The 57408-nt window shown below is 42.0% G+C and carries 61 protein-coding genes and 1 tRNA gene (1 of these 62 running past the window's edge); 24 read left to right on the forward strand and 38 right to left on the reverse strand.

Going from position 1 to position 57408, the window contains the following annotated elements; all coding sequences use genetic code 11:
* Window positions 1-542: 542 nt before the first annotated feature.
* On the reverse strand, window positions 543-1187 hold the full coding sequence (pyrE, locus tag AADY36_RS14090; RefSeq protein ID WP_054554229.1) for an orotate phosphoribosyltransferase: 645 nt from the start codon (window positions 1185-1187) through the stop codon (window positions 543-545).
* Between the two features lie 22 nt (window positions 1188-1209).
* Entirely contained in the window at window positions 1210-1923 is a 714-nt protein-coding gene (rph, locus tag AADY36_RS14095) for a ribonuclease PH (RefSeq protein ID WP_054554228.1), read from the reverse strand.
* A 181-nt stretch (window positions 1924-2104) separates the two neighbouring features.
* Here rph and AADY36_RS14100 point away from each other — a divergent pair, with 181 nt between their 5' ends.
* The 6 genes from AADY36_RS14100 to AADY36_RS14125 all read left to right on the forward strand — a co-directional run bounded on the left by AADY36_RS14100 (window position 2105) and on the right by AADY36_RS14125 (window position 8532).
* Window positions 2105-2965, forward strand: a complete 861-nt coding sequence (locus tag AADY36_RS14100) for a YicC/YloC family endoribonuclease (protein ID WP_054563424.1) — start codon at window positions 2105-2107, stop codon at window positions 2963-2965.
* A gap of 170 nt (window positions 2966-3135) precedes the next feature.
* Window positions 3136-3756: a guanylate kinase gene (gene gmk, locus AADY36_RS14105; protein ID WP_054563423.1), complete on the forward strand. Its 621-nt coding sequence runs from the start codon at window positions 3136-3138 to the stop codon at window positions 3754-3756.
* A gap of 102 nt (window positions 3757-3858) precedes the next feature.
* The gene (rpoZ, locus tag AADY36_RS14110) at window positions 3859-4134 is read left to right on the forward strand and encodes a DNA-directed RNA polymerase subunit omega (protein WP_054554225.1); all 276 of its coding nucleotides are present in this window, start codon (window positions 3859-3861) and stop codon (window positions 4132-4134) included.
* A 130-nt stretch (window positions 4135-4264) separates the two neighbouring features.
* Window positions 4265-6370, forward strand: a complete 2106-nt coding sequence (spoT, locus tag AADY36_RS14115; RefSeq protein WP_055021901.1) for a bifunctional GTP diphosphokinase/guanosine-3',5'-bis pyrophosphate 3'-pyrophosphohydrolase — start codon at window positions 4265-4267, stop codon at window positions 6368-6370.
* A gap of 11 nt (window positions 6371-6381) precedes the next feature.
* A complete protein-coding gene (locus AADY36_RS14120) occupies window positions 6382-6774 on the forward strand; it encodes a RidA family protein (RefSeq protein WP_054554223.1) in 393 nt (130 codons plus the stop codon).
* A gap of 153 nt (window positions 6775-6927) precedes the next feature.
* Window positions 6928-8532, forward strand: coding sequence for a DUF342 domain-containing protein (locus tag AADY36_RS14125; protein WP_054563420.1), 1605 nt, complete (start codon window positions 6928-6930; stop codon window positions 8530-8532).
* A gap of 45 nt (window positions 8533-8577) precedes the next feature.
* Here AADY36_RS14125 and asnA read toward each other — a convergent pair whose 3' ends face one another.
* Window positions 8578-9573 carry an aspartate--ammonia ligase gene (asnA, locus tag AADY36_RS14130; RefSeq protein WP_054563419.1) on the reverse strand — a complete coding sequence of 332 codons (996 nt, stop codon included), beginning with the start codon at window positions 9571-9573 and terminating at the stop codon, window positions 8578-8580.
* A gap of 197 nt (window positions 9574-9770) precedes the next feature.
* Here asnA and asnC point away from each other — a divergent pair, with 197 nt between their 5' ends.
* Genes asnC through recG form a run of 3 tightly spaced genes read left to right on the forward strand, consistent with a single transcriptional unit; the run spans window position 9771 to window position 13111 of the window.
* A complete protein-coding gene (asnC, locus tag AADY36_RS14135) occupies window positions 9771-10229 on the forward strand; it encodes a transcriptional regulator AsnC (RefSeq protein ID WP_054554220.1) in 459 nt (152 codons plus the stop codon).
* Window positions 10230-10273: 44 nt separating this feature from the next.
* Window positions 10274-10990, forward strand: coding sequence for a tRNA (guanosine(18)-2'-O)-methyltransferase TrmH (gene trmH / locus AADY36_RS14140; protein WP_054563418.1), 717 nt, complete (start codon window positions 10274-10276; stop codon window positions 10988-10990).
* 39 nt (window positions 10991-11029) lie between these two features.
* Window positions 11030-13111: an ATP-dependent DNA helicase RecG gene (gene recG, locus AADY36_RS14145; protein WP_054563417.1), complete on the forward strand. Its 2082-nt coding sequence runs from the start codon at window positions 11030-11032 to the stop codon at window positions 13109-13111.
* An 84-nt stretch (window positions 13112-13195) separates the two neighbouring features.
* On the opposite strand, the gene AADY36_RS14150 is transcribed toward recG, so the two are convergent.
* On the reverse strand, window positions 13196-14128 hold the full coding sequence (locus tag AADY36_RS14150) for a porin (protein WP_054563416.1): 933 nt from the start codon (window positions 14126-14128) through the stop codon (window positions 13196-13198).
* A gap of 196 nt (window positions 14129-14324) precedes the next feature.
* A complete protein-coding gene (locus AADY36_RS14155) occupies window positions 14325-15179 on the reverse strand; it encodes a LysR family transcriptional regulator (protein WP_054563415.1) in 855 nt (284 codons plus the stop codon).
* Between the two features lie 90 nt (window positions 15180-15269).
* Between AADY36_RS14155 and AADY36_RS14160 the strand changes: the two genes are divergently transcribed.
* Both AADY36_RS14160 and AADY36_RS14165 read left to right on the forward strand, forming a co-directional pair.
* A complete protein-coding gene (locus AADY36_RS14160) occupies window positions 15270-15644 on the forward strand; it encodes a DUF413 domain-containing protein (protein ID WP_054563414.1) in 375 nt (124 codons plus the stop codon).
* A gap of 78 nt (window positions 15645-15722) precedes the next feature.
* Entirely contained in the window at window positions 15723-16958 is a 1236-nt protein-coding gene (locus AADY36_RS14165; RefSeq protein WP_055021900.1) for a GGDEF domain-containing response regulator, read from the forward strand.
* Window positions 16959-16960: 2 nt separating this feature from the next.
* Here AADY36_RS14165 and rarD read toward each other — a convergent pair whose 3' ends face one another.
* On the reverse strand, window positions 16961-17884 hold the full coding sequence (gene rarD / locus AADY36_RS14170; protein WP_055021905.1) for an EamA family transporter RarD: 924 nt from the start codon (window positions 17882-17884) through the stop codon (window positions 16961-16963).
* A gap of 225 nt (window positions 17885-18109) precedes the next feature.
* Here rarD and recQ point away from each other — a divergent pair, with 225 nt between their 5' ends.
* The 4 genes from recQ (at window position 18110) to AADY36_RS14190 (ending at window position 22645) form a co-directional block, all read left to right on the forward strand.
* Window positions 18110-19933 (forward strand): DNA helicase RecQ, encoded by a 1824-nt coding sequence (gene recQ / locus AADY36_RS14175; protein ID WP_055021899.1) that lies wholly within the window; start codon window positions 18110-18112, stop codon window positions 19931-19933.
* Window positions 19934-19940: 7 nt separating this feature from the next.
* Window positions 19941-20237: a DUF3630 family protein gene (locus AADY36_RS14180; RefSeq protein ID WP_055021898.1), complete on the forward strand. Its 297-nt coding sequence runs from the start codon at window positions 19941-19943 to the stop codon at window positions 20235-20237.
* A gap of 67 nt (window positions 20238-20304) precedes the next feature.
* Window positions 20305-22020, forward strand: a complete 1716-nt coding sequence (locus AADY36_RS14185; RefSeq protein ID WP_082423004.1) for a BamA/TamA family outer membrane protein — start codon at window positions 20305-20307, stop codon at window positions 22018-22020.
* Window positions 22021-22084: 64 nt separating this feature from the next.
* A complete protein-coding gene (locus AADY36_RS14190) occupies window positions 22085-22645 on the forward strand; it encodes a mechanosensitive ion channel domain-containing protein (protein WP_152966982.1) in 561 nt (186 codons plus the stop codon).
* 341 nt (window positions 22646-22986) lie between these two features.
* Here the strand turns inward: AADY36_RS14190 and AADY36_RS14195 are convergent, their stop codons facing one another.
* From AADY36_RS14195 to AADY36_RS14205, 3 genes are read right to left on the reverse strand one after another with little or no spacing between them, the layout of a single operon-like run.
* Window positions 22987-24045, reverse strand: coding sequence for a succinylglutamate desuccinylase/aspartoacylase family protein (locus AADY36_RS14195; RefSeq protein WP_054563408.1), 1059 nt, complete (start codon window positions 24043-24045; stop codon window positions 22987-22989).
* 46 nt (window positions 24046-24091) lie between these two features.
* Complete coding sequence (gene rimK / locus AADY36_RS14200; protein WP_054563407.1) at window positions 24092-24997, reverse strand: 30S ribosomal protein S6--L-glutamate ligase; 906 nt, start codon at window positions 24995-24997, stop codon at window positions 24092-24094.
* 59 nt (window positions 24998-25056) lie between these two features.
* Window positions 25057-25479, reverse strand: a complete 423-nt coding sequence (locus AADY36_RS14205) for an ATP-dependent zinc protease family protein (protein ID WP_054554208.1) — start codon at window positions 25477-25479, stop codon at window positions 25057-25059.
* 160 nt (window positions 25480-25639) lie between these two features.
* Between AADY36_RS14205 and zntB the strand changes: the two genes are divergently transcribed.
* Window positions 25640-26611, forward strand: a complete 972-nt coding sequence (gene zntB / locus AADY36_RS14210; protein WP_054563406.1) for a zinc transporter ZntB — start codon at window positions 25640-25642, stop codon at window positions 26609-26611.
* On the opposite strand, the gene AADY36_RS14215 is transcribed toward zntB, so the two are convergent.
* Window positions 26606-26827 (reverse strand): Rho-binding antiterminator, encoded by a 222-nt coding sequence (locus tag AADY36_RS14215; RefSeq protein ID WP_054563405.1) that lies wholly within the window; start codon window positions 26825-26827, stop codon window positions 26606-26608. The two genes, zntB and AADY36_RS14215, sit on opposite strands and share 6 nt — an antisense overlap.
* A gap of 62 nt (window positions 26828-26889) precedes the next feature.
* A tRNA-Arg gene (locus AADY36_RS14220) sits at window positions 26890-26964 on the reverse strand.
* A 219-nt stretch (window positions 26965-27183) separates the two neighbouring features.
* Between AADY36_RS14220 and AADY36_RS14225 the strand changes: the two genes are divergently transcribed.
* The gene (locus AADY36_RS14225) at window positions 27184-27366 is read left to right on the forward strand and encodes a helix-turn-helix domain-containing protein (protein ID WP_054563404.1); all 183 of its coding nucleotides are present in this window, start codon (window positions 27184-27186) and stop codon (window positions 27364-27366) included.
* On the opposite strand, the gene AADY36_RS14230 is transcribed toward AADY36_RS14225, so the two are convergent.
* Genes AADY36_RS14230 through AADY36_RS14240 form a run of 3 tightly spaced genes read right to left on the reverse strand, consistent with a single transcriptional unit; the run spans window position 27363 to window position 29071 of the window.
* Window positions 27363-28169: a phosphotransferase family protein gene (locus AADY36_RS14230; protein ID WP_342409105.1), complete on the reverse strand. Its 807-nt coding sequence runs from the start codon at window positions 28167-28169 to the stop codon at window positions 27363-27365. The genes AADY36_RS14225 and AADY36_RS14230 overlap by 4 nt on opposite strands.
* Window positions 28170-28793 carry a nicotinamide riboside transporter PnuC gene (pnuC, locus tag AADY36_RS14235; protein ID WP_054563402.1) on the reverse strand — a complete coding sequence of 208 codons (624 nt, stop codon included), beginning with the start codon at window positions 28791-28793 and terminating at the stop codon, window positions 28170-28172. It abuts the gene before it with no gap.
* A 20-nt stretch (window positions 28794-28813) separates the two neighbouring features.
* On the reverse strand, window positions 28814-29071 hold the full coding sequence (locus AADY36_RS14240; RefSeq protein WP_054563401.1) for a YkoF family thiamine/hydroxymethylpyrimidine-binding protein: 258 nt from the start codon (window positions 29069-29071) through the stop codon (window positions 28814-28816).
* Window positions 29072-29186: 115 nt separating this feature from the next.
* On the opposite strand from AADY36_RS14240, the gene AADY36_RS14245 reads away from it, so the two are divergent.
* Window positions 29187-29426: a DUF2960 domain-containing protein gene (locus tag AADY36_RS14245; RefSeq protein WP_054554201.1), complete on the forward strand. Its 240-nt coding sequence runs from the start codon at window positions 29187-29189 to the stop codon at window positions 29424-29426.
* Window positions 29427-29431: 5 nt separating this feature from the next.
* Here AADY36_RS14245 and alr read toward each other — a convergent pair whose 3' ends face one another.
* From alr to radC, 17 genes are all read right to left on the reverse strand, one after another.
* Window positions 29432-30511: an alanine racemase gene (gene alr, locus AADY36_RS14250; protein WP_342409106.1), complete on the reverse strand. Its 1080-nt coding sequence runs from the start codon at window positions 30509-30511 to the stop codon at window positions 29432-29434.
* Window positions 30511-31890, reverse strand: coding sequence for a replicative DNA helicase (gene dnaB / locus AADY36_RS14255; protein WP_054563398.1), 1380 nt, complete (start codon window positions 31888-31890; stop codon window positions 30511-30513). Before dnaB ends, alr begins: the two co-directional genes overlap by 1 nt.
* Window positions 31891-32182: 292 nt before the next feature.
* On the reverse strand, window positions 32183-33124 hold the full coding sequence (locus tag AADY36_RS14260) for a DUF4097 family beta strand repeat-containing protein (RefSeq protein ID WP_342409107.1): 942 nt from the start codon (window positions 33122-33124) through the stop codon (window positions 32183-32185).
* A gap of 11 nt (window positions 33125-33135) precedes the next feature.
* Window positions 33136-33621, reverse strand: coding sequence for a hypothetical protein (locus AADY36_RS14265; RefSeq protein WP_239963378.1), 486 nt, complete (start codon window positions 33619-33621; stop codon window positions 33136-33138).
* Entirely contained in the window at window positions 33608-34159 is a 552-nt protein-coding gene (locus AADY36_RS14270; RefSeq protein WP_342409108.1) for an RNA polymerase sigma factor, read from the reverse strand. Before AADY36_RS14270 ends, AADY36_RS14265 begins: the two co-directional genes overlap by 14 nt.
* A gap of 142 nt (window positions 34160-34301) precedes the next feature.
* Complete coding sequence (locus tag AADY36_RS14275) at window positions 34302-36050, reverse strand: DUF7305 domain-containing protein (RefSeq protein ID WP_342409109.1); 1749 nt, start codon at window positions 36048-36050, stop codon at window positions 34302-34304.
* Window positions 36043-36567: a prepilin-type N-terminal cleavage/methylation domain-containing protein gene (locus AADY36_RS14280; RefSeq protein ID WP_235575509.1), complete on the reverse strand. Its 525-nt coding sequence runs from the start codon at window positions 36565-36567 to the stop codon at window positions 36043-36045. Before AADY36_RS14280 ends, AADY36_RS14275 begins: the two co-directional genes overlap by 8 nt.
* Window positions 36564-36965, reverse strand: a complete 402-nt coding sequence (locus AADY36_RS14285; RefSeq protein ID WP_054563395.1) for a type IV pilus modification PilV family protein — start codon at window positions 36963-36965, stop codon at window positions 36564-36566. Before AADY36_RS14285 ends, AADY36_RS14280 begins: the two co-directional genes overlap by 4 nt.
* The gene (locus AADY36_RS14290; RefSeq protein WP_058583802.1) at window positions 36962-37414 is read right to left on the reverse strand and encodes a GspH/FimT family pseudopilin; all 453 of its coding nucleotides are present in this window, start codon (window positions 37412-37414) and stop codon (window positions 36962-36964) included. The genes AADY36_RS14285 and AADY36_RS14290 overlap by 4 nt, the downstream gene beginning before the upstream one ends.
* Before the next feature lie 5 nt (window positions 37415-37419).
* On the reverse strand, window positions 37420-37851 hold the full coding sequence (locus tag AADY36_RS14295) for a type IV pilin protein (RefSeq protein WP_327077777.1): 432 nt from the start codon (window positions 37849-37851) through the stop codon (window positions 37420-37422).
* Between the two features lie 302 nt (window positions 37852-38153).
* Window positions 38154-38606 carry a 50S ribosomal protein L9 gene (rplI, locus tag AADY36_RS14300; RefSeq protein WP_054554192.1) on the reverse strand — a complete coding sequence of 151 codons (453 nt, stop codon included), beginning with the start codon at window positions 38604-38606 and terminating at the stop codon, window positions 38154-38156.
* A gap of 35 nt (window positions 38607-38641) precedes the next feature.
* Entirely contained in the window at window positions 38642-38869 is a 228-nt protein-coding gene (gene rpsR / locus AADY36_RS14305; RefSeq protein WP_002962753.1) for a 30S ribosomal protein S18, read from the reverse strand.
* Window positions 38870-38881: 12 nt separating this feature from the next.
* Entirely contained in the window at window positions 38882-39184 is a 303-nt protein-coding gene (priB, locus tag AADY36_RS14310; RefSeq protein ID WP_342409280.1) for a primosomal replication protein N, read from the reverse strand.
* Window positions 39185-39251: 67 nt separating this feature from the next.
* The gene (gene rpsF / locus AADY36_RS14315; protein WP_036973113.1) at window positions 39252-39593 is read right to left on the reverse strand and encodes a 30S ribosomal protein S6; all 342 of its coding nucleotides are present in this window, start codon (window positions 39591-39593) and stop codon (window positions 39252-39254) included.
* Between the two features lie 228 nt (window positions 39594-39821).
* A complete protein-coding gene (gene rpmG, locus AADY36_RS14320) occupies window positions 39822-39977 on the reverse strand; it encodes a 50S ribosomal protein L33 (protein ID WP_022946036.1) in 156 nt (51 codons plus the stop codon).
* An 11-nt stretch (window positions 39978-39988) separates the two neighbouring features.
* Entirely contained in the window at window positions 39989-40225 is a 237-nt protein-coding gene (rpmB, locus tag AADY36_RS14325) for a 50S ribosomal protein L28 (RefSeq protein ID WP_036973115.1), read from the reverse strand.
* A gap of 273 nt (window positions 40226-40498) precedes the next feature.
* Window positions 40499-41173 carry a RadC family protein gene (gene radC / locus AADY36_RS14330; protein ID WP_054563392.1) on the reverse strand — a complete coding sequence of 225 codons (675 nt, stop codon included), beginning with the start codon at window positions 41171-41173 and terminating at the stop codon, window positions 40499-40501.
* A 144-nt stretch (window positions 41174-41317) separates the two neighbouring features.
* Between radC and coaBC the strand changes: the two genes are divergently transcribed.
* Window positions 41318-42511, forward strand: a complete 1194-nt coding sequence (gene coaBC, locus AADY36_RS14335) for a bifunctional phosphopantothenoylcysteine decarboxylase/phosphopantothenate--cysteine ligase CoaBC (protein ID WP_272982473.1) — start codon at window positions 41318-41320, stop codon at window positions 42509-42511.
* Between the two features lie 112 nt (window positions 42512-42623).
* Entirely contained in the window at window positions 42624-43211 is a 588-nt protein-coding gene (slmA, locus tag AADY36_RS14340) for a nucleoid occlusion factor SlmA (protein WP_054554189.1), read from the forward strand.
* A 147-nt stretch (window positions 43212-43358) separates the two neighbouring features.
* On the opposite strand, the gene AADY36_RS14345 is transcribed toward slmA, so the two are convergent.
* Window positions 43359-43685, reverse strand: a complete 327-nt coding sequence (locus tag AADY36_RS14345; RefSeq protein WP_239963993.1) for a four helix bundle protein — start codon at window positions 43683-43685, stop codon at window positions 43359-43361.
* Window positions 43686-43833: 148 nt separating this feature from the next.
* Here AADY36_RS14345 and AADY36_RS14350 point away from each other — a divergent pair, with 148 nt between their 5' ends.
* The 3 genes from AADY36_RS14350 to AADY36_RS14360 all read left to right on the forward strand — a co-directional run bounded on the left by AADY36_RS14350 (window position 43834) and on the right by AADY36_RS14360 (window position 50824).
* Window positions 43834-46587 (forward strand): S9 family peptidase, encoded by a 2754-nt coding sequence (locus tag AADY36_RS14350; RefSeq protein WP_342409110.1) that lies wholly within the window; start codon window positions 43834-43836, stop codon window positions 46585-46587.
* Window positions 46588-46776: 189 nt separating this feature from the next.
* Window positions 46777-48990, forward strand: coding sequence for a catalase/peroxidase HPI (gene katG / locus AADY36_RS14355; RefSeq protein WP_054563389.1), 2214 nt, complete (start codon window positions 46777-46779; stop codon window positions 48988-48990).
* Between the two features lie 136 nt (window positions 48991-49126).
* Complete coding sequence (locus tag AADY36_RS14360; protein WP_342409111.1) at window positions 49127-50824, forward strand: diguanylate cyclase; 1698 nt, start codon at window positions 49127-49129, stop codon at window positions 50822-50824.
* A gap of 27 nt (window positions 50825-50851) precedes the next feature.
* On the opposite strand, the gene AADY36_RS14365 is transcribed toward AADY36_RS14360, so the two are convergent.
* The 6 genes from AADY36_RS14365 to AADY36_RS14390 form a co-directional block, all read right to left on the reverse strand.
* Window positions 50852-52117 (reverse strand): sensor domain-containing protein, encoded by a 1266-nt coding sequence (locus tag AADY36_RS14365; protein ID WP_342409112.1) that lies wholly within the window; start codon window positions 52115-52117, stop codon window positions 50852-50854.
* Between the two features lie 310 nt (window positions 52118-52427).
* The gene (locus AADY36_RS14370) at window positions 52428-52781 is read right to left on the reverse strand and encodes an immunity protein Imm33 domain-containing protein (RefSeq protein WP_248529784.1); all 354 of its coding nucleotides are present in this window, start codon (window positions 52779-52781) and stop codon (window positions 52428-52430) included.
* 106 nt (window positions 52782-52887) lie between these two features.
* On the reverse strand, window positions 52888-53235 hold the full coding sequence (locus AADY36_RS14375; protein WP_338127948.1) for an immunity protein Imm33 domain-containing protein: 348 nt from the start codon (window positions 53233-53235) through the stop codon (window positions 52888-52890).
* Window positions 53236-53426: 191 nt separating this feature from the next.
* Window positions 53427-54050, reverse strand: coding sequence for a HEAT repeat domain-containing protein (locus tag AADY36_RS14380; RefSeq protein ID WP_063699859.1), 624 nt, complete (start codon window positions 54048-54050; stop codon window positions 53427-53429).
* 302 nt (window positions 54051-54352) lie between these two features.
* Window positions 54353-54634 (reverse strand): Imm27 family immunity protein, encoded by a 282-nt coding sequence (locus tag AADY36_RS14385; protein ID WP_342409113.1) that lies wholly within the window; start codon window positions 54632-54634, stop codon window positions 54353-54355.
* Between the two features lie 182 nt (window positions 54635-54816).
* Window positions 54817-56001: an NAD(P)/FAD-dependent oxidoreductase gene (locus AADY36_RS14390; RefSeq protein ID WP_342409114.1), complete on the reverse strand. Its 1185-nt coding sequence runs from the start codon at window positions 55999-56001 to the stop codon at window positions 54817-54819.
* 323 nt (window positions 56002-56324) lie between these two features.
* Between AADY36_RS14390 and AADY36_RS14395 the strand changes: the two genes are divergently transcribed.
* Window positions 56325-57408: the 5' portion of a S8 family peptidase gene (locus AADY36_RS14395; RefSeq protein ID WP_342409115.1), read on the forward strand. It continues 1052 nt past the right edge of the window; only the first 1084 of its 2136 coding nucleotides appear in the window; the start codon lies at window positions 56325-56327; the stop codon falls past the right edge of the window.

Below are 57408 nucleotides of genomic sequence, written 5' to 3' on the forward strand. Positions count from 1 at the left end.
TTGACTGTGCTGAAACAAGTAAACTTGTTTCCGTTGGTCACTCAGTTCAATTGAGACTCTAAATTTGTTTGCTCCACTTAGTAAACTAAGCTTCGCTGTTAGAACTCAATCTGTACGAGTGCCCACACAGATGATTGCTTTATATTGTTAAAGAACGTTTGAGATACTTTTGCGTCTCAAGGGCTGTGCATTCTACGCAAGCCGTTATTTTTGTCAACACTTAATTTTGATAAAAGTTTATTTTTTCAAAACTCAGTTTTACTTGACACCCTGAGTTGCTCTTGCCTCGCTAAGCGTTGCTGTCTGCCGTCTCAGTGGGGTCGCATTATAGGGATGCAGCGAATTAACGCAAGTACTTTTTTGAGAAAACTTTAAAAAAACTGCCTTTTGTATCCTTTTTAGTCTAAACACCACAAAAGAGAAACTTTATTAACGCTTCAGTAACTTTTTAACCGTATTTAAGGCCATAAAAGTACAATACTCTAAAAACAAAAAAGCCCAGCAATATAGCTGAGCCTTTAAATAGTTCGCGTTTTTAGGTGTTAAGCAATGCCGTATTGATCACGGTATGCTTTTACTGCAGCTAAATGCTCATCCATTGTGCCTTTAGCTTCTAAGTAACTAATTAAGTCAGCTAGTTTTACAATAGAGATAACTTTAGTGCCAAAGTCACGCTCGACTTCTTGAATAGCAGATAACTCAGCTTTACCTTTCTCTTGGCGGTCAAGTGCAATTAAAACACCACTTAAGTCTGCACCATTATCTGCAATGATTTCCATAGACTCACGAATAGCTGTGCCTGCAGTGATCACGTCATCAACTAACATGATCTTACCTTTAAGTTCAGAGCCTACTAATGTGCCACCTTCACCGTGTGCTTTTTTCTCTTTACGGTTAAAACAATAAGGTACATCTTTGTCGTGATGATCAGCTAAAGCAACCGCTGTAGTCGTTGCGATTGGAATACCTTTATAAGCAGGGCCGAATAATACATCGTAATCAATGCCCGCATCTTCAAGTGCTGCAGCGTAAAAGCGACCCAAGCGTGCAAGGTCACGACCGGTATTGAATAAACCAGCGTTGAAGAAATAAGGGCTAGTGCGGCCAGACTTTAAAGTAAACTCACCAAATTTAAGCACCTGCTTTTCAAGTGCGAATTCAATAAACTCTTTTTGATAATCTTTCATAACTAATAAACCTACTTCTTTATTAAGCTAATGCTTGCTTTTGAACGTCGATAATTTCACGAATTGAGTGCTTAGCTAATGTAAGTAGCTCATCAAGTTCGTCGAATGAGAAAGGTTCGCCTTCAGCTGTACCTTGAATTTCGATGATTTTGCCGGTTTCGGTCAAGATCACGTTCATATCTGTTTCGGCTTCAGAATCTTCTAGGTACTCAAGGTCACTAATTGGTTGACCTTTATATACACCAACTGAAATTGCCGCAATCATATGCTTAAGTGGGTTTGAATTAATCATACCTTTACTACGCATGTAAGTAAGCGCATCAACTAATGCAACGCACGCGCCACTGATTGATGCTGTACGTGTACCGCCATCAGCTTGAATAACATCACAATCGATAGTAATGGTGTTTTCACCTAACGCCTTTAAATCAACCGCAGCACGAAGTGCACGTGCGATTAAGCGTTGAATTTCCATAGTACGACCGCCCTGCTTACCGCGCGATGCTTCACGGCCATTACGAGTATGTGTTGAACGAGGTAACATACCGTATTCAGCCGTAACCCAACCTTTACCTTGGCCTTTCATAAAGCGTGGTACACCAGCTTCAACAGTTGCTGTACACAAAACTTTAGTATTTCCAAACTCTACTAATACTGAACCTTCAGCATGCATAGTGTAATTACGTGTGAATGTAACCGGTCTAATTTGGTTAGGTGTTCTTTCGCTTGGACGCATTAACGATCCCCTTAATTCTGAATTTGCCACATTATAAGTCGATGTGGTGCCAGATGCCATGTTCATTTACATAATTAACTGCATCAGAAAAGCACATTTCAGAAAATTTACGCTAGAGGTTAAAAGCTGATTCGGTATAATCAGTCAACTTTGTAAATTTAATAACACTAGGAAATCATCCATGATCCACAGCATGACAGCTTATGCGCGCCGCGAAATTAAAGGCGAATGGGGCACTGGCACTTGGGAAATTCGTTCAGTAAACCAACGTTACCTTGAAACTTTTATCCGCGCACCTGAGCAATTTCGTGGCATGGAACCAGTTATTCGTGAGCGTTTACGTAAACATTTACAACGCGGTAAGGTTGAAGTTTTCTTAAAGTTTGCTGCAAATCCAGCGCATGTTGGTGAGTTAACGATTAATGAATCACTCGCTGAGCAATTAATTAAAAGCGCACAATGGGTGCAAAACCAAAGCAATGGTGACATTAACCCTGTTGATATTTTACGTTGGCCTGGCGTTATGGAAGCCGAAGAGCTCGATATGGATAGTGTAAACACTGCGCTAATTGCAGGGTTTGACCAAGTAATTGAAGATTTTAAACAAGCTCGCGGCGATGAAGGCGCAAACTTACAAGAAATGATTGCAACTCGCCTTGATGCTATTTTAGAGCAAGTAACCATTGTTGAAGGCCACTTGCCAGAAATTGCTAAATGGCAGCGCGAAAAACTAAACCAAAAGCTAGAAGAACTAAAAACAGACATCGATGAGTCTCGCCTTGAGCAAGAACTTATTTATCTTGCGCAAAAACAAGATGTTGCTGAAGAACTTGACCGCTTAAAGTCGCATGTTAAAGAAACCAAAAAAATCTTAACTAAAGGCGGCGCATGTGGCCGACGCCTAGACTTTATGATGCAAGAGTTTAACCGTGAAGCAAACACGTTAGCGTCAAAGTCTATCAACAGTGATATCACAAACGCTGCTGTAGAACTAAAAGTGTTAATCGAGCAAATGCGCGAACAAATTCAAAACATCGAGTAAACGAGATTTATAGCATTTTTATAAGACCCAGCATCTGCTGGGTCTTTTGTTTTGAAAAGTCTAAAAGCAGGCAAACTTGAGCACTTTTAGCGAAATAAAGTACAATAGTTCAATTAAAGGCTTGGATTAGCGATAGTCCGAGCCTGTTTATTTTTTATTAGAGACAGATCATGGCGCAAACTCGCGGAAATTTATTTATCTTGTCAGCTCCATCAGGGGCTGGTAAATCAAGCTTAATTGGTGCTTTACTAAAGAAACACAGCGATATGAAAGTATCGGTTTCGCATACCACTCGCTCACCTCGTCCGGGTGAAGAAAACGGTGTGCACTATCACTTTGTTTCTGTGGATGAGTTCAAAGCGCTAATTGAGAAAAATGACTTTTTTGAATGGGCGCAAGTGTTCGATAACTACTATGGTACGTCTAAGCAAGCAATCGAAAGCCAACTTGCAGCAGGTATTGACGTATTTTTAGATATCGATTGGCAAGGTGCTCAGCAAATCCGCAAATTAGTTGATGATGTTGAGACTATCTTTATTCTTCCACCATCAAAAGAAGAACTTGAATCACGCTTAAATAACCGTGGTCAAGACTCTGCTGAGGTAATCGCAGGAAGAATGGCAAAAGCACAATCAGAAACATCACACTATAATGAGTATGATTATGTTGTGGTTAACGATGACTTTGATACTGCACTTACAGAAATCGAAACTATTGTTATGGCCAAACGTTTATCGTTAAAAAGCCAAACTGTGCGCCATCAGGCGTTATTAGAGAACTTACTTAAGTAATACTTTTTAAGAATAAGATAAAAATTAACCACAAGCTATTGGCGAATTTAACTTGGTACAGTAAACTACGCCTTTGCTTAAGAATTTATTTGGAGTGCTAAGATGGCTCGCGTAACTGTTGAAGATGCAGTAGATGCAATTGGTAATCGTTTTGACTTAATTTTAGTTGCGGCTCGTCGTGCCCGCCAAATCGCGGTTGGTGGTAAAGATCCACTCGTTGATGCTGAAAATGACAAACCAACGGTTATTGCTTTACGTGAAATTGAGAAAGGGTTAGTAGATAGCTCTTCTATGGACTTAATTGATCGTGAAGAACAACAACATCAAGAAGCAGCAGAAATGGCTGCTGTGGCTGCTATCGTAGGTGGCAACCAGTAATCAAGCTCCCCGCTTTGATTTAGCTATACGGCTAGTATTTCTACACTAGCCGTTGGCAAGCCCTTCTTTTCATCGTATATTCTATTCATACCGTTACCGATTTACTTCATTTGCGCATTGGAGTGTGACTTTGTATCTATTCGAAGGCCTCAAAAAGAAAATATCCGAATACTTACCACCTGCTGATATTGAGCTGGTACAAAAAGCATACGTGGTCGCTCGCGAAGCCCACGAAGGCCAAACACGCTCAAGTGGCGAGCCTTATATCACCCACCCTGTCGAAGTGACACAAATACTTGCCGGCATGCACTTAGATCACGAAACGCTGATGGCTGCCCTGATGCATGACGTGATTGAAGACACCGACTTTAGCCAACAAGACTTAGCTGAAATTTTTGGCGACACCGTTGCCGAACTTGTTGAAGGGGTGAGTAAGCTAGATAAGCTCAGCTTTAAAGATAAAAAAGAATTCCAAGCCGAAAACTACCGCAAAATGATCATGGCGATGACTCAAGATATTCGCGTGATCTTAATTAAACTGGCTGACCGTACTCACAACATGCGTACCTTGGGCGCACTGCGTCCTGACAAACGCCGTCGTATTGCCCGTGAAACATTAGAGATTTATGCACCAATTGCGAACCGCCTTGGTATTCATGATATTAAAAATGAATTAGAAGATTTAGGCTTTCAAGCGTTATACCCGATGCGTCATCGCGCATTAAGATCAGAAGTAGTCAAAGCACGTGGTAACCGTAAAGAAGTTATCAGCAATATTAAGACTGAAATTGAAGCGCGTTTAGAAGAGTCTGGCATCGAAGCAACTATATCTGGCCGCGAAAAACACCTTTATAGCATTTACAAAAAAATGCTTAATAAAGAGCTGTCGTTTAACGAAGTGATGGATATCTACGCATTCCGTATCAATGTTGATAATATGGATACCTGTTATCGTGTATTAGGTGTTGCTCATAACCTTTACAAACCAATAGAAACCCGTTTTAAAGATTATATTGCCGTACCAAAAACCAATGGTTATCAGTCGCTTCATACCTCATTAGTTGGCCCTCATGGTATTCCTGTTGAGATTCAAATTCGTACCCACGACATGGATCATATGGCAGATAAAGGGGTGGCTGCTCACTGGATGTATAAAAAAGCAGGTGATAGCGCAGGCCACACAGCACAGCAGCGTGCTCGCCAATGGATGCAAAGCTTACTGGAGCTTCAGCAAAGTGCGGGCTCATCATTTGAGTTTGTTGAAAACGTTAAAACAGAGCTATTCCCTGAAGAGATCTATGTTTTCACGCCAGATGGCCGTATCGTTGAACTACCTATGGGTGCAACAGCAGTCGACTTTGCTTATGCAGTTCACACTGATGTAGGTAATACCTGTGTAGGTGCACGCGTTAACCGTAAACCTCACCCACTAAGCAAGGCACTTGATACAGGGCAAACAGTCGAAATCATTACCAGCTCAGGGGCGCACCCTAATGCAACTTGGTTAAACTTTGTTGTAACAGGTAAAGCACGTTTAGGTATTCGCAATTACCTGAAGAGCCAACAGCATGAAGAAGCCATGCTGCTCGGTCGACGTTTACTAGACTCAGCACTTGGTGAAACCAAACTGGATGATATTCCAGATGAAAACATTCGCCGTGTACTTCAAGAGCATGAACTTAATACCGTACTTGAGCTATTAGTCGAAATAGGCTCAGGTAATCTTATGAGTGTGCTTATTGCAAAACGCTTGATGCAAGTTGATGCAGACGACCTAGACGACCTTGCACAAAAAGCAAAAGCGACCATCATCGGTACTGAAGGCATGTTAGTTAATTACTCTAAATGCTGCCGACCAGTCCCTGGCGATGCTATTACTGCTTATATTAGCCAAGGTAAAGGCCTTACTGTTCACCGCCAAGAATGTAAAAACATTCGAGGTTGGGAAAAAGAGCGCTCAAAATACTTAGTTGTAAAATGGGACGATAACCCAGAGAAAGAATATATTGCAGCCCTTCGTATTGAGATTATCAATCACCAAGGTGCACTGGCTAAATTAACCAATGTTGTTGCCTCAACCCAAGCCAACATTGTTGAAATAGCGACTGACGAAAAAGAAAGTAATTTATACATGATAGATTTAGGCATCACGGTTAAAAACCGCGTTCATGTTGCTAACATTATGCGCCGCATTCGCGTTATGCCTGATGTGCAAAGAGTCTATCGTAAAAAGTAACAAGGATAATCATGAACAAATCTTTTATTTCTACTGATAATGCGCCTGCAGCAATCGGTACTTACAGCCAAGCAGTTAAAGTAGGCACGGCTGTTTATTTATCAGGTCAAATCCCACTTGTACCAGAGACGATGGAAGTGATCTCTGAAGACTTTACTGAGCAAACTCACCAAGTATTCAAAAACCTAACAGCTGTTTGCCAAGCTGCGGGTGGTCAAATTCAAGACATGGTAAAAGTGAATATCTTTTTAACTGACCTATCTAACTTTGCGATTGTTAACGAAGTGATGAGCCAGTACTTTAAGCAACCATACCCTGCACGTGCCGCAATTGGCGTACGTGCGCTACCAAAAGGCGTGCAAGTTGAAATTGACGGTATCATGGAGCTACCTTCAACAAACTAATCAGCCCTGCCAGCAACGCAAAGTTGCTGGCACTTTTTTAGAAAAAGTTCTTACTTCCCTCACCCGAAATTCTTGACTCATTAGCAAATCTCTAGCACTCTGTTGTTATAACAAGTAAAACCTTTAGCTAATGTAGTAAAAAAGGATCTCCAGGTGTTTAAGCTCGCTCACAACGGCAACGTTTTATTAGATGTTCATGAAAACTCACCTCCTAGTGCTGCGTTTATTATCGAAGCATTAGAAAAGTCACCATTTTGCGAATGCAGAGTGGATCATGAAGCTATCAATAATTTCTTTAAAAGCGATTCAAATGAGCGCATGCTTGTTGTTGCCTCTAAACATGATGCGAGCCTAGTTGTTACCCTGAGTGATGACAAAATGCTGGCTACAGGCGAGCTGACTTTAGCTGAAGGCGGCAAAGTCATGACGCTTGACGATGCTAAAAAAGAGCTTATCAAAGCAGGTGTTGCCCGCGGTTATAAGCAAGCTTTCTTAGAAAAGTTATTACAACAACAGTTTGAGCTACCTGCAGGTGAAGTTGCTAAAGGAGTGCTCGCAAAAGGCCGTTTACCGATTGATGGCCAACCGTCTAAGTTTGTACCACAGGTTGAGACCTTAAAAGACCGCTTAAAAACACCTAAGCTACGTGAAGACGGCACAGCCGATATGCGTGACTTTGGCAAGCTCGCCAGTGTCGAACCTGGTGTATTACTTATAAAACAAATTCCTGCTACTCCTGGCAAAGAAGGCTTTACTGTTACTGGTGATGTACTTCCTGCAAAACCGGGGGAAAACACCAAACTAGTCGCAGGTGAAGGCACCGAAATATCAAAAAACAACCCGCTTGAGCTAATTTCTGTGATCGCTGGTGTACCAGTGGATATTGCCAACGGTATGCGTGTCGATGATATTTTTACTATTGCCGATGTAAACGTAAAAAGTGGTCACGTAGATTTTGAAGGTAGCGTCATTGTGACTCATAACGTTGAACCAGGCATGCGTATTAATGCCAAAGGCGATATCACAGTTATGGGTACTGTGGAATCAGGCCATTTATCAGCGGCTGGCGATATCACTATAAAACAAGGTGTAATTGGTCACCAGCTCGAAGATAAAAAGTTGTCTTGTAATATTATCAGCCAAGGTGACATTCACTTATCACATGGTCAATACTGCTACCTTGAAGCCAATAATATTCTTATTGAACGTCAAGCCAGCCATTGTACGATGAAAGCCACTAAGCTATTGCAAATAGGCCAAGAAGATAACCCGCAAGGCAAGCTATTCGGCGGAGAGATCTTAGACGCACAAATGTTAATTGCCGGCGAAATTGGCAATGAATCTGGCGCTAAAATGGTCATTCACTTAGCGGCTTCGGGTGCTGATGTCACCGCGCAAACAGATCAGTGTTTAAAAGATTTAGCACAAACAGATGCGCAACTTGATACATTACAATCAGCTATCGAAAAAGCAGATCAAGTAAAAGACGCCGAAAAGAAAAAACAGTTACTCGCAAAGATTGGTGCCACACAAATGCACTATTGTGAACAAGCTGAAATACTAGAGAAAAAGCTATCAAGCTTAGAGCATCACCTTCATGATTTGCTGGAAGATGCGCAATTGGTCGTTAATAAAAAACTGCATTCAGGGGTCGAAATTCACATTTTCGAAAAAGTTCTACTCACTAACCGCCAATACCCACCGTGTAAGGTAAAGCTTGAAGAAAACAAGGTTGAGGTAGAGTTTAAAACCAGTTAATAAAAAAAGAGGCTTAAAGCCTCTTTTTACCAGGGTCATTACTCTTTAAAGAATTCCTTCCACTTGCTGTTTTAGCTGTTCAGGCCAAACACCAACTTGTACTTGCCCGATATGCTGTTTTTGTAACAGCAACATAGCGAGTCGTGATTGACCAATTCCGCCACCTATTGTTTGCGGAAACTTTTTCGCCAGTAGCTGTTTATGCCAATCAAACTCTAGGCGAGCTTGGTCGCCTGTAATCGCTAATTGTGTAGCTAATGCATCAGGGCTTACACGAATGCCCATTGAAGAGATTTCAAATGCATCTTCAAGCACAGGGTTCCAAACTAAAATATCACCGTTTAAACCTGCAAATTTACTACAGGTTTGTGTTGACCAATCGTCATAATCCGGTGCTCGTACGTCATGAATTTTACCATCGGCAAGTGTGCCGCCTATACCAATTAAAAATACCGCACCGTATTCTTGTGCTACCGCTTTTTCACGTTGTTTCGCTGTAAAGTCAGGATACATCTGACGTAGCTGTTCACTGTGTACAAAAGTGATTTGCTCGGGCAAAAACGGCGTTAAATCAAACTCGCTTGCGACAAAGCGTTCGGTTGCTTTAATCGCCTGATAAAGTGATGTCACGGTTTCTTTTAGCTTGTCTAAGGTACGTTCAGTGCTCTCGCAAATCACTTTTTCCCAGTCCCATTGGTCAACATACACCGAGTGAATTGGGCTTAAAGATTCTTCATCAGGACGAAGCGCCTTCATGTGCGTATAGAGTCCTTCACCTACCGAAAAATCGTAATCAGCCAAGGTTTTGCGTTTCCACTTAGCTAATGAGTGGACTACTTCAAATTGGCTACCCGGAATTGTTTTCACTGCTACCGATACAGCATTTTCAGTACCGCTTAAGTTATCTTGAATACCATCGCCTACTTTAGCCAAGATCGGCGCTTGTACTTCAACTAACCCTAATTGTTGTTCTAATTGGCTTGAAAAAAACTGTTTTACTTTACTAATTTGCTGCTGTTGCTGCAGGTAGTGTGAACTCATAATAATTGGCCTCATTCCCAGTTATTGTTACTTGCTTAATTAGAGAAACCCGCTGCTTGGCCCCTCCTGTTAAAACAATCCTCAACTAAACAAAGGTAATTTTCAATAACCCGCAATAAAAAGAACTTAACATTGAAATTTTCATAAAAATAATGCTATAAAATTTATTGATTCAATAATTAACACTAATAAATACCATGGAAAATTATCAAATCGATAATCTCGATAAAAACATCCTTAATGCTTTAATGGAAAATGCGCGAACAGCGTATGCAGAACTCGCTAAACGCTTTGCAGTAAGTGCCGGGACTATTCATGTACGGGTCGAAAAGATGAAACAAGCGGGAATTATTACAGGCACCCAAGTCAGTATTGATGCCAAACAGCTTGGTTACGATGTTTGCTGTTTTATTGGTATTAACCTCAACAATGCCCGTGATTACCCACAAACTTTACTGCATTTAAAAGAGCTAGAAGAAGTCGTAGAAGCCTATTACACCACAGGTAATTACAGTATATTTATCAAAGTGATGGCACGCTCAATTGATCATCTACAAGATGTGTTAATTAACAAAATACAAGCCATCGAAGCTATTCAATCAACAGAAACGCTGATCTCATTACAAAACCCTATTAGCCGTGCTGTTGTTCCCTAGGGTATAATCAGCGCCAATTAGAATCCGTCAACGAGCACACAACTATGGATACAACTCGCTTTGAGCGTGTTAAGCGCGTGTTAGACCGCCGCCAAACGGACCTAACGGTTTGTTTAGAAGAAGTGCATAAGCATCATAATTTATCAGCCATTGCTCGCACAGCTGACGCGACAGGCTGCCATCATGTTCATGCTGTATGGCCAGAGAATCAAAAATGGTTAACTAACAATACCTCAGGTGGTAGTAAAAACTGGCTAGAAACTCACTTGCATCGCAATATCGATGAAGCCGTTGCTATGATGCGTGCACAAAATCCGGAAGTACAAATTTTAGCAACTCACCTCAGCGACGATGCAGTCGACTTTCGTGAAATAGATTACACCAAACCGACGGCTGTTATTGTTGGCCAAGAACGTGATGGTATTTCACCACGCGCCCTCGCTCATGCTGATAAAAATATCATTATCCCAATGCAAGGAATGGTGCAATCTCTTAATGTATCTGTTGCTGCGGCACTTATTCTATTTGAAGCTCAGCGCCAACGTGAAGAAGCCGGACTTTACAACCGCGATATGCTTGATGCGAAAGTTAAACACCGCATCTTGTTTGAGGGCTGCCACCCTATCATTGCCGAACAATGCCGCGAAAAAGAGCTACCGTACCCTGAGCTTGATGAAAATGGTGAAATTGTTGCTGATGAAACGTTCTGGAACATTTTAAAACACACGCAACCGCTTGAAGCCACTAACGAGTGCAAGTAAACTGAAAAACAGTCTACTAATTAATAATTTGAGTCACCTTTGAGTCATCCTAGCTTAGCGTTATACCCAATTACTGAATTAAAAGGCGTCGGCCCGAAAATGGCCGAGCGCCTTGCTAAGCTAAATATTCATACGGTGCAAGACATGCTGTTTCATTTGCCTCACCGCTATGAAGACCGTACCCGCATTCACCCAATCTGTGAACTTCAACCGCATAGCCATGTTAGTGTTGAAGCCACCATTGAAACCAGCCAAATTACCTTTGGAAAAAGACGCATGCTGGTTTGCCAAGTAAATGATGGAACGGGCCGATTGACGCTGAGGTTTTTTAACTTTAGCGCGGCTCAAAAAAATGCCTTAAGTACAGGTAAAATCATTCGTTGCTTTGGTGAGATCCGCCGTGGCAGAGTTGGCTTTGAAATGACACATCCGGAATACAGCTTATCGGATACCCCTTCTGAGCAACCAACTAATACCACGCTTACGCCGGTTTATCCTGTTACCGAAGGGCTAAAACAGTTATCTATTCGTGCACTAAGCGATCAAGCACTTGCACTACTAACTAAATACCCTGTCGAAGAGTTACTGCCAGAACAGTTTCAGCCAACCGGAATGCGTTTAGCCGATGCACTTATGACCTTACATCGCCCACAAAACGATGTTGATTTAACTGCCCTTGAACAAGGTATGCACCCTGCCCAGCAACGGCTAGTTTTTGAAGAGTTGCTTGCGCAAAACTTAAGCCTTTTAAAGCTGCGCCAAAAAGGGCAAACGGTAAAAGCGGTTGCTTTAAAGCCTCATAACCAACTTGAGCAACAGTTTTTAGCTAATTTAGCCTTTAGCCCAACTAACGCGCAAAGTCGTGTGGTGGCAGAAATCAAAGGTGACTTACAACACCCGTTTCCGATGATGCGCCTAGTACAAGGCGATGTTGGCTCAGGTAAAACACTCGTCGCAGCACTCAGTGCGCTCACCGCTATCAGCGAAGGCTACCAAGTCGCTTTAATGGCACCAACAGAGATTTTATCAGAGCAACATGGCATCAACTTTAGCCAATGGTTTAATCAACTCGGTGTTGAAGTCGCTTGGTTAGGTGGCAAAAGTAAAGGTAAAGAGCGCGCTGTTACTCTCGAAAAAATAGCCTCTGGGGAAGCGCAAATGATTGTTGGCACCCATGCGTTATTTCAAGAACAGGTTGAGTTTAACAATCTCGTTTTAATTATTATTGATGAGCAACACCGCTTTGGTGTTCATCAGCGCTTATCACTGCGTGAAAAAGGCCGCTTTGGTGACTGTTACCCGCATCAATTAGTGATGACAGCAACACCTATCCCGCGAACGCTAGCAATGACAGCCTACGCTGACTTAGAAACCTCAGTGATTGATGAGTTACCACCCGGTAGAACGCCTATCACAACGGTGGCGATTCCAGATGCACGCCGAGACGAAATCATTCAACGTGTGAGAACAGCGTGCACAGAGCAAGGTCGTCAAGTGTATTGGGTTTGCACTCTGATTGATGAATCTGAAGTACTGCAATGCCAAGCCGCGGAAGATAGCGCTGAGCAATTGAAAGCAGCATTGCCAGAATTAAACGTTGGCTTAGTGCATGGCCGGATGAAAGCCGCTGAAAAGCAAGCCATTATGAGTGAGTTTAAAGCGGGCAATATTCATGTACTTGTTGCCACAACGGTGATTGAAGTAGGTGTTGATGTGCCAAATGCCAGCCTTATCATTATTGAAAACCCTGAGCGGTTAGGGCTTGCACAACTCCACCAGCTGCGCGGCCGTGTTGGTCGTGGGGCTACGGCATCACACTGTGTTTTACTCTATCACGCGCCATTATCAGCTACAGCGCAAAAACGCTTAGGTGTGCTGCGTGAAAGTAATGATGGCTTTGTTATTGCTGAGCGAGATCTCGAAATCCGTGGCCCTGGTGAAGTACTTGGTACCAAACAAACAGGCCTAGCCGAATTTAAAATCGCCGACTTAAACCGCGATAAACAAACACTCGACCATGTAAGACCCATTGCCTTCAAAATTTTGAACGACTATCCAGAGCTTACCGATAAATTGATTCAACGTTGGCTTGCAGGCAAATCAAACTACGCACAAGCTTAATCGCAAGTCTAACTTTTCTGCTAGAACAAAAAAGCCCAGCTAATTAGCTGGGCTGACAAGTTAGGGAGTTATCCAAAGGTTGGATTAGAACTTGTATTCAATACCAACACCTAGGTAGTCTTGGTCAACTTGATTGTCTGTATCAAACGTTGAGTAGAAACCAAATACTTTGGTGTTTTTGCTAAGCTTGTGATCAACACCTGCAGAAATAGCTGTTTTCTTGTCGCCTTCGTCAAAGTCAATTACTTGGTACTGTACTTTGAAAGTGTTGCTATTCATTTGGTAAGCAGCATTTACTAAGTAACCATCAGCTTCTGCACTACCATCCACTTTTTCTTGTGTTTGGTACATAGCACCTAGTTTGAAGTCACCTAGTTTACCCTGTACTGTTGCACGAACAATGTCGTAGCCTTTAACTTCGCTGTCAGCTGCTACTGATGCATAAAGTTTGCTTTCTTTAAGTTTTGCATCGCCGTAAGTTAACGCTACTGAGTAACCATTATCAGCATCTACGTCATCTTCAGCTACATAAGTTGCTAATACTTTGAAGCCACTGAAGTCTTTAGAAGCATAAGAAATTGTGTCGCCTAAACGGTTTTCACCTTTAAATGCGTTCTTGATATCACCTTCAAGGTCATTGAATAAATCAACTTTACCTTGAGACTGCTTCATTGCTGTATCGTTACGACCGATAACAACTTGACCAAAGCTACCTTTAACACCTACGTATTGGTTACGTGCAGTGATGTTATCGTCATTGTCGCCTTTTGAATCAGCGTCTGATACGTCTACACCAAACTCAAATTTATAAACCGCTTCTAAGCCTTCAGAAATTTTTTCTGAACCTTTTAAGCCAAAACGTGAGTTATTGCTTTTAATTTCAGTGAAAGACCCTTCGCCATCATCTGATGATTGAACAGTCACGTTTGCTTTACCATATACATCTACATCAGCTAATGCAGAAAAAGATAAACCACCAAATAAAGCTAGGAATAAGCTAGACTTTGCAAATTTCATGTCGTTTCCTCAATAATCGCAACAAAAAACACATGTTGTGTTTCAATGCGCGCAGTGTGACAGCGAAAAATGACAGAAAGATGACAATTGAAACAAAAGCGTCAATTTAGCTTCATAAAATGTAATTATTTTTGAAATAAAAACGTAACCTGCTGTTACAGCATTAATTTTTTATGAAAGCTAAATTAAATTAATTTTAAGCTTTTATTTGTAGTTCAGTTAATAAGGTCACTAACTTCTCTAATAAAGGGGTTTGCTCATTATCTCTGTGATAAGCAACAAACACATCACGCGAAGTATGCGCAACATCTTCAACATGATAAAGCTCACCAGATTCAAGCTGCTCTTCAACTAATAACTGAGGAATAAACGCGCTACCGCCGCATTTCAAAATTAAATCAAGCGCAATACGACCTGTACTGGTTCTGAAATAAGGAGGAGCGTGACCGTTAAACTCACGAGCATGCCATAAAGAAAAGGTGGTACCCCAGTCGACATAAACATATTGGTTATCGAAAAAGTTTTCACTATTTGCAGTTTCAAAGGCGCTCACTGGAATAATGGGTAGCTCACAAATTCGCTGTACAACCAGTTCATCTACTTTAGGGGGATCGAACAACACCGCCAAATCTAATGTACGTTCCAATAATAAGCGAGTACTCTCTTGCTGTGCTTTAACTTCAGCAACTAACGACACACCCGGCATAGCAGAAACAATATTAGTAATACCAAACTGTAAAAATGCATCCCAAATATTAGGTGTTCCCGCTAAGCTAATTTGCTTGTGCATATTATCTGCAAGTGCCACATCAACTTTTGCGCGCTGCATACCTGTAATGATCATTTGTGCGTGTGGCAGTAGTCGCTCACCTGGCGCCGTTAACTGTATGTTGTTTCGTTGACGAATAAATAAGTTAACACCTAAACCTTGCTCTAATTGTCGGATCCGAAAACTCACTGCAGACTGTGTAATATATAAATTTTCAGCTGCTTTACCGAAATGGCGCGTACGAACCACTTCAACAAAAGTCTTCAATAAATCGATATCCATTTTTTACCCTTACGATAAAAATAATTTGTTTAATAAAATCGACAACTTGATCCATACTCCAGCAAGAAATTAGGGCATGAGGATAAAGCCATGAGCAATGACATTTCATCACTTCGTCAGGCATTTGCAAGCCAACGTCAATTCTATGATGATCAAAATTTCCCACGCGGTTTTGGTCGTAGTGGTCACTTCACTTTGCTAGAAGCCGACATTCTCGAGCAGCATGGTGTTGTTCTAAAGGGTTTATACAACAAAACCCTAGAACCACAAAATGAATTTCAAACTCAATTTGTACAAGTTGTTACCGGTAACCTTGAAGCGACTAATCCGATTGAGCGCGCTTGGATCAAATACCTTAAGCAAACAACCTGTAAAACCAAGTTTCACACATTATTTGGGCGCTCTCGCATTGCGACCTCAACACCACAAAGTGTTGAATATTATTCTGAGTCAGACAGCCTATAACAATTTGCTTTTTTACCCTTTTAGGGTTAAAACTTGTAATAACTTTTGTTTCGCCAATAAGTTATTACAAGGCAAGCTGTGACTCGAAGAATATTAATAATTGAAGATACGCCAACCATTGCGCGGGTGCAAAAGCACATCGCGCAAAAAGTGGGCTATGAAGCCGACATAGCCGGTAGCTTAGCTGAGGCAAAAGAGCTTATTAGCAAGCACAATTACTTTTGTGCCGTAGTAGATTTTATTCTGCCTGATGCGCCAACCGGTGAAGCAGTTCCTTGCACCATCGAAGCCGACATTCCTACCATTGTAATGACAGGTAATCTTGACGAAACAACACGTAATATCGTTGAAAAACACCCCATCATTGATTACATCACCAAAGAAAATAAACAAGCCTATCAATATCTAGAAAAACAACTGGCTCGCTTGCCTCGTAATGAGCAAATATTAGTACTAGTAGTCGATGATTCAGCAGCAACGCGCCACCATATTTGCAACTTATTAACCCGTCATAAATACCAAACACTCGAAGCTGTTGATGGTGTTGATGCTTTAAAAGTACTGGCTGAAAACCCAAAAATATCGGTGATCATTACCGATAATGAAATGCCGAATATGAATGGGGATGAGCTCTGTGTCGAAATTCGCCGTTTATATTCTAACGATGAAAAAGCCGTGATTGGCATATCTGCACTCGATACTTTGCACCTTTCGACGCGCTTTTTGAAATCTGGCGCAGACGATTACCTACGCAAGCCATTTAACAATGAAGAGTTTTATTGTCGACTTAGCCAAAACGTCGACATGCTTGAAAACATTAAAACGATTCGTTTACAAGCAAACACTGATTACCTCACAAAACTCCCTAATCGCCGCTATTTCTTTGGTGAAGCAAACAGCCATCTGAAAGCTGCAAAAGTGTCAGATACCTCAGTCTCTTTAGCCATGATTGATATTGACCACTTTAAGTCAATTAACGATAACTACGGTCATGATGCCGGCGATGACGTATTAAAGGGCCTATCGCAATGTATGGCAAAGTATTTTGAAGATAACTTAGTAGGCCGCTTTGGTGGTGAAGAGTTTGCAGTCTATTTTGCTGATCAAGACCCACAAGAATCGTTGCAACGTTTAGAGAAATTCCGCTTGTTTGTTGAAAAGCACAGCCCTGAGTTCAGTAAAGACCGAATCAAGTTTACGCTGTCGATTGGTTTTCATAATGGGCCTGTTTATAGTTTGGATGAACTAATAAAACAGGCCGATTTAAAGCTTTATCAAGCTAAAGACACTGGCCGCAACAAGCTAGTAAGCTAAGCCTACACAGGCTTAGTCACAGCCTCTAATTGCGCTTTGCGTTGCTTACGGCTCTGACGATACGAATCCCAGCTAAATAATGCCAAAGCGCTCCAAATACATGCAAATGTCACCACACGCTCAGCATCAAATACCTCACCGTAAAATGCCACGGCAAGCATAAACATTAAGCTTGGGCCAATGTACTGAAAAAAGCCAAGGGTACTGTATTGCAGACGCTTTGCTGCACCAGTAAAACATAACAGCGGTAAGGTTGTCACCACACCAGCACTAATGAGTAACAAGTTAATGTGCCAATCGTTTGCAGTTAAATCAGAGCTTGCTGATGGCGCCATCAACCACCAGTAAATAAGCGCAACTGGCAATAATATAAGTGCTTCAAGCAATAACCCTGGCAATGATTCAATCGGCAGCTTTTTACGAAGTAACCCATAAATAGCAAACGATCCTGCTAATGAGAAAGCAACCACAGGGAATGAACCAAAACTCACAAGCTGAAGCAACACACCACAAAGCGCTAGACCTACCGCAACGCCTTGCCACTTGCGTAGTCGCTCACCTAAAAATAACATACCCAATAACACATTCAGTAATGGATTTATGTAATAACCTAAACTGGCATCGAGCATATGATTATTGTTCACGGCCCAAATAAATAACCCCCAGTTAAAGCCAAGTAAACTTGCTGTTATTACCAACATCAAAAGTAATTTAGGTTGTCCGAGCACCACACGAATACGCTGCCATTGATGACGAGCTGCAATAATAAGAAGTAAAAATAACACCGACCAAATAACACGGTGCATTAAGATTTCAAACGCAGAAATCTGCTGTAGAAACTTAAAGTAAATGGGCGCAAGACCCCACATAAAAAAGGCTAAACAAGCGAAAATGACGCCTTTTCGCTGCTCAATGTTGGTAGGCATAAGTTTGGCTTTATAGTTTAAAAACGCTATTTTACGCCCCCTAAGCAGTGACGCAACCAAAACACGCTAAATAAACCCATGTATTTACTTCCTAAAAGGGACTGCCATTGTTGCAAAGTAACGCCTTGATATTAAGCACCAGTGAAACGCTGAATTCTGCATCTTGAGGTCGTTTGGGTATATTTCTACAGACATCGCCATAAAAAACCACTAAAATGCTCGGCGATGAATACCAATACCGCAATGTCCAACACACCCGTTCGATCACCACAAGCCGTACTCAAACAAGTGTTTGGTTACAAGGACTTTCGTGATGGCCAAGAAGCGATTATAGCCGCAGCGCTAGACGGACAAGACTCGCTTGTACTCCTACCAACGGGTGGAGGCAAATCATTATGCTATCAAGTACCCGCTTTAATCCTTGATGGTGTGACTGTGGTTATCTCACCGCTTATTTCCTTGATGCAAGACCAAGTTGCCCAACTAAGAGCGCTCGGCGTGCAAGCGGCCTACATCAACAACAGCCTGCCTTTTGAAGAGCAGCAAGCTGTTTATCAGCAATTGCACTATGGGCAAATTAAGCTGTTATATGTTGCACCAGAAAAAGTACTGCAACACGAATTTTTAGAGCGTTTGAGTCATCTAAAACTCGCACTTTTTGCAATTGATGAAGCTCACTGTGTGTCGCATTGGGGTCATGACTTTAGGCCGCATTACTGTCGGCTCAACGAGTTAAAGCAACGCTTTATGCATGTGCCCATGATGGCGCTTACAGCAACGGCAGATAAAGCAACTCGTTACGATATTATTGAACAGCTTCAGCTTAACCACCCTTACGTGCACACTGGTAGCTTCGATAGACCTAACATTCGTTACACCATAGAAGAAAAATTCAAACCTATGGTGCAACTGCTTCGATATTTAAAAGAGCAGCAAAACCAGAGTGGCATTATTTACTGCACCAGCCGCAAACGGGTTGATGATGTAGCCGAAAAACTTGCTGACGCTGGATTTAATGCCGCCGCCTACCATGCGGGAATGAGTAACGAGCAACGCCAATTTGTGCAATCTGGCTTTGCCCGTGACGATATTCAAATTGTGGTTGCGACTGTTGCCTTTGGCATGGGGATTAATAAACCAAACGTACGTTTTGTAGTGCATTACGATATTCCAAAAAGCATCGAGGCTTACTACCAAGAAACCGGTCGTGCAGGTCGAGATGGCCTGGCTGCAGAAGCGATTATGTATTTTGACCCGGCAGACATAGGCCGCGTACGCCGCTTTTTTGAAGATATTGAAGACGAGCAACGTCGTCGTGTTGAAGAGCAGCGTTTTAATGCTATGGCAAGCTTCGCCGAAGCACAAACATGCCGCAGACAAATCTTGCTCAATTATTTTAGTGAATATAAACGCGAAACCTGTGGTAACTGTGATATTTGCTTAAACCCACCTACTAGCTTTGATGGCACACTTGTCGCGCAACAAGCCTTATCGTGTGTGTATCGTGCTGAGCAACGTTTTGGTATTGGCTATATCGTTGAGTTACTTCGCGGTGCAAACACTAGCCGCATTCGAGATAACAATCACCACCAATTAAGCACCTATGGCATCGGTAAAGAGCACAGTGTGGAGTTTTGGCTAAGTATTTTAAGGCAGCTTATCCATCAAGGGTTATTAAGCCAAGATATTACCCAAGGTTCGTCATTACGCTTAACCGAAGCCGCCCGTGCAGTTCTTAAAAGTGAATATGCACTGCAACTTGCTGAACCTCGCTTACAAGCTAAGCACGTTTACCAAGATAAACTCGCTCAGTTTAATTACGATAAAAAGCTATTTGCGAAATTACGCGCTTTACGTAAAGAGTTGGCAGATGCCGATGATGTTCCACCTTATGTGGTATTCAATGATAAAACCCTCGCTGAAATGGCGCAGTTAATGCCAACCAACGACAGTGAGTTTTTGAAGGTGTCAGGTGTTGGTTTCACTAAGCTCAATAAGTATGGCGCACCGTTTTTAAATACCATTCGCGACTATCTTGCCACCAATTAGGACTGCTATGACTGAACTAACCTATGATGCCGAGCATGAGATTATTCTTGTAACGTCGAGTGAGCTTCCACACGATGAAGACTTTGAGCTTTGGGCAACCCTTTTCTTACACGCGCCAGCTATAACAACTGCCGACTTTGATGCCGGTGCTGATCGTCACCAATTACGCTTTCACTTTACAGATCATAGTTTTAATCTAAACTTTGAACATTACAGTGAAAGTATTTGGATCAATGCTGAAGGCATAGAAGCCAGTGCTGCATTACCACAACTTCATCAGTATTTAGTAGCGCAATTACAATAATAAGCTAGACATTTTCCCACGCTTAGTATGTAGTAGTTGCACAGGAGATACTCAACTAAGGGTGTAAATGGGATTTAAGCAGTCGCACTTTGTTGCTAGGTTAATAACACTATTACCAATCTGCATAGCAGCCAATGTTCATGCAGAGCAGTTATTTACTGACGATAATAATTATTGTCAAAACCAACGTACGCTTAAATCACAAGATAATAACTTACGCCGCCAGCTCGATGCAGATAACCCCCTACCCGATGTCGCTAATAACCGTAAAATAGTCTCTATTGAACTTGAACAGCTGAACGTATTTAACACTGAGCTTGAAGAAGAAAATAACTTTTTATTTCGCTTTGCCAATCGCGCTCACATGACTACAGAGCCAGAGGTAATACACAGCGTTTTATTGTTTCAAGAAGGTGATGTTTACAATCCACGTAAATTACTTGAGTCTGAACGATTACTGCGTAAACAAGGCTACTTGTATGACGCGCGTATCAACGCAAAGCTCGATTGTGATGGCAACGTACATGTAAAAGTAATTACGCGCGATCTGTGGACCTTATTACCTGAAATAAGCTTTAGCCGCAGTGGTGGTAAGAATGAGTCGAGCATTGGCTTTCGCGAATCTAACTTTTTAGGCTGGGGTAAGCGAGTGTCGTTTAGTCGCACCCGTGATGCTGACCGTACTGGTTACCTGTTTGTGTATGATGATCCGCATATATTCTCTAGCCGCTATCAAGGCCGCTTAGAATATTCAGATAACGATGACGGTAAACGTCATTACCTCGATGTAAGCTATCCTTTTTTCTCGATTGATACGCCCTACAGCTACGGTGTTACAAGTTACTCAGATCAGCGCCGAGAGTCACTTTACTATCGCGGCGATGTAGTTAGCGAATTTGAGCAAAAAACCTTATTAAACCGCGCTTACTTTGGTCATTCATCACAACTTGGTAATAGTTGGACCCAGCGCATTAAGCTTGGCATCGAAAACCGAGAAGAAACCTTTAGAGAAACGCCATTTACGCGCTTTCCTATCGCTGAAGATAGAACGCTGAGTTACCCTTATGTTAGTGGCCAATGGTTTGAAGATCACTACGTTAAGGTTAGAAACTTCGATAGCATCTACCGTACTGAAGATTTAAACCTTGGTTGGAATATCCACGCCTTACTCGGTTATTCGAGTGATGATTTTAGCGACGATGCCAGCCGTACTATTTATTCGTTATCTTTATCAAAAGCACATTACTCTGGGGACAACCAGTTATGGCGCTTTAAAGCAGACCTTGATGGCTACTGGAATGAAGAAACCGATGACGTTGAAAACCTGTTTGCCAGCACGCAGCTACAGTATTATCTCAATACCACACTAAGACAAAGCTGGTACGCCAAAGTACGCTTACAATATGCTGAAAACCTCACTGCTGATAAACAACTTACTATTGGTGGTGAAAATGGCCTACGTGGTTACCCGCTTGACTACCAAGTAGGCGACCGCAGCTTTTTAGTGACTCTAGAAAAACGCTACTACTGGGAATATGACTTACTGCAATTGTTTAAAGTCGGTGGTGCCGCATTTTATGATATTGGAAGAGCCTGGTATAACGACAAAGATAATGGTGCCAATGGTAACGTGCTACAAAATGTGGGTGTGGGCCTGCGCTTAGCGCCAAGCCGTGCCAATGCCGGTACGGTTATTCACCTAGATATTGCCGCACCTATTAACAAACAAGATGACGATATTGACTCTGTGCAATGGCTAGTAACGGTTAAAAATACCTTTTAAAGTGGTGTTATTGTTAAGCTAAAAAGCTAAAATCGAAACGTAAAATATTAACTTAGGAACCCTTTTGGACTTCGTCGAATTCTTTAACGAGCAATATCATTTAATCGTGACTGTTATCGCGGTTTTGCTCTATCCGCTACTGCGTAAAACCACCAAAAAGCTGCTGTTAAAAGCAATTAAAGGCAAGGCTGATCCGCATCGCGAATACCGTGCTGAGCTGTTGCTCAATATCATTCTTGCCATTGTTATGCTGTGCTTAGTGTTAGTTTTTTGGGGTATAGAGCTACGGGGCTTATTAGTACTTGGCTCATCAATTTTTGCCATGCTAGGTGTCGCGCTTTTTGCCGCCTGGTCTTTACTAAGTAACCTAACAGCTTTCTTGTTGATGTTTATTCAAAACGACTGCCGTGTTGGCTTTTGGGTAAGAGTAATTGACGGTGCAAACTTCTTAGAAGGCCGCATTATCGAAATGGGCTTAATGAATGTTGTACTCGAGCATATTGATGGTCACAAAGTGATTTACCCAAACAACATCTTTGTCACCCGCCCTGTAATGGTGTTAAAGAACCCGCCAACAGCGACTAAAGCGCCAACCATAAAACGTATTTTAGGCCCAAAAAAGTAACGGCTTAAAGTTAACGAGATGCTTGCTAAAAAGGTGTTCTTTTTCTGCTTCCATAGGCGATTAATATAAAACTAAATAAAATGACTAAAGGGTGAAATAACACGATATGAGCAACACTTAGCTCTGTAAAAAAGCCGTGCGTAAGTGAAATAGCAAGCGTGAATAAGCCTGTATAAAATAGCAATATTTTCATCTTTGATCCTTTAGTCATTCTTACGACAATTAAGTAAGTAAAAAACTATAAACCTTGCACTTGCTCTAAGGTCAAGTAATAGATGGGGACAGGCAGATACAAAAAAGCCAAACATATAGTTTGGCTTTTTGAATTACAGAATAGGGTATTAGTTATTTAAATCTGCGGTTTTTAACTCGTCTTCAATATCACTTATTTCATCAATAAAGTTTTCGAGCTGTTGTTCAACTAGGCTGTTTGCATGAGCAAAGTAAGCAAGATGAAATACGGCATCCCCCTCGTTTACCAGCGGCATAGTCTGCTGACCAATGACAATACCACTTCGCGGCGCGAGTAGTTCAAGTTCAGCATCACCAAGAGGGCTACTTATATAAGCGAGGACCTGCCCTTTCATTACTCGCTCACCCAGTGATACTTGTGCACGAACAATACCGTCAACTTCAGCACGTATCCAACTCGTCGAGCTTGCAATAATCGGCTCTGGTAGCTTTTTAGCACGTTTGCCGCGCACCATTTTTAAATGGCGCATCACATAGTCAACACCTTGCACACCTGCTGCAATGGCAATTGGGTCAAAGCGCAGCGCTTCGCCGGCTTCGTAGGTAATAACGGGTATTCCTAAATTGGCAGCTTCACTGCGTAATGAGCCATTGCGAAGTGACGCATCAATCACCGCAGGAGTACCAAACGCTTTTGCCATGGCTGCTGTTGCAGGGTCGCTCAAATTAGCGCGAATTTGCGGCAAGTTAGTTCGGTGAATTGCCCCTGTGTGTAAATCAATAATATGCGTACAATGCATCGCCACTTGAGTAAAAAACGCATTCGCCATTCGCCCAGCTAACGAGCCACGCGTTGAGCCCGGAAAACTGCGGTTCATGTCACGACGGTCTGGTAAGTAGCGTGACTTATGAATAAAACCAAACACATTCACAATCGGTACCGCAATAATAGTACCGCGCAATTGCTCAGGATCGATTTTAGCAAGCAACTGCCTAACAACCTCAACACCATTGAGCTCATCACCGTGAATTGCAGCACACACCATTAATACAGGTCCTTGCTGCACACCATTGACGACTTCAATTGGAATATTTAACGGCGAGTGGGTGTAAAGCTTGGCAGCTTCAATCGCAAATGTTTTACGTTCGCCAACACCCACCGTATCGCCTAAAATTGAAAAAGGTGTATTTTTCTTAACCTTAGCCACGCACTTTTCCTTTTAATAGAGCGCTTATTTTCCTATGGGTAAAGGTTTAACCTTTACCACGAGTTGCAGTTTTCTTTGATGCCGCTGTTTTTTCAATAAACTCGACAATCATGCCTGCAATGTCTTTACCGGTTGCAACTTCAATACCTTCAAGACCAGGTGATGAGTTAACCTCCATCACCAATGGACCACGTGCAGAGCGAAGTAAATCAACACCCGCAACGTTTAAGCCCATCGCTTTAGCTGCAGCAACAGCTGTTTTTCTTTCTTCTGGAGTAATACGAACCAAAGTCGCACTACCACCACGGTGTAAGTTAGAACGGAATTCACCTTCTTGCGCTTGACGCTTCATCGCGGCAATTACTTTATCGCCTAATACAAAGCAGCGAATATCAGCACCGCCCGCTTCTTTGATATACTCTTGCACCATGATGTTGGCTTTTAAGCCCATAAATGCTTCGATTACACTTTCTGCAGCTTTGCGTGTTTCAGCTAATACCACACCGATACCTTGGGTACCTTCAAGTAGCTTAATAACGACTGGCGTGCCACCCACCATACTTAATAAATCTTTTACGTCATCTGGTTTACTTGCAAAGCCTGTCACTGGCATACCCACACCTTTACGCGAAAGTAGCTGTAGTGAACGTAACTTATCGCGCGAGCGAGTGATCGCCACAGATTCATTGACAGGGTATACACCCATCATTTCAAACTGACGTAATACCGCACAGCCATAGAAAGTTACTGACGAACCAATACGCGGCACGATAGCGTCAAAATCCTTTAAATTTTCACCACGGTAATGGATTTCTGGCTGCTCTGAATTGATGTTCATATAACAACGAAGTGCATCAATCACTTTCACTTCGTGGCCACGCTGCTCTGCGGCTTCAATTAAGCGACGTGTTGAATACAAATTTTGGTTGCGAGATAAAATACCAAGTTTCATAAGTTAAAAACCTTAACTGATAAACTCATACACGTAGCAACGTGTGATAAGTCCTTTTCCTATAATAAATGAGATAAAGCCGGATCAACGACTATGCGATTTTCCATTGCTGTACGCCCTAACAACATTCTAAACTTCATTGTTGAACGGTTACTTAAAGTCACCCTTACAGGCCAGCTTTGGGTTCCTGCGACTAATTTTGTTTCAATAAAGTAGCGTAGCTCACGCTGACCGCTTGAACTGGTCACATACTTACGCTCAACTACTTTGGCACGACACTCTACCGTTGTTTCTACATCGTCTTGTAGAGGATGGGTAGTAAATTTCACCCATGCTTCGCCATTTTCTGAAAATTCCTCAATGTCAAAAGCATGAATACATGAAGTTCTCGCTCCGGTATCAACTTTTGCTTTGATTTTTTCTATTCCCAGTTCAGGCAGGCCAAGCCATTCTCGCCAGCCAACAATAATTTTTGCGCTCATTAATGTGCCCTCTTTAAAAAAGTGTCTTATACGCTACAGAGCTAGAAACACCAACGAAATATATTTATCCACTCGATAAGTCGATTTCATTAATGTAGTCTTGACTATATTAATGTATTTACTCAACCATATAGCACTATTTGTAAAACGAGAGTTCAATATGATCAATGGGTTACTTCATGTCTTAATTTTAGACGAACAAGGCGGTGCACGTGCTATTGAAAATAGTACTGAGCTGCAAAATTGGCAACCCGAACACGGAAAACTTTGGGTGCACATGGACTACAGCCAAGCTGAAGCCGTTGACTGGCTTGAGCAAAGTAATTTATTAACTGATTACGAGCTTGAGTCCCTTATTGCCGATGAAACACGTCCGCGTTTAAGCAAAGTCACTAATGGTAATATGCTGTTTTTGCGTGGCGTTAATCTAAACCCTGCGCAAAGCCCAGAAGACATGGTCTCGTTACGCTTATTTATTAACGAAAATATTGTGATCACAACCCGTAAGCGCCGTTTATTATCGGTGCAAGATGTTGTTGAATCGTTCGATGGCAGCAATGGTCCTTGCTCAATCTCTGAGTTAGTTTGCCAATTGGCGCAAAACTTAACATCGCGTATGCAAGCTGTTATCGACAGTTTAGATGACACACTCGATGGCTTTGAAGATGAAATTGATGAACCAAACAAAGGCTTTGATCATCAATCATTAGCACAAATACGCCGCCAAACAATCGCGTTAAAACGTTATTTAAGGCCACAAAAAGAAGCGCTTATTACTTTGTTAAACAACAAATATAAGTGGTTAGATGAAGACGATAAAGCACGCTTAAACGAAACAACCAATATGTTGATCCGTTATTTAGAAGAGCTAGATAGCTCAATTGAACGCGCGCAAATTATTCAACAAGCAATAACAAGCCAAGTATCTGAGCAACTAAACCAACGCATGTATGTGATGTCGGTAGTTGCAGCACTGTTTTTACCACTTGGCTTTTTAACTGGCTTACTAGGTGTAAACGTAGGCGGTATTCCGGGCACTGAAAGCCCTTACGCATTTAGCTTATTTATTATTTTCTTAGTGGTGCTAACCGTTGGGATTGGTATTTACTTTAAAAATAAGAAGTGGTTATAACGCAACAACCTTTTTAATTAAATCAAGGCGGGCGGCATGTTCGCCTTTTTTTGTTGCCAAAATCAGGTGCTCACCATCGGAGTTGAGTATTTTAAGGGTCTCTGCTTTTCCTTCTAACTGCTCACCAGATACTAAGGTAATGCGTAATAAGGATTTATGCATGCACCATAATTCATATTTATCGTAGTCGCCACATGCAATAGGTTGATAAGTCATTAGCTTTTTGAGATTGCTGAAGGAATAAATCGAGCTTAGAAGATATTAAAGTGAAGAGCAAATGGCGCTCTCGGCAGGGATCGAACCTGCAACTTAGCCTCCGGAGGGCCACGTGATATCCATTTCACCACGAGAGCACATTTGTCGTCGTCAATACTGACTCGCGATATCAGCATGACAACCCGGCAATGATAATGGCATCTTGTGCTAAATGCTAGCATCGAGGCCTTTATATGCACATAAATTCAGCAATTTGCATTAAAACACTTCACTTTCGTGCAGAACCAAGGTATTAACGTATACTTAATAAAATTAATAACAAGGTGGCAGTATTGCCATGTAAGGGGAATTTGATCATGAGTTTAATGTCTACAGAGCAAGTCGCGGAGTTTTTAGGTGTAAAAGTCGAACGCGTAAAACGTCTTGCTCGCGAGCATTTACTGATCTCGAAATCACAAGATGACAAAGGTGAACCTTTGTTTGATCCAGAAGACGTAAAAAAATATAAAGAACTTGCCGAGCGAATTGGCGGTCTTTAATTTTTAGCTTTTTCTATGAAGTGGTTAAGCTGTATTAGCAGGGGCGCCACTTTATCCATCGCACCACGTTGTTCGTACCAACAAATACACAAAAGCAAAAACAGCGCATGAAATGCCGCGAGCTTTTCAACTGATAAGTAAAACTCATGATGTTCGCACACTAACGCTTGGTAACGTTTAAGTAACACTAATTGCTGCTCGTCATTTAACGCAAAGCTCACCACCAGCGCAGCTAAGTCAAAATAAACATCGTTGCTTTTGGCATATTCAAAGTCGATTAAAAACATACCCGACTCATTCACAATGATATTTTCTTTTACTAAATCATTATGACAAAAACCCATGTCTTTAGGCGCTGAAGCAATATAAGCCAGTGACTGTTTAATTAGCTCAGCATGTTGCTGGTAACGCGCTGTTTGCTGGTAGTAGTTAATTTCGTAGGCAATATCCATCGGTTCAGTAAGCACAGGGTAGCGGTGTAAATTAACTAAGTCGGGCAATAAGCTACTACAAAACTCACCGCTGGCAATGCTGCCTGCCACGTATTCGAAAATAGCCGTATCGGTTGCTTGTTCTAACCAAAGTGGGGCTGGGCAGCAGCTTTGCTTTGCAAAATGCGCTTGCGCCGCAAGGCCAATCGCAGGCCAATGGTCGCGATAGTGCTTAACCAAGAAATCTTGGCTTGCTGTTTTAACTAGGTAGTTATCATTGCTTAGCCCCTCAACCAGCGGACTGATTGAGGTGATAACTAAACGTGAGTTGAAGCGCGTAAAAAGCGCGTGAATTTGTTGCTCAGTTTTCATCTATAGCTGTGCAAGCGGCTTAGCCTGATGCTGCTCGTATTCTTCATACCAGGTTTTAAAGCCCCACGCGGCCATAATGGTGTAAAACACGAAAAGTACTAAGGTTGGGTAATACCCTTTTTCAAAGTATAGGTACATAGATGCTGCATCAATTACAATCCAGTACAACCAGTTTTCCAGTACTTTCTTGGCAACAAGGTAGGTTGTCACCACCGCAAAACAGGTGGTAAAGCTGTCTAAATAAGCAAAATCAGCGTGCGTGTAATTGGTCATCACAAAACCAATGGCAACTGAAGCCAGTGAGGTGGCAAGCAAAATCACCGCATGACGCTTTAACGACCATGAAATAATGGGCAGATGATCTTTATTATTCACGCCCCTGCGCCAAACCACCCAACCATATACCGCCATATACATGTAGTAAAAATTAAGTAGCGACTCCATCAACAGTGCGCCATTCCAGTACATTACGGTATAAATAAAGGTGCTCACAAACGCGGCTGGCCAACACCATAAGCTTTCTTTAATCGCTAACAGTAAATACGCCATCGATAAGGCAACGGCAATATATTCCCAATGCGACATGGCAGTAAAGCCTGAGAAGGTTTCGCTCAAAAATTCCATAACACGCGCTACTTTAGGGTTTAGTCTTCGCTAGGCGACAAGTCACCATGTAAGAATTTACAGACGAAAATAGCTTTACCAAACTCTTCATAAGAACGTTTGATTTCAGTATTAAGTACAGACATCACTAAATCATAGTCACCAAAAATCTGAGTAGATAAGGTGTTGGTGATCACTTTAAGCCCTTCATAACTGTTTACACGGTCAATAAAACCTTTGATAAACGGAATGTAGTCTTGATGTAGTGGGTACTTACTGATCTCTACTGAAAGTTTCATTATGATTTACCGAGTCTTTGAAAAGTATTGCATTGTAACCCGCTTATACTAACAAGTCATGGCTATGGTTATTTTTTAGTGTAAAATCAGCCCCGATAAACATTGAGGATTCATTATGGCACGCCGCATCACTTACAAATTTAAAAACCAGCCTCGCGAAATCAATTTTGCAAAAGATAAATACCGCGATATGTATCATGCTATTGCTGCGGCTGAAGGCATTGATTTAACCAATTATTTAAAAATGGAACAGCAAGTCGAAATGACTTCAAAAGGCTCTGCAGCAGTACGTAACTTTCGTGACCAAGAGTTTGCACGAATGGGATTCAGTGACGTGTATTTTATTAAAGAGTAACAAAGTTACTCTTGATACTCGTAACTTACACGTGGGGTGATATTACACAGTAACTCGTAAGGAATGGTTGTTGCGCATTGGGCAATCTCTTCAACGGGTAGCTCAGGCCCCCACATAATCACCTCATCACCAACTTTGATGTTGTCGCGGTTATCACCAATATCCACCGTTATCATATCCATCGCTACACTGCCAACAATACCATAGCGTTGTGATTTGATAACCACAGGTGTGCCCTGCTCGGCATGGCGTGGATAACCATCCCCATAGCCCATCGCAACCACCGCAAGCTTAGTCGGTTTATCGCTGTGCCAGCGTCCACCATAGCCAACACACTGATCGGCATCGACATCGCGTATCGCGATAACTCGCGTTGTTAAACGCATAACAGGCTCTAGTCCGTGCTGTTGCCCTACGCCATTGAGCATTGGCGATACGCCATAAAGCATCAAGCCAGGGCGCACCCACTCACCATGGCCTTTTGGCCAAGCAATAATGCCAGCAGAATTTGCAAGGCAATGCTGTTCACTTTTGCCATCTGCCAGTGAGTCAAATAAGGCAATTTGCTGAGCAGTCTTTTCATCATTGATGTCGTCGGCGCACGAGAAATGCGTCATTAACTTAATGTCATCACGGGCATTTGGGCTTGCTTTTAAGCGACTGTAGAAAGACTCAAATTGCGATGGCGCAATACCCAGTCGATGCATCCCCGTATTCACCTTTAACCAGCATGCAATTGATGCATCAAGGCTTGTTTTTTCAAGCGTTGCGAGCTGATTTTCATCATGAATAATGGTTTGAAAGTTATTGGCAAGCAAGATAGGTAAATCATCTTTATGAAAAAAACCTTCAAGTAATACAATCGGTTTTGTCAGTCCACCTGCACGTAGCGCTAACGCTTCGTCTATTCGAGCAACCGCAAATGCATCGGCATCATTTAGGTATTGAGCAATTTTAACTAAGCCATGGCCATAGGCATTGGCTTTGAGCACTGCCATTACTTTGCAACCAGGCGCAAAGCGCTTCACTTGTGCTAAATTATGAGCAAGTGCTTTTAGGTTGATTTCGGCAATGGCTAAGCGCATTAGTATTCGTCGTCCATAGCTGGACCCGCGTAGTTATCAAAACGCGAGAATTGACCTTGGAAGGTTAAACGTACTTTACCGATAGGACCGTTACGTTGCTTACCTATGATGATTTCGGCCACGCCTTTTTCGGTACTGTCTTCGTTATACACTTCATCACGGTAAATAAACATGATTAAGTCGGCATCCTGCTCGATTGAGCCTGATTCACGTAAGTCGGAGTTGATCGGGCGTTTATCGGCACGTTGCTCTAGGGTACGGTTAAGCTGCGATAGTGCAATAACCGGACATTGCAGCTCTTTTGCTAGTGCTTTTAATGAACGAGAGATTTCAGCGATCTCTAAGGTACGGTTGTCCGACAAGCTTGGCACACGCATTAACTGCAAGTAGTCGACCATGATCATACTAATACCGCCATGGTCACGGGCAATACGACGTGCACGCGAACGCACATCTGTTGGTGTTAGGCCCGATGCATCATCAACATACATCTTACCTTTTTCCATCAACAAGCCCATGGTTGACGACAGACGCGCCCAATCGTCATCATCTAGCTGACCGGTACGAACCTTAGTTTGGTTAATACGACCTAGCGATGCCAGCATCCTCATCATGATTTGCTCTGAAGGCATCTCTAGTGAGTAAATAAGTACAGGCTTATCTTGTGTCATGGCTGCGTGTTCGGCTAAGTTCATCGCAAAGGTTGTTTTACCCATCGATGGACGTGCTGCCACAATGATAAGGTCAGAAGGCTGCATACCCGCCGTCATTTTATCTAGGTCAGCATAGCCGGTACTTACACCTGTCACACCATCTTGTGGCGACTGATAAAGCTCTTCAATCTTATCAACGGTTTTTTCTAAGATACTGTGTAAGTTTTGTGGGCCTTCGGTGCTTTTACTACGCTGCTCAGCAATTTTGAATACTTTACTTTCAGCAAAATCGAGCAGGTCATGACTGGTACGCCCTTCTGGGCTAAAACCAGCTTCTGCAATTTCGTTCGCAACACCGATCATTTCACGAATAACAGCACGCTCTCGCACGATATTCGCGTAGGCATCAATGTTCGCCGCACTTGGCGTGTTCTTAGCAATTTCAGCGAGATAGGCGAAACCACCAACACTACTTAACTGATTGTTTTTCTCTAAGCTCTCAGAAATAGTGATCAAATCGATTGGATCACCGCCTTCAGCAAGACTAACCATAGCCTCAAAAATCAGCTTATGGGTTCGGGTATAAAAATCCTGCGCAACCACTAACTCAGCAACACGGTCAAACGCTTGATTATCAAGCATTAAACCACCTAAAACAGATTGCTCAGCTTCTATTGAATGGGGAGGGACTTTTAACGTATCGACTTGCTTATCTGGTTTGGCCATAACATCACAAAACTAAAATTGAATGGCTCTATTCTATCTACTTGCTAAGGCTGTGCAAATAGTTAATACCAATCGACTTAAATATTTGGTCATTATAGCGTGCTAAATAAAGCGCTAACTGCGTTAGAAATGTCTAAAGTAGAGTAACTACATGTCAAAATTTCTGCCTTGTTATCACTTCATTTATCTGTCGCTATTTAAGACCAACAACTTAACACGATTGGTATAAGCGGGAAGTCCTCCCGCTTTATTGTAATTGAGTGAAATATTGTAATTGAGTGAACTCTAATCGTTATTTCTGTTTACGAAGTTCAATGCGTCCGCTAATCGTATCCATTTCTATATCAGCATCCCCACCGTTAATACTAAATTCTAAGTCGCTAGATGGGCCGTATTTCGCCTTCGTTGCTCTGTCATCACTAAGCTCATTAACGATTTTACCGTTAGCGTGAGCTTCAATTTCAAACTTTGCCGATACATCTGTTGGGAAGTAAAACTCGGCATCACCACTGACTGATTCAAAACGAATATTAGCATCCTCAAGCAGCTTATTGATGTGAACTTCAGCTTCACCATTTACGGTATTGATGCGCAGCTTTTTAATTGCATCAAATGCAAAGTCGATATCACCGTTTACGTTTTCAAGACGCACATCTTGTGCTTTGGTTTTTGACTTAATGTCGCCATTCACCGCGGTAAAGCGTAAAGCTCCTTGCGAGTTTTTATCGTTAATTTCACCATTAACTGTTTCAAAGCGAATATCACCGTTTAAATCATGAGCATTCACATCACCATTAACCGTTTCAAAGCTCATGTTGCCGCGAATATCTTGCACTGTGATATCACCATTGACGGTATCAATCTCTGCGCCTGCTTCAAGCTCTTTAGCACTAACTGTGACATTCACCCCAGCAAATTCAAGCTCACTGCTTTTTGGCATGTAAATGGTTAAACGAGAGCCGTCACCGCTATTCCAGCCACCTAAATTTCGCGGCATTTTTACGATAAATTCAACACGGCTGCCTTCAACCTCTAAACGATAACCTTGTGCTTTATCGTCAAGCTCACCTTCGATTTTAAGTTGTGGTTTATCCCACCCTTCAATGCGCACATCACCACGTTGGTTTTCAATAAAAATGCGTTTATTGGCAGGTACATCAATTTGTTCATTAATGGTTTGTCCTGCCATTGCCATCAGTGGCAGTAATCCTAAAGTTAAGGCTAGTAATTTCATAATTGTCACTCCTAAATCGTTTGCCACTTCGGTGCATGCACCTTGTTAATTAAGTCCAGTTGTTGCTGATAAACCTGCGACAGCATTTGTAATAAAGCTGGGTTTTCAGGTTCATTCTCAAGTGCTTGCTTAATGGCACTTTCGGCTTCTTCTAACTCTTTTAGTTGTTGCTGCCAGTTGTCGGTTAATGCAGGTTGATTTTGATACTGCACCAACAAACCTTGCTTTTGCTTGGTAAAATAATCGCTCATTGCCATCATGCTATTTGGCTCACCTTGGCCAACAAAAAGCTGTACGGTCAATAGTGCGGCAATACAACAAGCGGCAACTGCAGCGAGTTTATTCCAGCCATGGTTTGGCTTATCAGCTTGCTCTGGTTGCCCTGTTGCAATTGCTCGCTCAACACCGGGCCAGAGATCTTTGTCTGGGCTAATATCTTGCTTATGGTTAAGCGAGTCATTTAAAAATTGTTCAAATTCTGGCTTACTCATTTTCATACCACTCTTTTAATAACTGCCTTGCACGGTGAAATTGCGATTTACTTGAACCGACCGCCATATCAAGCATGCTTGCTATCTCTTCATGGCGATAACCTTCAATTGCATGGAGTACAAACACCATACGTGCTCGCTCAGGTAGTCTCAGTACCAATTTATCGAGGCCGTTAAAGCCATCGCAATCTGCTGCGCTTTGCTCATCCATACCGCTTTGTTCAAAACTCACTACTTTTTGAAACCAGCTTTTATGTTTGCGAATGTAGCTAATCGCAATATTGCTGGTAACACTATGTAACCAAGTCGAAAATTGTGAGCGTCCATCAAAGTTAGCGATTTTATGCCACAACTGTACAAACACTTCTTGTGTTGCATCTTCGGCGTGCTCTTTGTCTGCAAGTAATCGCAAACAAAGGCTATAAACCCGCTTCACATGCAACTCATAAAGTGTTGCATAGGCAGCTTGTTCACCACTTTTTACGCGCTCTATCAAGGCATGCTCACTTTGCTGGGCAAACGCTTGTTCTGCATCTATCAACATCCTGGATGTTGTCCTTTATGATTATTGTTGTGAATTTAGTGTATTAGACGTAAGGAGGGATTCAAAAGGTTTAAATGAAATTAATTTTTTTTGTGTAAGCTACAAATAATTGAGCTTACACAATTTTATTTGGGGCTTTGCGTTATTCGGCAGGTGATGCTTCGCTTTCTTCTTCAGTTGTTTCTGCGGTTTTGTAGCTCCAACCTAAAAATACGATGCGTGCCGAAGAAGCAGGCGTGCCGCCATTTTGTACTTGTAATAAACCTGCATCATAGTGAGCGCCACTGCCCCCTGATGCAGTAATTGTTGAGCCACGTACACTACCAAACAGCTCGCCACTGCCCGATAGCTTCACTGTTGTCAAAGGGGCATAAATAGCCGCATATAAATTCGCAGCACCACTAAATTGCACGCCATTTACACCATTAAATGATGAATAAAATGATAACGACGGATGGCCACTGGTGGTTAATCCTTCCTGCTCAGTAATGACTTTTGCGCCTGCACCAATATTTACTTTTCCGGTTAATAACACTGTTAAGCTACTGTCTTTTTTGATTGTTAAGCTGGTATCCCCTTCCATCGAAAAGTCGCCATCAATCAGTAAAATAACATCACCACCAGAAACTTCCATTTTGCCGTCACTGGTCATTTTGAGCCTATCAAGTGCAAAGATATACTCTTTACTATTACTGCCATTAGCTTGGTTTTGCGCTTTAGAGTTAAACAAGAAAACATCGGCAAGGCTTGGCAAAATAACTTGGCTACCACCGCTACTAAAAAAGCCCTTTTCAGTATTAAGTTTAAATTGTTGCGTAGGACCAATCGAAACAGAACTATAACTGCTCACTTGGTCTGTGATGTCTGTCATTTTCTCTGGCAAAATTAACGGGTCGCAGCTAGTGTCTGGATTAGTTGGGTCATAATCAGGGGCTGTTGGGTCAGCAACAGTTATCGGCTCAACATTCGGGTTTACATTAAACTTGCTATCACTGTAGTGCACACCATCTTGTTGATTATTGTAGGTGTCTTTAAAATCGCCTGAGCCGCCATACATAATATCCAGCGCTTCGTCTTGGCTATTAGTGATGAATGTTGACCACTGCATTTTTGCATCACCATTGGCTCGCACAACCCCCGAAACAGTTCCGCCACGATGGGTATAATAACCTCGGGTATAAACATTACCGTCAACACGTAAACCACTGCCAGGAGAAATATAAACACCGGTATTTGAATGGATATTACCAATAATTGGTGATGAACCATTTAAGTAGATAACCCCGGTCGCTTTTACATCGCCCTTTATCGGTGAATGACCCGATAGCACCACATCTGAATCACCAGCAATCGTTGAAACATCACCATCATTCGACTTGGTTTCTTCGTAGGTGCCTTTGCTCGAATCATAGCTGTCGATACTACCACTACCCGACAAGTTAACCCCTTTACAGCCCACCATCGCATTAGTGAAAATAGAGCTGCCTTTCGCGCCTTGTACTGCAAAACGGGCGACTAAGCTACTTTGTGCGTCACCATCAAATCGTTGCCCTAAGCTTGCAATTTCAAGCTCACCGGCAGCATTTTGACTTAAACTGGCATTAAAAATGGCATCATCAGCGATAACACCAGAGCCCGATGCATTACTGGTTTTACTGATCAAATCTTCAACCGCTAATACACCTTCATCATTCAAGGTTTGTTGCAATAACTTAGCTTGTTCAAACACACCTTTTTCAGCCATTAAACGACTGTTTAATTTCTTTTGAAAGTTACCACTTAAGCGTTCTTGAACAACGTTTTCACGTAGCGAGCTAAGCACCACGATGCTGGCCATACTGGTTAAGATCAACACTGTAATTAAGGTGAAACCATTTTGCTTGTTATACACTGCCAGCTCCGTATGCTTTGACTAATATTGCATTAGTTAACGCAATATCAATGTTAATACCATTACCGAACTGAGCAGGTAAATCATTTGGCTTTACAGTAACGGTTACAAGCTCCCCGGCGATATCAAATGACAAAGCTTCGATTCCTGTCAGTAATCGCTCTGAGGCAGCACCATCGAGTGAACACATTAAGTTGCTACCATTTAAGCTATATACTTCAACCACCTGCGCAGTTGTTGCAGAGCCATCACAGGCAATGACACCACTTGGCTGAGTAATAGTAATCGTGCTTTTATCTGCACTGATGGTGGGTGTTAGTTGTGTTTGCTTTATGCTGCGGTTGAATACTTTACTGGTATAGCGAATCACTTCTTGAGCGTTTTCAAGCTCTTTACTTACTTCAATCGTGCTTTTTATCGCCGAGTAAGACAAGCTCACCCCAGCTAATAAAAAAGCGCCTGCTGCCAGTGCCACCATCAGTTCAACTAAGGTAAAACCCTGAGCGCCTTTATTCATGAGCATACCGCCGTTAAATCAGGGAAACTGGCATTTAGACTAATTTGATTTTCTGCATTGTCTGTCATGCGCTTATCGACCCAAGCCACATTAACTTGCATATCATCACTGTAAGTAGCTGGGATCGTCAGTTGATAATCACTCACTTGTGGCGCGAGCGAAGCTCTAAATGTCGCGTCTTGAAAAAGTGCGGTATTGGTTTTTTGAATTTCACAAATGCGCGGCCACAAACGCTCTATAGTATTTTGTCCCTGAATAAGTGACACGGTGTAATTAAAGCTATTGGTTGCATATTGTAGCGATTTTAGCTGCGCTGCCGCCAAGCCTAATAATGCGATGCCAGCGATCACCACTGAAATCATCACTTCTAATAATGAAAAGCCTGCCTGCTTATTCATGCACATCCTCGCTGTGAATTTTCTACTAACCAGTTTTGGCCACTTTTAAGCACACACATCACGTAATCTGTGGTATTTGTGTGCTCATCTTTCACTAAAATTTCAGCTTGTTTATCAACTTCGCCACTAGCACTAATGGCCAATGCGACTAAATTGACGGTAACACCGCTTTTTGTGACCGAAAATTCTTTTAAAACCGTGTCTACCCCGCCCTCGTTGAGGGTCACTTGCCAACTATTATTACTGACAACTAGGTTAATAGGTTTGTCGCGTTTGACCGCTTCACTGCGTGCAAATTTATAAGCACTATTTAATTGATTTGCAGTAGTTACCACGCGATCTTGCAAAATTTGTTGGCTAAAAGACGGAAAAGCAAGGGCTGCCATAATGCCAATAACACTCAGCACAACCATTAACTCAATTAAGGTAAACCCTGCAATTCGACGCAATTGTGTTACTCCCAGCAATCACTAAATGAAGCGCTATAACTTCCATCATGTTTAACGGTTAATTCACCACAGCGATCACTTGCTTGCGCCGAACCCGATTTAGGAGCTGCTTTTAAACTGTAGCCACGATTTTTAAAATCGCTTACAGCACCTGATACTTTATCTGTCGCTGTGTAGGTAAAGGTGTAATAGTCGGTATTTTGGGTTACGAATGCATTAGGATAGCCGCCATTTCGTGAATAAATACGTTCGAGACTGGCGCTGTATTGCAGTAACTCTTGTTGAATATCAGCACGGCGACTACGTTGCATGTGCTCAGTGTAAGCAGGTAGTGCTACGCTATACAGAATCCCTAAAATAGCGATCACGATAAGAATTTCTACTAATGTAAATCCTGTTTGTTTACCCATTCCATGTGGTACTAATGCACTTTTCAACCTCAACCCCTTAATACTTTTTAACCAGCACAATATAAATGACAGCGTTGTCAGTGTCAATTTTAACCAATTTACTTTTACTCATTCGATTATACTAATAAGAACAAGAAAATTAAGAAAAAAGAACGTATGTTTTTAAAATAGGTAAGATTATAGGGTTGGTATTTGTATGTTTAAAATATAGAAACCAATACTATTGGATGACAACTGAAGAAGCAATAGCGGTACAAAATGCTACAATTTATAAATTTCAGGCACAAAAAAGCCGCACCTAAGTGCGGCTTTTTTACTTAATATTGCTATTAAGCTTCAGCGATAACGATTACTTTGATAGTAGCCGATACGTCTGAGTGTACTGCGATTGCTACGTCAAATTCGCCAGTCTCACGGATAGTACCTAGAGGTAAACGAACTTCTGATTTAGCAACTTCAACGCCAACAGCTGAAATAGCTTCAGCGATGTCGCGAGTACCGATAGAACCGAATAACTTGCCTTCGTCACCAGCTTTAGAAACTAGTGTAACTTCAGCTAATGCTTCTAACTTGTCAGCGCGAGCTTGAGCAGCAGCTAGATCTTCAGCGATCTTAGCTTCTAAATCAGCACGACGTGCTTCGAAAGTTTCGATGTTAGCTTTAGTTGCAGGAACTGCCTTACCTTGTGGGAAAAGGAAGTTACGTGCGAAGCCAGATTTAACTACAACCTGGTCACCTAGGCCACCTAGGTTTGCGATCTTGTCTAGTAGAATAACTTGCATGTCTCTACACCTTTTAAAAACTGTTAATCCGCTGCTTACTTATGTAAGTCAGTGTATGGAAGAAGGGCTAAGTAGCGAGCACGCTTGATAGCAGTTGCTAGCTGACGCTGATATTTAGCGCTAGTACCTGTGATACGGCTAGGTACGATTTTGCCACTTTCTGTAACATAGTTTCTAAGAGTAGCTAGATCTTTATAATCGATTTGTTGTACGCCTTCCGCTTTGAAGCGGCAGAACTTACGACGTCTGAAATAACGTGCCATGAGTAAAATTCCTCAAAAAATTCTTTCTATATGTTGAGCATGCAAGACCAATTGGCTTAAGCCGTTTCGGCCTTCGTGACGGTTTAAAAACCCCGTCACTTGCACTTGTTGCCCAACGTGCAATTGTTGAGTTTGTTGTTGCATTGGCGTGCCGCTGGCAACAACTTGAAGCCTTACATAACAATTACGGTTAAGGTCTGCTTCAACTTGCATCGATTTATGTTCAAGAACAAAAATACAATGCGGTATACCAGCAGGGCTTTGACTATATTTAGGTGTTTTACAAACAACCCCAGATAGTGTCAGCTGATTCATATAAGGATTAAGCGGTTGGCTCATCTTTTTGTCTCAACTGCAAGCGCCATGCTTGAACTCAAAACGATTAAGCAGCTGGTGCTTCTTTCTTCTCTTCTTTCGCAAGAGGAGATGCTTCAGTTACAGCGTCTTTAGTACGCATAACTAAGTTACGAAGCACTGCATCGTTGTAGCGGAAAGTAGTTTCTAGCTCGCTGATTACTTCAGTAGGTGCTTCAACGTTCATAAGAACATAATGAGCTTTGTGAAGCTTGTCGATTGGGTAAGCCAATTGACGACGGCCCCAGTCTTCAAGACGGTGGATAGTACCACCAGCTTCAGTGATAGAACCAGTATAACGTTCGATCATACCAGGTACTTGCTCACTCTGATCAGGGTGAACCATGAATACGATTTCGTAATGACGCATGGATATTCCTTACGGTTAATAGAGCCTTCTACCGTTTCGGCCAGTCGGTTTAAGGCAAGGAATTAAATTTAATAAGCCGAAATGAGCGCGCATTTTACGCTTAGATTGATAATTAAGCAAGATAAAACAGCAAGCCAAGCTAGATTATTGTGCCCTATTAAGATTTTCTAAACGCTAAAAACAAAAAACCCAGCCGAGGCTGGGTTTTTGATATTCTGAAAACTAAAATTACTTGATTTTAGCTTCTTTGAAAATCACGTGTTTACGAGCTTTAGGATCGTATTTTTTGATTTCCATTTTTTCAGGCATGTTACGCTTGTTCTTGTCGGTAGTGTAGAAAAAACCAGTACCAGCAGTTGAAACTAAACGGATCTTATCGCGCATGATTCAGTTCCTTAAACTTTTTCGCCACGAGCACGGATTTCTGTAAGAACCGCGTCGATGCCTTTTTTATCGATAATACGCATACCTTTAGTAGTAGTGCGTAGTGTTACAAAACGTTTTTCACTTTCAACCCAAAAACGGTGAGTTTGTAGGTTAGGTAGGAAACGACGTTTAGTCGCGTTTCTCGCGTGTGAACGGTGGTTACCAACCGCTGGACGCTTACCTGTAACTTGACATACTTTAGACATGTCTATATATCTCCAATAACTTCGCTCGAGCTTAATTTTCCCTTAGGCCAGTATTTGTGCCCCGGGATAAATCGAAGGGCGCTCTTTATACAGCTTATACAGGCAAAGATCAAGTAACAGATCTTATCCAATCAGCTCATGTGTAAATTTGATAGCGGCTAATTATAAAGATCGAATGCCCTTAGGGAAAGTAAAAACTGCATTTAAATTAAACTAATTTCTAAAATCGCCCTAAACTGCTCATTTTTAACACACTCTCTAATACAGTTGGCTCTATATAAGCCCTCTTTCAGCAAACGAAACACAATTTTCACCACCCACTATGATGTGATCCAGCACATTTATGTCAATTAAGGCTAAGGCTTGCTGTAATTTTGTGGTGATTAATTTATCGGCCTGACTAGGTTCAGCAACCCCACTTGGGTGGTTATGAGCAAGTATTAGAGCCGCCGCATTATTACGCAGTGCAGCTTTAACAACTTCACGTGGGTACACAGAAGCGGCATTAATAGTGCCGTAAAAAAGTACTTCGTCTTTAATTAGCTGGTTTTGACTATCTAAGTACAGCACCATAAATACTTCTTGCTGTAAGCCACGTAATTGAATAGTTAAATAGTCATACACAGCTTGCGGCGAATTAAATAGTGCCTCGCGCTTACATTGCTCAAGCATATAGCGCCGGCTTAGCTCAAGTACCGCTTGAAGCTGCACATACTTAGCAGCTCCTAAACCCTTTTGGGCACAGAACTCTTGTTCAGATGCATTAAATAAGTCGTGCAAAGTGCTGTTTATATCGAGCAGGTGCTCAGCCAGCTCAATGGCATTCATACCCGGTACACCGGTACGTAAGAAGATTGCTAATAACTCTGCATCTGAGAGTGCTTTGGCGCCTTGGGCAAGTAACTTCTCCCGCGGCCTTGCTGATAAAGGTAAATCGGTTAATGGCATTGCTTCATCCTTAAAACAACTATTCCACTTATTAAACTGTACTATAAAATCCAATTTTTTCCTGTCTGTATAAAAGAAAACTTCATGCTATCGGTAAAGATTTGCTATCGTTAGCCCATATCGACAAAGGTTAAATTTCACGTAATGACAAAATCAGTAAATAAAAAAATCCTGCTAGGTATGAGTGGTGGTATTGCAGCCTATAAATGCGCAGAACTTGTTCGCCGTTTAAAAGATCAAGGCTGTGAAGTAAAAGTCGTCATGACCGACTCAGCCAAACACTTTATTACTCCTTTAACTATGCAAGCGGTAAGCGGTGAGATTGTTTCTGATTCATTACTCGACCCAGCAGCAGAAGCCGCGATGGGTCATATCGAATTTGCCAAATGGGCAGACCTTATTTTAGTCGCCCCTGCAACCAGTAATATTTTAGCCAAAATGGCCATGGGTATTGCAGATGACTTACTAACAACCCTACTACTGGCTACCCCTGCAAAGGTAGCGGTTGCGCCTGCAATGAACCAACAAATGTATGCCCACCCTGCTACACAAGCAAATCTTGCCACACTAAGTGAGCGCGGCGTGGCTATTTGGGGCCCAGGTAAAGGCGAGCAAGCTTGTGGTGATGTAGGCGCAGGCCGTATGTTAGAGCCTCATGAGTTAGTCGCACTTTGTACACAACCTGAAGTAGAGCCATTACTTGCAGGCAAAACCATCACGATTACTGCAGGACCAACCCGAGAAGCCCTTGACCCAGTTCGTTATATCTCTAACCACAGCTCAGGCAAAATGGGTTATGCCCTTGCAGAAGCTGCACTTGCGCTAGGTGCAAAGGTAAATCTGATTTCAGGCCCCGTAACAATTAAAGCACCTGCTAATGCCCTGCTTACTAATATAGAAAGTGCTGAGCAATTACTTACCGCCTCAATGGAACTGGCCGCACAATCGGATGCTTTTATCGGCTGTGCAGCAGTGGCTGATTACCGTGCAGCAGCAATTCATGAGCAAAAGATGAAAAAGCAAGGCGATGAACTAACCCTTACTTTAGTTAAGAACCCAGATGTTATCGCTAATGTCGCAGCACTTAGCGAAAACCGCCCTTATACCGTTGGCTTTGCGGCAGAAACTCAAGATGTTGCAAGCTATGCGCAAGGTAAGTTAAAGAACAAAAATCTCGATATGATCTGCGCAAATGACGTATCAAAAGAAGGCCTTGGCTTTAATTCTGATCATAATGCTTTAACACTCTTCTGGCACAATGAGCAGCTAGATTTAGCAATGGGAAGTAAAAAAGATTTAGCCATGAGCGTAATGACTGAGCTTGCCAAGCGTTTGTAAAAATGCTGGAAAGAAACTGAATAAAACATTAACATAAGCCACTCATTTGCACAAAAAATGGCTTGTCTGACTCCCAACAGCGCAAGTAATAAATTATAAGAAAGGAATGGTCATGCCTGCGACAAAAAGAAGTAATCGCAAAGAGCAGATTCTGCAAGCACTCGCACAAATGTTAGAAACCAGCCCAGGTCAACGTATCACCACCGCAAAGCTCGCGGCTGAGGTAGGTGTGTCTGAAGCTGCGTTATATCGTCATTTTCCGAGTAAAGCACGGATGTTTGAGGGCCTAATCGAGTTTATTGAAGATACCCTGTTATCACGCATTAACCTCATTTTAGAAAATGAGAAAGAAAGCCAAACACGTGTATACAATATTTTGCTGTTATTATTAGCCTTCGCCGAGAAAAACCCGGGCATTACCCGCATTTTGACCGGTGATGCCTTACAAGGTGAGCAAGAGCGTTTACGTGAGCGTGTACAAGGCTTATTTGAAAAGCTAGAAACTCAGTTCAAGCAAGTGCTACGCGAACGCAAACTTCGCGAAGGTAAAGCATTCCAGTCAGACGAAAGCACCCTAGCCAACTTCCTACTCGCCTATGTAGAAGGTAAGATGAATCAATTCGTGCGCAGCGACTTTAAAGCAAAACCAAGTGCACAATTTGAAAAACAATGGCCAGAGCTACAGAAGATTTGGTTGTAGTGAGTTGCTAGGGAAAAGAGTAAAGTTCGAGCTGTCAGCCTTCAGCCTTCAGCCGTCAGCTATCAGATTGAATTCCGAACAGTTAGCGAGCTTCTAGGGGAAAGAGTAAAGTTAGCAGGCTGCTTACTAACTTTCCCTTTCTAACTACTACCTTTGATTCGCATTATTAATTGCTCTGATTAAGCCCGCTAACATCATTGATAATTCTTGCGTTTCCATTATCCATTTATTTGCCAGCTCTGTGCTAACTTCACCGACCTGAAGCGATATATAGAGCTGTGATCTTAGCTCACCACAACTTCCTTTTGCATAGTAAAGAAAGCGCACACAATCTTTTGAAGACATCCGCTCATAGCCTTCTGCTATATTCGATGAAATAGACAAGCTAGAGCGCTTAATTTGGTCTTTCAAGCAATACTCACGACTCGATTTAAAGTGTTGAAAAATTGCAATTGCTAGCTTAGCAACTCCCATATTCCAACTTCCCTCTTTCCCCTTTCAAACTTTCCCCTCGTAACTTCCCCTTCCACCTTCCCAAACACGCCACTTATCGTATCTACTCGAATTGTTTATTAAAAACGCTACACTGGGTGCATCAATTAAAAAACAACGAGAAAGATGAATGAAAGCGCAATTATCACTTTTGAGCTTAGCCTTGGTGACAAGCCTTGGTAGTGCACAGGTTAGTGCGAAAGAAGCTCTGCAATTTAAAGACGTGTTTGATTTTAAATACGCAAAAGGCACCCAACTTTCTGAAGATGGCCAAATTCTTAGCTTTAGTGCCGACCCTTATCGCGGTAATGCACAAGGTCAGGTTTATACATTAAACAACAACACCCTGCTAACTAGCGTTGAGCGCGGTACTCGCCCAACTATTAATAAAGCAGCAAACTGGGTAGCTTTTACTCAGGTACCGACCCTACTTGAAAAAGAAACCACCAAGAAAAAAGATGAACTAAAAAACAACCTTGTTTTAGTGAATACTAAAAATGGTGAGCAACAAACCTTTAACGATGTAAAAGACTATGCACTATCGGATGATGGTGTATGGCTTGCTTATCGACTAGATAAGAAAGCTGATAAAAAAGACAGCGAAGAAAAAGACGAAAACAGCAGCGAAATCAAGCCAGACAAAAAAGATAAAAGCTTTGATTTAGTGCTTGTTAACCTTCAAGACAAAACCACTCACACTCTAAACAACGTATTCAGCTATGCGATTAGCAGCACCGGTGAGCAATTATTAGCAAGCCAAAGCTACAGTGATGGTGCCGACAACCAAGTTGTATTAGTTGCGCTTAATAATGACTTTGCAACGAGTGTACTGATTGATGAGCCGGGCGTTGTGGCAAATAAAATAGCTTGGCAACCAAACAGCAGTACCGCAGCGCTATTAATTGGTAATTACGTTAATGATGATACACGCCGTCGTGATCACAGCTTACAGCTTTTACAAAACGGGGCGCTTTCAACCATTCACTCTGCAGATAGAAGCTGGACTATTGGCAAAACAGCATCGCTAAAATGGTCTGAAGATGGTGCTCGTTTATACTTTGAAAACCATCCTAAACTCGCTGCAAAAGTTATCGCAAAAGAATACAAAGATGAAGCCTCTTTATATGATTTCGATACCATTCGCGACCAAAAAGGCCTTAACGTTTGGCACAATAAAGACGCTGAAATTAAGCCACGCGAAGAGCAGCAATGGAACAAAGCGAATAAGCTTCGTCATTACCAAGCGGTATATCATGTAAACGGTCAGCACGTTGTGCAGTTAAGCACGCCGAACATGCCTGAGGTTTCGCTTAATACTCACCGCGAAGCGCTATTGGGCTATTCAGACCGACCGTACCTAGAACGTATTATGTATGGCGGCTTTTACGCAGATTACTTTAGTGTTGATGTTAAAACCGGTAAACAAACCGCTATTGTCAGCGACTATCCGTTTAGACCAAGCCTTGCGCCAAATGGTCAATTTGCGGCATTTTTCCAAGACAGCCAAGTGCAACTTAAAGATTTAGGTAACAACAAGGTGTCGACCTTATCTAAAGCAATTAACGCTATTTTTGCTGATGATAAACATGACTACCCGTCACCTCAGCCGGGTTATGGTTTTGCAGGCTGGTTAAACGACAGCAGCCAAGTACTGGTTTACAGTAAATTTGATATTTGGGCTTTTGATGTCGCAACACAAAAAGCAACGCGCCTAACTCAAGGTAAAGAAACCAATACCCAATATCGTGTTATTAAACTTGATAAAGACCAAGTGGGCTTTGCCAAAGACGAAACATTATTACTAAGTGCAAAGAACCTGCAAGATAAGCAAACTGAAATTGCCAAACTTGACTTATCAAGCAATAAAGTGAGCAAAGTACTTTCAGGTAAAAAGCGCTATGATGTGGTGAAAAAGGCGAAAAATGCCGACAAATACCTATTTACTGCGCAAACATATCAGCAATTCCCTGATTACTACCAAACTGACTTTAGCTTCAAAAAGCCACAACGTGTTACCAACCTTAACCCACAAATTAGCAACTTTGCATGGGGTGAAAAACCTGAGCTTATTAGCTACAAAGGGTTTGATGGGGAAGATTTACAAGGCGTATTGATCAAACCTGCGGGCTACAAAAAAGGCGATAAGGTTCCGGTGGTTGTGTACTTCTACCGCTATATGAGCCAACGCATGTATGACTTCCCGAAAATGGAGTTAAATCATCGCCCTAACTTCCCAATGTTTACCTCAAATGGTTATGCGATTTTCTTACCTGATATACGTTTTGAAATTGGCCATCCGGGTAAATCATCAACCCAAACGATGATCAACGCCACTCAAAAGTTGATTGATTTAGGCATTGCTGATCCAGATAAAATTGGTTTACAAGGTCACTCATGGGCAGGCTACCAAAGTGCCTTTATGATCACTCAAACAGATATGTTTAAGGCGGTTGTATCGGGTGCGCCAGTATCTAACATGACCAGTGCATACAGCGGTATTCGCTTAAAATCAGGCCTTGCGCGTCAGTTCCAATACGAAACAGGGCAAAGCCGCATTGGTAAAACGTTATTCGAAGCCCCAGAGCTATACATCGAAAACTCACCGGTGTTCTTCGCCGATAAAGTGAATACCCCAATTCTGATTATGTTTGGCGACAAAGATGATGCTGTGCCGTGGCACGAAGGGGTTCAATACTACCTCGCGCTTCGTCGTGCGGGTAAAGATGCCACCTTCTTACAATACGAAGGTGAACCACATCACCTGAAGAAATTCCCTAACCAAGTGGATTTCTCAGTACGCATGATGGAATATTTTGATCACTACTTAAAAGGCAAACCAGCCGCTGAGTGGATCAAAAACGGTGTACCCTTTATTGAAGAATAAGCAATAAGCTAAATTTAAGCTTACTGCACACCTCCCCCAGAGCCAGCATTTTTGCTGGCTTTGTTCTATAAAATCAATCACACCATCTATTTTTTCGATTTTATCAATCGATTTAAACCCCAGTTTGTAAGTGGAAAGTTAATCAGAACAAATCTATATTTCACCCAACTTCTAACTGGAGACAACACAATGTTTAAGAAATCAACGTCAGCTTTGTCTAAAGTAGCTGTTGCGGTATCACTGTTGGTGGCAACAGGCGTACAAGCTACAAACGACATCAAATCAAACCAATTCTGGTGGCCAGAGCAATTAGATCTTAGCCAACTTCGTGCCCATGGCGCAGAGTCTGATCCTATGGGTCCTTACTTTGATTACAAAAAAGAATTCTTAAAGTTAGACCTAAACGCAGTGAAAGCTGATATTGAGAAAGTATTGACTGATTCTCAAGATTGGTGGCCTGCTGACTACGGTCACTATGGTCCGTTCTTCATCCGTATGGCGTGGCACGCATCAGGTACGTACCGTACTTTTGATGGTCGTGGTGGCGCAGGCGGTGGTCAACAACGTTTCGACCCATTAAACAGCTGGCCTGATAACGCGAACCTTGATAAAGCGCGTCGTTTACTTTGGCCTATTAAACAAAAATACGGTCGCAGCATTTCTTGGGCTGACTTAATGGCGTTAACAGGTAACGTTGCACTTGAATCAATGGGCTTCAAAACGTTCGGTTATGCCGGTGGTCGTGAAGACGATTGGGAACCAGATTACGTATACTGGGGTCCTGAAGGCAAAATGTTAACTGACGAACGTCGTGACAAAAAAGGCAAACTTAAAGGTCCATTAGCGGCAGTTGAGATGGGCTTGATTTATGTAAACCCAGAAGGTCCGCACGGTAACCCTGATCCACTTCTAGCAGCAGAAGACATTCGTTTATCATTCGGCCGCATGGCAATGAACGATGAAGAAATCGTTGCGCTAATCGCCGGTGGTCACAGCTTTGGTAAAGCACACGGTGCGAAAAAAGCAACGTGTTTAGACAAAGAGCCAGCAGCAGCAGGTATCGAAGAGCAAGGCTTAGGTTGGAAAAACAAATGTGGTAAAGGTCACTCAGAAGATACCATCACGTCAGGTCTTGAAGGTGCATGGACAGTGACACCAACACGTTGGTCAATCAACTACCTACAAAACTTATTCAGCTTTGAGTGGGTTAAAACTAAGAGCCCTGCAGGTGCGACTCAGTGGATCCCTGAAAATGGTCAAGCGTCTAACCTCGTGCCAGATGCGCACATTAAAGGTAAGCGTCATGCGCCTATCATGTTCACAACTGATATCGCGTTAAAAGCAGATCCTGAGTTCCGTAAGATTTCAGAGCGTTTCTTAAACGACCCGAAAGAGTTCGAACTGGCATTTGCTAAAGCATGGTTCAAACTAAACCACCGTGATATGGGCCCACGTGCTCGTTACCTAGGTGACTTAGTGCCAGAAGAAGTATTAATTTGGCAAGACTACATCCCTGCGGTTGACCACAAACTAGTAGACAGCAAAGATATCGCGTCACTTAAAGCTAGCATCTTAGATTCAGGTTTATCTGTATCTGAACTAGTGCGTGTTGCTTGGGCATCAGCAGCAAGCTACCGCGACACAGATATGCGTGGTGGTGCAAACGGTGCACGTATTCGCTTTGCTCCGCAAAAAGATTGGCCGGTAAACAACCCGAAAGAAGTAGCTAAAGTACTTAGCAAACTTGAGAAAATCCAAACTAAGTTCAACAAAAAAGCATCTGGCGGTAAAGAAATTTCACTAGCAGATATGATTGTTCTTGGTGGTGCGGCTGCAATCGAAAAAGCAGCAAGCGACGCAGGTTTCTCTATCGCAGTACCGTTCAAGCCAGGTCGTATGGACGCGTCATTAGAAATGACTGACGTTGAATCATTCGAAGTACTTGAGCCAACGGCAGATGCGTTCCGTAACTACTACAGCTCAGCATGGAAATCACCGGCTGAAATGTTAGTTGAACGTGCTGATTTACTAAGCTTATCAGTACCAGAAATGACAGCATTACTAGGTGGTATGCGTGCCCTTAACGCGAATACTGACCAAACTAAACACGGTGTATTCACGAAAAAGCCTGGCACATTAAGCAACGATTTCTTCGTTAACCTATTAGATATGTCAACGAAGTGGTCTAAGTCTTCTGAGGAAGGTGTTTACGAAGGCCGTGACCGTAAGTCAGGCAAACTTAAGTGGACAGCAACACCAGTAGATTTAATCTTCGGTTCAAACTCAGAGCTACGTTCAATTGCTGAAGTGTATGCCTCTGACGATGCTAAACAAAAGTTCGTTGATGACTTCGTAGCAGCATGGACTAAAGTAATGACGCTAGATCGTTTCGACCTACGTTAATTCTTATTTTCGCAACCAACAAAGCCGCTAAATTAGCGGCTTTTTTTATTTTCGTTGATAATTTACTCGACAAGGCAGCGGATTACGTTAAAAATAAAACTTTATCATTATATTTATTTGGACACAGGCATTAGGGATGATTGCGCGCTTTTTACTGCTTCTTGTTTTCTACTCATTATGCCTAAGCATAACTAGCCAAAGCCGTGCCGATAATTCCCCGATTGTTAATATCGAACAACGTAGCGTTGACCTCACTCAATTTGCTATGAGCTATTTTATTGATAGCACAGGCACTATGCCTCTTTCACAAGTTCAGCAGCAAAATTTTATCAACAGTCAAAACGAGCTTACTTTAGGCACCAACGCTAAAACGACGTGGTCAAAAATAGTTATAAAAAATAGCTACAGCGATACCCTACGCTTATTTGTGCATAACCCAGATGCCTATCATTTAGAAGAAGTCAGCTTTTACGAAACACAATCAGGACAACTGATAAACCAATCGGTTATTCAACTTGATAAAACAGGGCCTAAAGCCAACATGTTTGGTGGCAGTGCCGTGTTTTCGTTTTATATTGCTCCTAACCAGCAAAAAACAATTTATATAAAAAGCGTCACCTTTTCACATCAGTGGTTTGCATTAGCTATTTTTGATGAAGAGCATTCAAAGCGGGCCCTTGTCGGGAATGGTAATTACATTGCGCTACTTGTCGGGATGATGTTAGCGCTGATGATTTATAACTTCTTCTTATATTTATCGGCACGTAAAATCGAGAACATTGTTTACGCGCTGTATCTTATCTCTGGCACGGTGTGGGTGGCGCTATCTTATGGCGTTGCTGCTAACTTCTTTGGTATTTTTAGTGCCGAGCTACTACAACTCAATTCTAACTTACTGAGCATGCCAAGCTTTTTAGTGATTTTTGTAATGCTCATTTTCGAAACCAAAAAGCATTACCCTAAAGAGCATACCGCGCTGTCGATTATTTTGTTCTTACTGGTTGCTGATTTTATCTATAGCTTGTTCGATATTGTAGGTGCCTTAAAACCTGCCAGCAGCTTAGCAGCTTTAATGATGACGGTGACATTTGGAGTATCTATTTCGCTGTGGCGCAAAGGTAACACACTGGCAAAATACTTTTTGCTCGGCCACTCTATGTTCGTTATTTTCAATATGCTGGCAGTGCTTTATTACAAGGGGATCAGCGACGCAAACGTGATAAATAGCCACGGTGTAGGCATAGGTATTTTGCTCGAAGCGTTAATGATGGCGTTTATTCTTTCTTATCGAATTAAGAGCCTCGAAAAAATTAAAGCACAGCAAACTGAGCTCAATCGCTTGGTCGATACAGATCCTATGACAGGCCTGTATAACCGCCGTTACTTTGACAGAAAAAGTGAAGAACTCATTGCTGCTATGGCAAGCAATCAGCAAGAGTTAACCCTCCTAATTGCTGATCTCGACCACTTCAAAAACATTAACGACACATATGGTCACGATGTTGGCGATAAAGTCATTATCGCATTTGCCAACATACTCACCTCAGAGCAAGGCCTTGCTGATATAGCCTGCCGTTACGGCGGCGAAGAGTTCGTGTTACTACTCAATTGTAACCTACTTGATGCCAAGCAAGTTGCCGAGCGAATTCGCCAAAAAGCCCAAGAAACTTACATCACAATTAATGAGGTGCAAACCGTGCAGTTTACCGTGAGTATTGGTGTACATAGCGTTGGCCATGCTTCAACAACTGTGAAAGAAACCCTCACCATTGCCGACAAAGCATTGTATAAAGCAAAAAATAACGGCCGTAATTGTGTTGAAGTGGCTGCTTGAGGGGAAAAGTTTCAAAGTAACTAAACCTTAGCTAAAGTGAATGATGGTTGTTCCGGGTTGCTTTTTAGCTTGGTACATAGCCGCATCCGCTTCTTCAATTAATTGGTTTGCTGCATACACACCATCGCCGAGAAAATGCGCTGTCACGCCAATACTCGCAGTGACTTCAATTGACTTACCTTTACAACTAAAAGGGGCTGAAAATTGCTCCGCAATTTTATGTGCTAAGCGATTCAAGATCGTCGTATTAGTTACGCCTGAAATAGTCACTAAAAACTCATCTCCCCCCATTCTTATCACATAATCGGTACTTCTGACGGCAGCTTTAAGTTGCTTTGCAACCCATACCAAAACTTCATCGCCTAGTGCGTGACCATTCTGATCGTTGATTTGTTTAAAATCATCTAAGTCGATATAAATAAAACCCATTCCCTCAGCCACATCACCATTTTCACTAAATACATCATTTAATAATTGCTCTAGATAACGACGGTTCGGTAATTGAGTAAGCGGGTCAAGGTTCGCAAGCTCAATCAAAGCCTGCTCTTTATTTTTCCGAGCTGAAATGTCACGGACAATCGCAAGGAGATAGCTTTTCCCTTGATGGTCGATATGACACACACTCACTTCTGTAGGAAAAACCTGACCATCCTTTTGTTTTAAGCTCGACTCAAAAATAGTGGTTTCTTGAGCTTTTACGCGCGCCACCCTTTCTTGCCATTTAGCCTTGGTATCGTAGTCAGGGTTTATGTCTGGAATGGTTAGTTTTAATAACTCTTCCTTTTCATAACCTAAGCACTTATAAGCAAATTGATTACAGTTAAGGATTTGACCAAACTGAGGGTTTGCAACAAAGATGGCATCATTCGATTTATCAACCAAATGGGTCAGCAAAATATCCGCGGCAGCCTCTTTATTGACTGTTGTTAAGTCAATAATTTGCGAAATATAACGCACAACATTACCGTCATTATCCATCTCAGCAACAATATTCAGCTGACAATAAATAGCATGACCCAACTTATGCATGTAACGCTTTTCGATTTGTAAGGGCTGCTCAGGAAACTGATTAAGCTTGGCACGAATAGCTTTATTTAACTCTCTGTCATCAGCATGAGTTATAACAACATCATCGGCGTACACTTCATCGCCTTCGTAACCTAATAGTTGTTTTAGTGCCGGGTTTGCATATTCGAGTTTACCGCTAGGCGAGGAAACAATGACAGGGATAGGTGTAATTTCTATTAACCGATAAATAGGATTAACAAACATCTGTACGTCATTAAGTTTCATGGGCAACTCGAGTCCAATACATTATTACTACTCAGTAAAATGAAATAATAGACTATAAATTAGCTATCAGCTATCAGCTATCAGCTATCAGCTATCAGCTATCAGCTATCAGCTATCAGCTATCAGCTATCAGCTATCAGCTATCAAAATTATGTAGGGCGTCATTTGGGGTGGCAAGAATTGATTCTAGGTTTTAGGGGCTAGGGGCTAGGGGCTAGGCGAAAATATAAGATATAGAGTTTCTTCTTTGAGTCATGTTTATTAAGAACAAAGCCCGAGAGTGCGAAGCTCTGAATTAAAAAGATATTATCTATTTGTCGTTTGCTACTTCTTCATCAAACCAAACATGTTCTTGCTCTCCACCCAGCATGAATCGATAACCAGGTGGCAAAGCCATATAAATAGCTACTTCAGGTCTATATTTTACAATATGAGTAAAGTGAACCGTTTTTAAACTCGAAATATCTCCATTATATTCGTCAGTGGTTAACCACCAACCGCTCATATGGTCCGGTGAAGGGTAACGAACTCCTTCTAAAGGCAGCCCCTCATATACACCGTCAGATATTACTACCATTTGCTCCTCGTCAACTGGTGTATATTGTGCACTATAGTGTTCACAACACTTCTGTTGAACTTCTAGCAGATGAGTTATTCCTTTCATCTTAAATTGGATACCACACAATTAATTAATCTATCGAGAATATCATCAAAGTTGAAAACAACAAAAACCCCCCGCGAGTGTGAAGCTTAGAATTCAAACTATGTCGTCAAATATTTAATAAAGACTCATCAAACCAAACATCAACATAATCTCCTGCGATTAAAAACCTATAACCCGGAGGTAGCGCAAGATACTTTTTGATATCAGGACACCACTCACCTAAATGAGCAACATGAAGAGGAACGAAAAAATCAGGTTCTTCAGAAAACTCTTCTCCACCCCAAATGTACCAACCTGTTGTATCTCCTTCAGGAGAGTGTCTTAGTCCATTAATAGGAATAACCCCTTGCTTGACGTTACGAGAAATACCAACTTTCATATCTTCGGGAGATGATACAAAGTCAGCATTAAATTCATTACAGACCAATCTTTGAATTTTTGTAATTTCAGTCATTAAAAATCATGCACCTTTTTCTGCGCTTTAAACACATGGGGTTAGGTCTTGCTTTTGTCACTACCTCACCCATGCCAGCAAGCGGTTCTTTTCATTGAGCAGCTTAGCCAGTCTTGAAAACAAAATCCAAGCCACCACAGCTAGAAAAAACAAAGCCCCGCTAGTGCGAGGCTTTGGATTTAAATCTCTGATCAACCTAATGAAGCTAAAAGTTCATCATATTTAGATAGAACAGATCTAAAATCATTAGGATTTACAATTTTATCTAGTTTCTCTTTTATCACAGGGATATCCTCTTCTCGGATTCCCTCTGCTAATAAGTTTAAAATAGCGCACCTATCTCGATAATCTCTGGAGTCAGAATAGCAAACTAATAGGTTCCCAATTGAGTATGTTGGATCAAGTTTATATAACGCATAGTGAATACTTAAAACTGTTCCACTCTTAAGCTGCTTATCTTTTAACTTATTAATCAAAAGTTTAATAACTTTTTCATTTTTAGAATTTAGCTCAGCTAGACTAATTACACATGAATCAACGACATAATGGCTTGGGTCATCTAATAATTCGCAAATCTTTTCTAAATTATCAAGTAAATCAAATTCAGCGAGAAATTCTATACAATCAGAGCGAATAAGTTCATCGCTATCTAATAATCCTCTGTTAAAAATATTTTTAATTTCTTCGGTATACTCAAAGCATGCCAATTTAGAAAATGATCTTTGTCTTATTTCACTATCATCAGATAATACACCTTTTTTAAGCTTATCAAATGATTGTGGGGTTTCATCACTAATAACTTCTATATCATCCATATAAACGTTCAGTATATTAGTCATATCATTTTACTCCAGAGCTCATAGTGTCAGGTCTTTCTTTTTGCCACTACCTCGCCCATGGCATCAGAAAATAATTTAGCTTAACCCAATGGTTTTATTTAACTACTTATCACCTATCATATGCATGAAAAATAAATGGGTAACCTTATAGTTGTCTAGTTTAGGTGCTAGGTGCAAATATAAGATATCGAGTTTCTTCTTTGAGTCTCTGTTTATTAAGAACAAAACCCCGCGAGTGCGAGGCTTTGTTCGACAGCGTTAGCTGTTCATTAATTCTCTTACTTGAATTTGTATTTGTTTTTCGCATCATCAAGTGTTAAGTGAATCAAACTCGGTGCTCCTCCGCCATGAGAGCCTGAGTCGTCATAGACTAGTTCCCAAAGACGCCCATCGTTGGGATCACGTAGTAACGTTGACCATCCATCATCGGAATATGCAACTACTAACAATACGTTATTCTTTAAATAATCAATTCGCTGTGCCATTTTATCCGCCACAACTTTACCGTTTAAAAAAACATGCTTACCGATTAATTTGTTTTCATCTTTCCTAAGATTCATGTCTTATCAACCTAAATACTGTTCTTCTGGTACTTTTCAGTTTCGGATTACAAACCCCTCCAGCGCGCTAAAGCACGACCTACGAGCAAGTGCTAACCTAGCACCTAGTTCCTAGAGCCTAGAGCCTAGAGTCTAGCTCCTATGGCCTAACCACTAACACCTTTCCCCTTGCAACTCGCAACTCAACAATACTGCCCTGCTGCAAAGCCGCAGCTCCAGGCGTATTGGAAGTTGTAGCCGCCTAGCCAACCGGTGACGTCGGTGACTTCGCCGATGAAATAGAGGCCCGGTGACTTTTTCGCTTCGAAGGTTTTTGAGCTTAACTCGTCGGTGTCTACACCGCCAAGCGTGACTTCGGCTGTTCTGTAACCCTCTGTGCCGTTGGGTTTAATTTGCCAATTGTGAATGTAGTCATGTAACGCGTCGATTTGCGCATGGCTTAGCTGGTTTACATTGCAATCAGGGATCGCTTTCGTGTCGTGCAGCATTTCAACAAAACGCTTTGGTAAAATTGTCGCAAGGGTATTTTTTAGTGACTTTTGCCCTTGGCTTTGACGCCACTGCTCAAGCTGCAGTTTTAAATCGAGCTCGGGTAACAAGTTGATGTACACAGTTTGCCCTGCGCGCCAGAAAGAACTGATTTGTAAAATAGCTGGGCCCGAAAGGCCGCGGTGAGTAAACAAGATGTTTTCTTTAAACTGGGTGCCATCTTCACTGGTAACCAGACAAGGAATGCTGATCCCCGATAATCCATCAAAGCGATCTTTATCATGCTGGTGCAACGTAAATGGCACTAATGCCGCCATGGTTGGTAGCACTGTTAAACCAAATTGCTCGGCAATTTTATAACCAATTGGTGATGCACCGAGCTTAGGCATGGTTAATCCGCCCGATGCGACAACTAACGACTCACATTGATAGCTGTCTTGCTCGGTAATAACTTCATAGCCCGCATCGGTTTTTGTCACGCTGAGTACTTCGTTACGCAGCGCTATGTTAACACCCGCCCACTCACACTCAGTTAAAAGAATGTCGACGATATCTTGTGCGCTGTTATCACAAAATAACTGGCCCAGCGTTTTATGGTGATAGGCCAAGCCGTGACGGTCCACCAGCTCTATAAAGTCATGCTGGGTATAACGACTTAAACACGATTTTACAAAGTGAGGGTTGCCACACAAGTAGTTGTCTGAGCTTGCGTTTTCATTGGTGAAGTTACAACGCCCGCCGCCGCTGATTAATATTTTACGGCCCGGCTTTTTGCCCATATCAAGCACAGTAACATTGCGACCACGGTAGCCTGCTTGTGCAGCACACATCAAACCTGCGGCACCGGCGCCAATCACAATTACATCTACTTGGGTCATTACTCATACTCACTAAAAAAATTTAGCTGATTATAACAAGTTATTGTCGCTGCTGTGTTAACACTGAGGTGTTTTTACAAAAAAGATAAAACCAAAAAACGAAATAAAGTAAAAACTCAAAACCGTAAAATTATAACTTTATTATGAGAAATGCGTAGAAAAACACCATTAAAAGACTAGTTTAGACGTCTATACATTTAGTTATAACCAAAATAGAGATAACCATAATAAAACGATATTTTAACTAAATTTACATTTATTTTACCTTTGTCCCCCTTCGCGAAAAATATCGTGGAGATTTACATAACAATCTAGGGATCATTATGACAACTAACAACAACTTGAAGAAGTGCGCAATTGCACTGAGCTTGACTGCGTTGTTTGGGACGACGGCAGCAATGGCTAATCCAAACCAACTAATGTCACCATCTATGCAGGAAACTGCAGCGAAATTACAAGGCCAAGAAGGCTTTGGTACACAATTCATCATCAAGTATAAAAACAACAGTGATGAAATGATGACGATGTCGGCAGCAGAACAAACGCCGACTATGATGAACAAAAAAGCAAAAGGCTTTGTTAAAAACTTCACCAGCAAAAAAGGTAAAGTAAAAGCGCAATACGTTCGTGCAATGGCGATGAGTAATCACCACGTTATGCGTGCTGATAAAAAACTTTCAGCTCAAGAAGCACAAGAATTCATGCAAGAGATGGTTGCATCAGGTAACGTTGAATACATCGAAATCGACCAAATGTTAAAGCCATTTGCAACGCCTAACGACCCACGTTATGACGACCAATGGCACTACTACGAGCAAGCAGGTGGTCTTAACCTTCCTACTGCTTGGGATACAGCAACGGGTAGCGGTGTCGTTGTTGCGGTACTTGATACAGGTTACCGTCCTCATGTTGATTTAAATGCCAACATCCTTCAAGGCTATGACATGATCTCTAATGTGTCTGTAGCTAACGATGGTGGTGGTCGTGATAGCGATGCACGCGATCCAGGTGATGCAATCAGCGCTAACGAATGTGGTTACACACATGGTGCGCAAAACTCAAGCTGGCACGGTACGCACGTTGCGGGTACTGTTGCAGCAGTGACTAACAACGGTGAAGGTGTTGCCGGTGTTGCTTACAACTCAAAAGTTGTTCCTGTACGTGTACTTGGTAAATGTGGTGGTTTAACTTCTGATATCGCTGACGGTATTATCTGGGCTTCAGGTGGTTCAGTTTCTGGCGTACCAGCAAATGCTAACCCTGCTGATGTTATTAACATGAGTTTAGGTGGTAGCGGTTCATGTAGCTCTACAACACAAAACGCTATCAACCAAGCGCGTAACAACGGCTCTGTAATCGTAATTGCAGCGGGTAACGATAACGATAACTCTGCAAACTACAACCCAG

This window comes from Pseudoalteromonas sp. D15MCD-2, from assembly GCF_038562745.1.
Classification (GTDB): Bacteria; Pseudomonadota; Gammaproteobacteria; order Enterobacterales; family Alteromonadaceae; genus Pseudoalteromonas.

Bases quoted from the DNA above. Each gene is read 5' to 3' on its own strand.
- AADY36_RS14260 (WP_342409107.1), bottom strand. From the start codon at position 33,124: ATGAAATTACTAGCCTTAACTTTAGGATTACTGCCACTGATGGCAATG.
- rpoZ (WP_054554225.1), top strand. From the start codon at position 3,859: ATGGCTCGCGTAACTGTTGAAGATGCAGTAGATGCAATTGGTAATCGT.
- rph (WP_054554228.1), bottom strand. From the start codon at position 1,923: ATGCGTCCAAGCGAAAGAACACCTAACCAAATTAGACCGGTTACATTC.
- rplI (WP_054554192.1), bottom strand. From the start codon at position 38,606: ATGCAAGTTATTCTACTAGACAAGATCGCAAACCTAGGTGGCCTAGGT.
- AADY36_RS14360 (WP_342409111.1), top strand. From the start codon at position 49,127: ATGATTGCGCGCTTTTTACTGCTTCTTGTTTTCTACTCATTATGCCTA.
- AADY36_RS14375 (WP_338127948.1), bottom strand. From the start codon at position 53,235: ATGACTGAAATTACAAAAATTCAAAGATTGGTCTGTAATGAATTTAAT.
- AADY36_RS14155 (WP_054563415.1), bottom strand. From the start codon at position 15,179: ATGGATATCGATTTATTGAAGACTTTTGTTGAAGTGGTTCGTACGCGC.
- AADY36_RS14270 (WP_342409108.1), bottom strand. From the start codon at position 34,159: ATGTTGATAGATGCAGAACAAGCGTTTGCCCAGCAAAGTGAGCATGCC.
- AADY36_RS14160 (WP_054563414.1), top strand. From the start codon at position 15,270: ATGAGCAATGACATTTCATCACTTCGTCAGGCATTTGCAAGCCAACGT.
- AADY36_RS14225 (WP_054563404.1), top strand. From the start codon at position 27,184: ATGAGTTTAATGTCTACAGAGCAAGTCGCGGAGTTTTTAGGTGTAAAA.
- AADY36_RS14350 (WP_342409110.1), top strand. From the start codon at position 43,834: ATGAAAGCGCAATTATCACTTTTGAGCTTAGCCTTGGTGACAAGCCTT.
- gmk (WP_054563423.1), top strand. From the start codon at position 3,136: ATGGCGCAAACTCGCGGAAATTTATTTATCTTGTCAGCTCCATCAGGG.
- AADY36_RS14365 (WP_342409112.1), bottom strand. From the start codon at position 52,117: ATGAAACTTAATGACGTACAGATGTTTGTTAATCCTATTTATCGGTTA.
- asnA (WP_054563419.1), bottom strand. From the start codon at position 9,573: ATGAGTTCACACTACCTGCAGCAACAGCAGCAAATTAGTAAAGTAAAA.
- dnaB (WP_054563398.1), bottom strand. From the start codon at position 31,890: ATGGCCAAACCAGATAAGCAAGTCGATACGTTAAAAGTCCCTCCCCAT.
- rpsR (WP_002962753.1), bottom strand. From the start codon at position 38,869: ATGGCACGTTATTTCAGACGTCGTAAGTTCTGCCGCTTCAAAGCGGAA.
- trmH (WP_054563418.1), top strand. From the start codon at position 10,274: ATGGATACAACTCGCTTTGAGCGTGTTAAGCGCGTGTTAGACCGCCGC.
- pnuC (WP_054563402.1), bottom strand. From the start codon at position 28,793: ATGGAATTTTTGAGCGAAACCTTCTCAGGCTTTACTGCCATGTCGCAT.
- AADY36_RS14385 (WP_342409113.1), bottom strand. From the start codon at position 54,634: ATGAATCTTAGGAAAGATGAAAACAAATTAATCGGTAAGCATGTTTTT.
- AADY36_RS14265 (WP_239963378.1), bottom strand. From the start codon at position 33,621: ATGAAAATGAGTAAGCCAGAATTTGAACAATTTTTAAATGACTCGCTT.
- AADY36_RS14240 (WP_054563401.1), bottom strand. From the start codon at position 29,071: ATGAAACTTTCAGTAGAGATCAGTAAGTACCCACTACATCAAGACTAC.
- AADY36_RS14185 (WP_082423004.1), top strand. From the start codon at position 20,305: ATGGGATTTAAGCAGTCGCACTTTGTTGCTAGGTTAATAACACTATTA.
- radC (WP_054563392.1), bottom strand. From the start codon at position 41,173: ATGCCATTAACCGATTTACCTTTATCAGCAAGGCCGCGGGAGAAGTTA.
- asnC (WP_054554220.1), top strand. From the start codon at position 9,771: ATGGAAAATTATCAAATCGATAATCTCGATAAAAACATCCTTAATGCT.
- katG (WP_054563389.1), top strand. From the start codon at position 46,777: ATGTTTAAGAAATCAACGTCAGCTTTGTCTAAAGTAGCTGTTGCGGTA.
- AADY36_RS14245 (WP_054554201.1), top strand. From the start codon at position 29,187: ATGGCACGCCGCATCACTTACAAATTTAAAAACCAGCCTCGCGAAATC.
- coaBC (WP_272982473.1), top strand. From the start codon at position 41,318: ATGACAAAATCAGTAAATAAAAAAATCCTGCTAGGTATGAGTGGTGGT.
- rpmG (WP_022946036.1), bottom strand. From the start codon at position 39,977: ATGCGCGATAAGATCCGTTTAGTTTCAACTGCTGGTACTGGTTTTTTC.
- zntB (WP_054563406.1), top strand. From the start codon at position 25,640: ATGATCAATGGGTTACTTCATGTCTTAATTTTAGACGAACAAGGCGGT.
- AADY36_RS14120 (WP_054554223.1), top strand. From the start codon at position 6,382: ATGAACAAATCTTTTATTTCTACTGATAATGCGCCTGCAGCAATCGGT.
- AADY36_RS14150 (WP_054563416.1), bottom strand. From the start codon at position 14,128: ATGAAATTTGCAAAGTCTAGCTTATTCCTAGCTTTATTTGGTGGTTTA.
- rpsF (WP_036973113.1), bottom strand. From the start codon at position 39,593: ATGCGTCATTACGAAATCGTATTCATGGTTCACCCTGATCAGAGTGAG.
- AADY36_RS14380 (WP_063699859.1), bottom strand. From the start codon at position 54,050: ATGGATGATATAGAAGTTATTAGTGATGAAACCCCACAATCATTTGAT.
- AADY36_RS14390 (WP_342409114.1), bottom strand. From the start codon at position 56,001: ATGACCCAAGTAGATGTAATTGTGATTGGCGCCGGTGCCGCAGGTTTG.
- recQ (WP_055021899.1), top strand. From the start codon at position 18,110: ATGAATACCAATACCGCAATGTCCAACACACCCGTTCGATCACCACAA.
- rarD (WP_055021905.1), bottom strand. From the start codon at position 17,884: ATGCCTACCAACATTGAGCAGCGAAAAGGCGTCATTTTCGCTTGTTTA.
- AADY36_RS14285 (WP_054563395.1), bottom strand. From the start codon at position 36,965: ATGAATAAGCAGGCAGGCTTTTCATTATTAGAAGTGATGATTTCAGTG.
- AADY36_RS14230 (WP_342409105.1), bottom strand. From the start codon at position 28,169: ATGAAAACTGAGCAACAAATTCACGCGCTTTTTACGCGCTTCAACTCA.
- AADY36_RS14280 (WP_235575509.1), bottom strand. From the start codon at position 36,567: ATGAATAAAGGCGCTCAGGGTTTTACCTTAGTTGAACTGATGGTGGCA.
- AADY36_RS14205 (WP_054554208.1), bottom strand. From the start codon at position 25,479: ATGAGCGCAAAAATTATTGTTGGCTGGCGAGAATGGCTTGGCCTGCCT.
- AADY36_RS14100 (WP_054563424.1), top strand. From the start codon at position 2,105: ATGATCCACAGCATGACAGCTTATGCGCGCCGCGAAATTAAAGGCGAA.
- pyrE (WP_054554229.1), bottom strand. From the start codon at position 1,187: ATGAAAGATTATCAAAAAGAGTTTATTGAATTCGCACTTGAAAAGCAG.
- AADY36_RS14370 (WP_248529784.1), bottom strand. From the start codon at position 52,781: ATGAAAGGAATAACTCATCTGCTAGAAGTTCAACAGAAGTGTTGTGAA.
- AADY36_RS14180 (WP_055021898.1), top strand. From the start codon at position 19,941: ATGACTGAACTAACCTATGATGCCGAGCATGAGATTATTCTTGTAACG.
- AADY36_RS14215 (WP_054563405.1), bottom strand. From the start codon at position 26,827: ATGACTTATCAACCTATTGCATGTGGCGACTACGATAAATATGAATTA.
- slmA (WP_054554189.1), top strand. From the start codon at position 42,624: ATGCCTGCGACAAAAAGAAGTAATCGCAAAGAGCAGATTCTGCAAGCA.
- AADY36_RS14345 (WP_239963993.1), bottom strand. From the start codon at position 43,685: ATGGGAGTTGCTAAGCTAGCAATTGCAATTTTTCAACACTTTAAATCG.
- alr (WP_342409106.1), bottom strand. From the start codon at position 30,511: ATGCGCTTAGCCATTGCCGAAATCAACCTAAAAGCACTTGCTCATAAT.
- priB (WP_342409280.1), bottom strand. From the start codon at position 39,184: ATGAATCAGCTGACACTATCTGGGGTTGTTTGTAAAACACCTAAATAT.
- rimK (WP_054563407.1), bottom strand. From the start codon at position 24,997: ATGAAACTTGGTATTTTATCTCGCAACCAAAATTTGTATTCAACACGT.
- rpmB (WP_036973115.1), bottom strand. From the start codon at position 40,225: ATGTCTAAAGTATGTCAAGTTACAGGTAAGCGTCCAGCGGTTGGTAAC.